This window comes from Streptomyces sp. NPDC050548 (genome assembly GCF_044457385.1).
In the GTDB taxonomy this organism is placed as follows: Bacteria; Actinomycetota; Actinomycetes; order Streptomycetales; family Streptomycetaceae; genus Streptomyces.
This window is the reverse complement of sequence record NZ_JBITGV010000008.1, coordinates 338,648-393,410: the sequence shown is the minus strand read 5'-3', so window position 1 is coordinate 393,410 and position 54,763 is coordinate 338,648. Positions and strand designations below refer to the sequence as shown.

The following is a 54,763-nucleotide window of genomic DNA, read 5'->3' as shown; positions in this document are numbered from 1 at the left end:
TCCTCGATCACGATCACCGTGGCCAGCGCGTCCGCGCCGGTGCCGCCGTACTCCTCGGGGACGTGGACGGCGTGCAGGTCGTTCGCGACGAGGGCGTCGAGCGCCTCCTGCGGGAAGCGGGACTCCTCGTCCACCGCTGCGGCGTACGGCGCGATCTTCGCCTCGGCCAGTGAGCGGATCGCGTCGCGGAGCATGTCGTGCTCCTCTGACGGGCGGTACAGGTCGAAGTCAGCCGATCCGGCCAAGGTCTCTCACGCTCCAAGGACGCTGTGATGACGGCGCTAATTACCGTTAAGTAACCCAAATTTTAGGGGCCCGCCCACGGGAGTGATACGTGAGCTTGGCGACAGGGGGAAAGGTGCCCGTCAGGACCGCCGACTATGCTCGGGCGCGCATCGCACCCGTACCCCTTCTGGAGCACTCATGGCCCTCAAGATCACCGTGATCGGCACCGGCTATCTCGGCGCCACGCACGCCGCGGCCATGGCCGAGCTGGGCTTCGAGGTGCTGGGTCTCGACGTCGTGCCCGAGAAGATCGCGATGCTCCAGCGGGGTGAGGTCCCGATGTACGAACCGGGGCTTGAGGAGCTGTTGCGCAAGCACGTCGCGGGGATCGAGGGATCGAGCGGGCGGCTGCGTTTCACCATGGACTGGGCGGAGGTCGCCGCGTTCGGCGATGTCCACTTCCTGTGTGTGAACACCCCGCAGAAGCACGGCGAGTACGCCTGCGACATGAGTTACGTCGACGCCGCCGCCGCCTCGCTCGCACCGCATCTCACCGGCCCCGCGCTCGTCGTCGGCAAGTCCACCGTGCCGGTCGGTTCGGCGGACCGGCTGGCCGCCTATCTCGCCGCGCACGCGCCCGCCGGCGAGGACGCCGAGCTGGCCTGGAACCCGGAGTTCCTGCGGGAGGGCTTCGCCGTCGAGGACACCCTGCGCCCGGACCGGATCGTGGTCGGTGTACGCAGCGAGCGGGCCGAGAGGCTGCTGCGCGAGGTGTACGCGGTGCCGGTCGGGGCCGGGGCGCCGTTCGTGGTGACCGACTTCCCGACCGCCGAGCTGGTGAAGACGGCCGCGAACTCCTTCCTCGCCACCAAGATCTCCTTCATCAACGCGATGGCCGAGGTCTGCGAGGCCGCGGACGGCGATGTCGTGAAGCTGGCCGAGGCGATCGGGCACGACGAGCGGATCGGGAAGAAGTTCCTGCGGGCCGGGATCGGCTTCGGCGGGGGCTGTCTGCCCAAGGACATCCGGGCCTTCATGGCGCGCGCCGGTGAACTGGGCGCCGACCAGGCCCTGACCTTCCTGCGCGAGATCGACTCCATCAACATGCGGCGGCGCGGCCAGATGGTCGAGATGACGCGCGAGGCGCTCGGCGGCGGGTCCTTCCTGGGCAAGCGGGTCGCGGTGCTCGGCGCGACCTTCAAGCCCGACTCGGACGACGTCCGCGACTCCCCCGCGCTGAACGTCGCCGGCCAGATCCACCTCCAGGGCGGCCAGGTCACGGTCTACGACCCCAAGGGCATGGACAACGCGCTGCGGCTGTTCCCGACGCTCGGCTACGCCGACACCGCCGTGGAGGCCGTACGGGGCGCCGATGTCGTCCTGCACCTGACGGAGTGGCGGGAGTTCCGCGAGCTGGACCCGGCGGCGCTCGGCGAGGCCGTACGCTCCCGGGTGGTCCTGGACGGGCGCAACGCGCTCGACCCGCAGCTGTGGCGGAAGGCGGGCTGGACGTTCCGCGCGATGGGCCGTCCCACCGCGTAGGGCGCGATCGGACGGACGACGCGGCTACGGCACGGGACCGCGACGCGGGCACGACGCCGTAGCCGGCACTGTGACGGAAGGCCGACCGCACGCTCCGCGCGATGGGCCGACCCACCGCGTAACACGCGATCGGACGGACGACACAGGGCTACGACACAGGACCACGACGCGGGCACGGGCACGGGGCCGGGCGGGGCGATGTCGGGCCGGGGCTCGGTCGGCGGGCCGACCCACCGCCTGACGCCCTCGTCCCAGCGCACGACACACGCGCCCCACAGCGCAACACTTACACAGACAGGCGACGCCGGTCCGGCCGAGGCTCAGTCGGCCGGACCGGCGTCTGGCTGCATTCTGCACCACTGGGCTGTGCTCGGCGCCCGGACCGCTCAAGTCACCTCTGTCGAGGGCTACTTGGCCCGGTACCGGCGCATCTTCGCGCGCGCCCCGCACACCGCCATCGAGCACCAGCGGCCCCGGCCCGCCGGGCTGCGGTCGTAGTACGCCCAGTGGCAGGTCGGTGCCTCGCAGGCCTTGAGGCGGGGCCAGGTGCCCGCGACGAGGGACTGGGCGATCGCCGACGCGACACGCGAGAGCAGGGGTTCCGGGTCGGCGGGGGCGAGGCGGACGGAGCCGTCACGGTCGTCGAGCGCGAGCAACAGCGGGGCGCGCGCGAGGAGTTCGCCGAGCGGGGTCACGTCCTGGTGCGCGGGGTGGCCCGCGTGGGCGAGCAGGGCGGCGCGCAGGGACTCGCGGAGTTCGCGGGCAGTCCCGGTGTCACCCTCCGTGAGTCCGAAGGGGGCCCGGCCGTCCGCCGTGTCGAGTGCGTCGGCGCCCGCCTCGATGTCCAGCGTGTTCACCAGCGCCTCGATCAGGGCCAGGTCGCCGGGTGCGGGAACTCTCTCACTCATGCTTGCGACGTTACCTCCTGTGCGAGAGCATGAGGTAACCGTTACCGGCTGACGCCCCATATGGGTAACCCGAAGGAGTCCGTCATGGCCATCGCCAAGCTGGGTACCGTCGTCCTGGACTGTCCCGACCCGCGCGCCCTCGCCGCGTTCTACGCCGGTGTCCTGGGCGGCACCGTAGAAGCGGAGGACGGCGGCGACTGGGTGGACCTGAACGTGCCCGGCGGACAGACGCTGGCGTTCCAGGAGGCACCCGGGCACGTGCCGCCGAAGTGGCCCGCGCCCGGCGACTCCCAGCAGTTCCACCTGGACCTGACCGTCGAGGACCTGGACGCGGCCGAGAAGGACGTCCTGGCGCTGGGCGCGACACCGCTGGACACCGACGACCGCTCGCGCGCCTGGCGGGTGTACGCCGACCCGGCGGGGCACCCGTTCTGTCTCTGCGCCTGCTGACCCAGGAGGTCGATGTGACTGCTATTCGCTTCCGTTCCACCGTGATCGACTGCCCGGACCCGCTCGCGCTCGCCGGCTTCTACGCCGGCGTCCTGGGCGGCACGCCCCGCGCCGCCGACGAGGAGTGGGTCGTACTCGACATCCCGAACGGCCCGCGGATCGCCTTCCAGCGGGTGACGGACTACACCCCGCCGGAGTGGCCGCGCGCGGACCGGCCGCAGCAGTTCCACCTCGACTTCGACGCCGGGTCGACCTGGGAGGAGATCGAGGCGGCGGAGAAGGCCGTACTGGCGCTCGGGGCGCGGCTGTTGGAGCGGCAGGACAAGGAGGACTTCCGGGTGTACGCCGATCCGGTGGGCCATCCCTTCTGCCTCTGCCGGATCGACCACACCGGCTGATTATCCGTCCAGCTCGGCGATCTTCGCCGTCGACGGCTCGCGGCGCTGCTGGGCGGCGCGGGCCGTGAAGTCGGCGCCGCGCAGGGCGCGTTGGACGTTGCCCCAGCTCAGCAGCGCGAGGTCCGGCTCGGACCAGCCGCGGTGGAGGAGTTCGGCGAAGAGGTTCGGGTAGCAGGAGGCGTCGGCGAGGTCCTGCGGGTGGGCGGTGCCGGCGTCGTAGGTGCCGGACAGGGCGACGGACTCCGGGCCCGCGAGCCTGCGGACGTGGTCGAGGTGGTCGGCGACGTCCCGGACGGACGGGCCGGTCTGCTCGGCGGTGAGCGGCACCATGCACAGGCCCTTGGCGGCGCCGACCGCGGCGAGGAGCGCGTCGGAGAGGTTGGCCGGGTGGGGGCGCAGGGTGCGGGCGGCGGAGCGGGTGAACAGCACCGGCGCCTTCGAGGCGGCGAGCGCGCGGCGGATCGTCTCCTCGGAGGCGCCGGAGAGGTCGGCGAGCACGCCGAGGCGGTTCATCTCCCGCACGACCTCCTCGCCGAACCGGGTCAGCCCCGCCTCGCTCGCCCAGGACACCCCGGACAGCGTGAGGACCCGCAGACCCAGCGCGTGCAGCGAGCGCAGGATGCCCAGTGAGTCACCGAGCGCGGGGGCTCCGGCGGGGCCCAGCAGCACGGCGACACGGCCACAGTTGCGGACATCGGTGGTCTGCCCCGCGGTGCAGGCCAGGCGCAGGCCCTCGGGGTGGGCGCGGACCACCGTCTTCACCAGGTCCAGCTGCTCCAGGGTGGCGCCGACCGCCCGGTCCCCGGCCAGCCCCTCCGGCAGGTGCAGCGACCAGAACAGCGCGCCGACATGCCCCTCCCGCAGCCGCGGCACATCGGTGTCCACGGAACTCTCCCCCAGCTCCAGGTCGAACCACGGCAGATGCCGCAGCGCCCACGGCAGCCCGCTGTAGCCGTCGGCGACCGGGTGCGCGGCGAGGATGGCGTGCGCGCGCTCCAGCGGGGCGGCGGCCGGGTCGGAGACGGGGTCGTACGGTTCCGCGCTGTCCGGCGGGAAGGGCCCGCCGGGAAAGGGCTCATGGACCAAGTCGTCGAACTCGCCGACCTCGGTCGTCGCGTGCAGGTGGTCCTGGAGGTCGGCCATGGCGGGCTCCGTACGTCGTTACGGCAGTACGGTCACCGTCGCACGCCGACGAGGGGGCTTCCTGGTGGGCGGGGCGTTCGGGGTACGGCGCGGAAGCGGGCACTCCCGCGCCGCGCCGGTGACCCGTTCCTCAGCCGTCCAGCGACCCGATCGTCGCGTTCGACGGCCCCCGCGTCGCCCGGATGTCCCGCGCCACGTCCTCCGCCGCGCCCAGCACCCGTACCGCGTTCTGCCAGGTCAGCTTGGCCAGGTCGGTCCTGGACCAGCCGCGGTCCAGCAGCTCGGCGATGAGGTTCGGGTAGCCCGAGACGTCGTTCAGCCCGTCCGGGGTGAAGGCCGTGCCGTCGTAGTCGCCGCCGATGCCGAGGTGGTCGACGCCCGCGGCCTCGCGCATGTGGTCGAGGTGGTCGGCGACCGTGGAGACGGTGGCGACCGGGCGCGGGTGGAGTTCCTCGAAGGCGCGGTGCACCTTCATCGCCTCTTCGGTGGTCTCCAGGTGGTGCAGTCCGTGCGCCCGCATGTTGTCGTCGGCGGCGGCCGTCCAGTCGACGGCCGCCTGGAGCACGAACTTCGGCACGAACGTCACCATCGCCATACCGCCGTTGGCGGGGAGGCGTTCGAGCACGTCGTCGGGCACATTGCGCGGGTGATCGCAGACCGCCCGCGCCGACGAGTGGGAGAAGATCACCGGAGCCGTCGACGTGTCCAGCGCGTCACGCATCGTCGTGGCCGCCACGTGCGAGAGGTCGACGAGCATGCCCTCGCGGTTCATCTCCCGCACGACCGCCCGGCCGAACGCCGACAGCCCGCCGACCCCCGGTTCGTCCGTCGCCGAGTCCGCCCACGCCACGTTGTCGTTGTGGGTGAGCGTCATGTAGCGGACGCCAAGGGCGTACAACCCCCTGAGCGTGCCGAGGGAGTCGGCGATCGAGTGCCCGCCCTCCGCACCCATCAACGAGGCGATACGGCCCTCCGCACGCGCCGCTTCCATGTCCGCGGCGGTCAGCGCGGGCGCCAGCTGCTGCGGGTAGCGGGCCAGCAACTGCCGTACGCAGTCGATCTGTTCGAGCGTCGTCGGCACCGGGTCGGGCAGGTCCGAGCGCACGTACACCGACCAGTACTGCGCCCCGACACCGCCCTCGCGCAGCCGCGGGAGGTCGGTGTGCAGATGCGCGTTCTGGTGTACGGCGATGTCGCGGGCGTCGAGGTCGTAGCCGACCTGCTTGCGCAGCGCCCAGGGCAGGTCGTTGTGCCCGTCGACGACCGGGAACTCGCGGAGCAGTTCCCGGGCCTGGTCCAGCGACGTCATGTCCGTCACTTCCCGAAGCCGAAGCCGCTGCCGCCCGCGCCGCTCTCGACCTTGGCGCGCAGCCGCTTGCCCTTCTCGGCGGCCTGGTCGTTCAGCTCCTGCTGGAACTCCCGCATCCGGACGAGGAGTTCCTCGTCGTGGGTGGCCAGGATGCGGGCCGCGAGCAGCCCCGCGTTGCGCGCGCCGGCGACCGAGACGGTGGCGACGGGGACACCGGCCGGCATCTGCACGATGGAGAGCAGAGAGTCCATGCCGTCCAGGTACTTCAGGGGTACGGGGACGCCGATCACCGGCAGCGGGGTCACCGAGGCGAGCATGCCCGGGAGGTGGGCGGCGCCGCCCGCGCCCGCGATGATCACCTTGAGGCCGCGGCCGTCGGCCTGCTCGCCGTACGTGATCATCTCGCGCGGCATGCGGTGCGCGGAGACGACGTCGACCTCGTAGGCGATCTCGAACTCGTCGAGCGCCTGCGCGGCGGCCTCCATGACGGGCCAGTCGGAGTCCGACCCCATGACGATTCCTACGACGGGGCTCATTCGGTGATCGTGCCTCTCAGATAGCCGGCTGCGTGGCGGGCGCGGTCCAGGACGTCGGCCAGGTCGGTGCCGTAGGTGTTGACGTGGCCCACCTTGCGGCCGGGCTTCACGTCCTTGCCGTACATGTGGATCTTCAGCTGGGGGTCGCGGGCCATACAGTGCAGGTACGCGGAGTACATGTCCGGGTAGTCGCCGCCCAGCACGTTGCACATGACGGTCCACGGAGCGCGGGCGCGCGGGTCGCCCAGCGGGAGGTCCAGGACCGCGCGGACGTGGTTGGCGAACTGGCTGGTGACCGCGCCCTCCTGGGTCCAGTGACCGGAGTTGTGCGGGCGCATCGCGAGTTCGTTGACGAGGATGCGGCCGTCGGCGGTCTGGAACAGCTCGACGGCGAGATGGCCGACGACCCCGAGTTCCTTCGCGATGCGCAGCGCCATCTCCTCGGCCTGGAGGGCGAGGGACTCGTCGAGGTCGGGGGCGGGTGCGATGACGGTGTCGCAGACGCCGTTCACCTGCTGGGACTCGACGACCGGGTAGGCGACGGCCTGGCCGTGCGGGGAGCGGACGACGTTCGCCGCCAGCTCCCGTACGAAGTCGACCTTCTCCTCGGCGAGGACCGGGACACCGGCCCGGAAGGGGTCGGCCGCCTCCTCCGCCGACTCGACGACCCACACGCCCTTGCCGTCGTAGCCGCCGCGGACGGTCTTGAGGACAACGGGGAAACCGTCGCCCTCCGCCGCGAAGGCGACGACATCCGCCGGGTCGGCGACGATGCGGTGCCTCGGGCACGGCACACCGATCTCGACGAGCTTCGCGCGCATCACGCCCTTGTCCTGGGCGTGCACGAGCGCGTCCGGGCCCGGGCGCACGGGGATGCCGTCCGCCTCCAGGGCGCGCAGATGCTCGGTGGGTACGTGTTCGTGATCGAAGGTGATCACATCGCAGCCCCGCGCGAAGTCACGCAGCGTGTCGAGGTCGCGGTAGTCGCCGATGACGACATCGCCGACGACCTGCGCCGCGGAATCCTGAGGGGTGTCACTGAGAAGCTTGAATCTGATGCCGAGCGGGATGCCCGCCTCGTGTGTCATACGAGCGAGCTGCCCCCCGCCGACCATGCCGACTACCGGGAACGTCACTCCCCCAGGGTATCGGTCACGCCGGGGCGGCCCGATTTCCGTACCTCTTACCGTTCTTTTCCGGGTCTCTTCCCGACCTGTGAGCCGCTTCACGGGCGGCGGGGGAATGCGATGGTTAGCATGGCTGGGTCGACGAATCCGCGATGACATCCGAGATGACAGGGGCCTGCACACCCATGGAACGTGGTTCCGAAGGGCCTTTCAAACGGCTCGCGCGCGAGGTCGCCAAGTTCGGCGCGGTGGGCGTGGTGGGCACCGTGGTGAACTTCGCGGTCTCCAACCTGCTGTGGCACCTGACCAGCCTGCAGGCCGTGCGCGCCAATGTGATCGCGACGATCGTCGCCATCGGGTGCAACTACATCGGCTTCCGCTACTTCACCTACCGTGACCGCGACAAGAGCGCCCGCACCAAGGAACTCACCCTGTTCCTGGCGTTCAGCCTGGTCGGCCTGGTGATCGAGAACGGCGTCCTGTTCGCGGCGATCTACGGCTTCGGCTGGGACAGCTCGCTGCAGCGCAACGTCTTCAAGGTGCTGGGCATCGGCATCGCCACTCTGTTCCGCTTCTGGTCGTACCGCTCCTGGGTGTTCAAGGCGCTGCCGGCCGAGGAAGCGGTCGTGGAGACCGACGCTTTCCCTAAGCCGTCGCAGCCGCTGCCCCGCCCCAAACAGCACGTGAGCTGAACCAGCCCAGCCCGCCCGTCGCCGCTCTCAGCGGACCGTGGGCTCCTCGTCCTCCGCGGGCAGCCGCTTCGTCGGCGGTGTACGCGAGAGGAACAGCCCGAACACCGGCGGCTGCAGTTGCAGCATCTCCAGCCGGCCGCCGTCCGCCTCCGCGAGATCCCGGGCCACGGCCAGACCGATCCCCGTGGAGTTGCGGCCGCTGATCGTCCGCTCGAAGATCCGCGCACCGAGATCGGTCGGAACCCCCGGACCCTCGTCCGTGACCTCCACGACGGCCTGATTGCCGGTGACACGGGTGCGCAGGGCGACCGTACCGCCGCCGTGCATGAGCGAGTTCTCGATCAACGCGGCCAGCACCTGGGCGACCGCCCCCGGAGTGCCGACGGCCTGCAGATGCCGCTTGCCGGAACTGACGATCGCGCGGCCCGCACTGCGGTAGGCGGGGCGCCACTCGGCGAGCTGCTGCTGGATGACCTCGTCGAGGTCGAAGGAGACGGCGGAGCCGGTACGGGGGTCACGCGCGTTGGTCAGCAGCCGCTCCACGACGTCGGTGAGCCGCTCGACCTGCGTGAGCGCGATCGTCGCCTCCTCCTTCACCGTGTCCGGGTCATCCGTGAGGGTGATCTCCTCCAGCCGCATCGACAGCGCGGTCAACGGCGTACGCAGCTGGTGCGAGGCGTCGGCGGCGAGCCTGCGCTCGGCCGTGAGCATGCGGGCGATGCGCTCGGCGGAGGAGTCGAGGACATCGGCGACCCGGTCCAGCTCGGGAACGCTGTAGCGCTTGTGCCGGGGCCGCGGGTCCCCTGACCCCAGCCGCTCGGCGGTCTCCGCGAGGTCGGTGAGCGGCGAGGCGAGCCGGTTGGCCTGCCGCACCGCGAGCAGTACGGCGGCCACGACGGCGAGCAGCGCCACGGCACCGATGATGAGCAGCGTCCGCCCGACCTCGCGGGTGACGTTCGAGCGCGGCTCCACGACGGTGACCGTCTCGCCCTCCTCGCCCTTGGCGGTGGAGTGGATGACGTCACCCGTCGGCTTGGTGCCGACCTCGATCACCGGGTCGCCCGGGATGCGGATCTCTGCGTAGCGATCCTCGGTGACCTGGGTGCGCAGCACCTCCGAGTCGACGATCTCCGCGCCGAGGATCCGGCTGTCCACGATGCTGGCCAGCCGGAGCGCCTCGGAATCCACGCGTTCCTGGGCGCTGTTGCTGATGGTCCGCGTCTCCACGATGACAAGGGACACACCGAAGACGGCGATCACGACGAGCACCACAGCGAGGGTGGACTGAATAAGACGACGACGCACGGGACCCTCCGGGCGGTGACTTTTGGAGAACCGGTGACGTCAGCGCCCCTTCAGGGGCGCGGGGAACTGCGCGACCAGCCCAGGACGACGGCCAGTCGCACACATCACACCAGCCGCCCACGGCGCAACGCGCGTAGCCGACCTAGCTCTTTTCGAACCGGAACCCGACACCACGCACGGTGGCGATGTACCGAGGATTGGCCGCGTCGTCACCGAGCTTCTTCCGCAGCCAGGAGATGTGCATGTCGAGGGTCTTGGTGGACGACCACCACGTGGTGTCCCAGACCTCACGCATCAACTGGTCCCGGGTGACAACCCGCCCCGCGTCCCGCACGAGCACCCGCAGCAGGTCGAACTCCTTGGCGGTGAGCTGGAGTTCCTCGTCACCCATCCACGCGCGGTGCGACTCGACGTCGATCCGGACGCCGTGCGTGGCGGGCGGCTGCGCGGGCTCGGCGGCGCCGCGCCGCAGCAGGGCCCGGACACGGGCGAGCAGTTCGGCGAGCCGGAAGGGTTTGGTCACGTAGTCGTCGGCGCCCGCGTCGAGGCCTACGACGGTGTCCACCTCGTCGGCGCGCGCGGTCAGGATGAGGATCGGGACGGTGTGGCCCTCGGCGCGCAGTCGGCGGGCCACTTCAAGGCCGTCCATGCCGGGCAGGCCCAGGTCCAGGACACACAGGTCGATGCCGCCCTGGATGCCGGCATCGAGGGCTGTAGGTCCGTCCTCGCGCACCTCGACCTCGTAACCTTCCCGTCGCAAAGCGCGGGCCAGCGGCTCCGAGATGGACGCGTCGTCCTCGGCGAGCAGTACACGGGTCATGAGGTGATGGTAGTCCGCCTCGGACAGCGGTCGAGGTGTGATCGCCACGAGTGATTCTTACCTTGGGGCAAGACGGGTGCGTTCCGGTGAAGGATGTGGGCGGAACCTGTGCCTGTGGGGTGTCATCCTGATATCCGCCTTCGAATCGGCGCTCACGGTTCCACTTCTTCCTGTGATCCGTGTCTCAAGTCCTTCCATATCCGGCAGTGTCCTGCCGTATGGTGACCTGACCGCCCGTAGTGACACTGGGGACCTTTGGCGAGCATTTACTGCTGAAGGTCTTTTTTGTGTGCGGCCCCCGGCCGACAAGGCCCGACCAGCAAGGATCGACCATGGCGTCCAGCCTGACGAAGGACTCGGTGACTCCGGGCACCCCCGGTTCCGAGAAGACCTTCTTCGGCCACCCCCGCGGACTGGCCACGCTCTTCATGACCGAGATGTGGGAACGCTTCTCCTACTACGGCATGAGGGCCCTTCTCCCCCTGTACCTGGTCGCCCCCGGCGGCCTCCACCTGAGTGCGGCCACCGCTACCGCGATCTACTCGGTGTACCTGTCCCTCGTGTACCTGCTCGCCCTGCCCGGCGGCTGGTTCGCGGACCGCGTCCTCGGCCCCCGCAGGACCGTCGCGGTCGCCGGCGTGATCATCATGCTCGGCCACCTCACGCTCGCGCTCCCCACCTCGGGCACGTTCTTCGCGGGCCTCGGCCTGGTCGCGATCGGCTCGGGTCTCCTCAAGGCCAACATCTCCACGATGGTCGGCCACCTCTACGAGGGCCCCGACGACCCGCGCCGCGACGGCGGCTTCACGCTCTTCTACATCGGCATCAACGTCGGTGCCTTCGCCGCACCGCTGGTCATCGGCACCGTCGGCGAGAACGTCAACTGGCACCTCGGCTTCGCGCTCGCCGCGGTCGGCATGGCGCTGGGCCTCGCCCAGTACCTGCTCGGCACCCGCCACCTCAGCTCCCGCTCGGACGTCGTCCCCACGCCGCTGTCCGCCGAGGAGAAGGCGGCCACGCTCCGCAAGTCGGGCCTCTGGGCGGCCGTCGCGATCGTCTTCTACGCGGTCGTCGGCCTCTCCGGCCACTACACGCTGAACTGGCTGCTGGTCCCGATCACCGTCGCCGGCCTGCTCATCCCTGTCCTGGTCATCGCCCGCATCAAGCGCGACAAGACCCTCGACCGCGCCGACCAGTCCAAGATGTCCGCGTACATCTGGTTCTTCGTCGCCGCGGCCGTGTTCTGGATGATCTACGACCAGGGCGGCTCGACCGTGTCCCTGTTCGCCGACTCCTCCGCGAAGAACGCCGTCTTCGGCTGGGACTTCCCGGTCTCCTGGTACCAGTCGGTCAACCCCGTCCTCATCATGGCCCTCGCCCCCGTCTTCGCCTGGGCCTGGCTGGCCCTGGCCCGCCGCGGCAAGGAGCCGAGCACGGCGACGAAGTTCGCGATGGGCCTGACCCTGATCGGCGCGTCCTTCTTCCTCTTCCTGGCCCCGCTCGCGATCGCCGACGGCGGTCACAAGGCGGCGGCGATGTGGCTCGTGGCGATCTACTTCGTCCAGACGGTCGGCGAGTTGACCCTCTCCCCCGTCGGCCTGTCGGTCACCACGAAGATGGCTCCGGCCAAGTACGCCTCCCAGATGATGGGCGTCTGGTTCCTCGCGGTCACGGCGGGCGACGCGACGACGGGTCTGCTGTCGATCGCCGGAGTGGACCTGAACAAGACGGGGATTGTCGCGTTGCAGGCCGTTCTTGCGGTGCTGGCGGGTGCGGCGGTGTGGATGTACCGGAAGAAGGTGCGGGAGCTCATGGGGGATGTGCACTGACGCCGGAGTTCGTGCCGGCGGGGTTTGATGGTGCGGGTTGGCCACTCGCTTCTTGTCAGTGTCGGGCCGGAACGGACCGAGTAAAGGGCGCTCCGCTTCGCTGCGCGTCGCCTGCGGCGATGACCCTCCCGGTCACCCTTGACTAGGTCCGCTCCAGCCCGTTTGAGAAGCGAGTGGCCAACCCGCACTTGTCTACCGCAGCCGCCTCCGCCCCGGCAGAAACGTGAACACCCCCACACCCAGCAGGATCGCCGTACCGGACACCAACCCCAGAGCCTTCAAAGCGCCATGGCTGTCGGATCCCGTCTCCGCAAGCCCACCAGAGGACGACGTGCTGCCCGACGCCCCGCTCGCCTGTTCCGTGGTGTCCAGGGTCAGGGAGACCTCGGACTTGGTCGGCGTGCAGGTCGTCGTCGTGCCGAGGGCCTTGACCGTCAGGACCCCGGGAGCAAGTGTCGACGTACCGCTCGCGCCCGGCTTGTACGTGCCCGTCAGATCAGGGATCTTGATCGGGTCGCCGGACTTGATGGCAGCGGAGTTCGTCGGTCCCTCCACGTGCACGGTGCCCGAGTCCGCGCCGCCGAGGACCACCTCCATCGAGGGGCTGACGGAGTTCGCCGGGATGTCGGCGGGGCTGTCCATCACGGAGCCGTTGAACTGCACGGTGAGGTCGTAACTCCCGCCGTCCTTCTTGGCGTTGATCTGCACGGGCGAGGTCGCGCTCTTGTCACCGAGCGGCGTCTTGCACGCGTACGGCACGGAGACCTCTTTGCCGGTGAAGTCGCTCTGCCCGGTGCCGTCGCTCGCGCTCGCGGACACCGAGTCGCTGGGGCTGCTCGACGCGGACTCGGAGGCTGATGCAGAGGCAGATTCGGAGGCGGACTCCGACGCCGACGCGGATGTCGAGTCCGACGGCGTCGGTGACGTGCTCGACGAACTGCCGTCCCCCGCCGTCACATCGATCGTCGCCGACGTCGGAACCGTCACCGTCGGCGCGCACTTGGTGTCCGTCCCGAACGCGTTGACCGTGTACGCGTCCGGTGTCAGCGTCACCGCGCCGGCGGTCGTGAGTTTCAGGGTGCCCTTCATGTCGGACAGCGTCATCGCGCCGCCCTTGGGGATCGCCGGGTTCTCGCGCGGGCCCAGCATCGCGACGGCGGCGGTCTGCGCGCCGCCCGCCTTCAAAGTCCCGGACGGCTGAACGGAGTTGGCGGGCAGGTCGATGATGTCGGGGTTCTTGGACGCGGCCTGCGTGAACTTCCACACGATGTCGACCGTGTCGCCGACATGCGCCGTGGCGGGCGCGGTGATCTCGACCTTGGTGGTGCCGTCGACCGGGTCGATACCCGCGGGCGGTACGCAGTGGGTGGCGTAGGACACCTCGGCGGCCTGCGCGGACCCGGCGCTCATGCCGAGCAGGACGCCCGCGCCGCCGAGGATCAGCGCCGTGGCCGCCGCACCCGCTCTCCGTCCGCCGACCGGTATGACTCTCCTTCGCTTGCTCACTGAAGTCCCTTCCTGGTGGGAGTCGTTGGACTCGTCGGACTGTCCTCGTGCGGTGCGGAGAGCCGACCGGCCGTGCCCGGGTCGGAGTCCGGGGTGAACCACGGCAGGGTCGAGGTCGCAGGGGCCGTGTGCGGTGCGGCCGTGCCGGACTTCGGCAGGCGCAGGGCGAGTTGTTCGGGCAACCGCGGTCGTAGCCGTCGTCGCAGGTCCCGGTGGCGGGCCGGGCCCGTGCTGCGGCCCGCCTTGCGCGGCCGTAGCCGGTCCACCACGGCCATGCCGACGCGGAACACCGCCGCCGGTACGACCACGCAGAGCAGGATCCAGAACAGGGTCACGCCCCAGGGGCGGCCCACGCCCCACGGTTCCTCGGCGAGTACCCGGCCGCCGTATTTCAGGGAGACGCTGTAGTCGCCGTGTGCCCCGGCCGACAGTTCGACCGGGAGTCCGATCTCCGCCTTGCCGCCGGGCGCGATCGTGCCGTTGAACTGCTGGTCGTCCCACTGCGGTGCGAACACCCCGTGGGAGGTGCCTACTTGGAACACCGGGTTCTTGACGGGGGACGAGCCGGCGTTGCCGACGGTGAAGACGAGCGTGCGGGACGCCGGTGCCCCGAACCAGGTCAGCAGCCCGCTGGAGCCGTCGAGGCGGGTGTCGGAGATGACCGACAGCCGTCCGGTCGACGGTTCCGCGGGCAGTGGTTCGACCGCGTGGCCCGCCACCTGGAAGACGGCGTCCGCGGACGCGCTCGCCCCGGTCACGGTCGCCACATGCACCACGCACGGGCAGGGCACGGGCGGTTCGGACACCGGGAGTTTCTTGCTGAAGACACCCTTGGCGTCGGTGGTGACGGCCCGACCGTCCGCGTTGGCACAGGAGTTGGTGCCGCCGATCACCCCGCGCGCGGGCGTGGCCTGTCCGCAGATCAGCACCGTCAGCAGGGCGTGCGTCCGCCAGCCGCTGCCGGAGACGGTGATCGAACCGCCCGTCCCCGCCTGCGACTTGGAGAGCGTCACCTTCGGTCCGTCGGCCGCCGCGACCGGCGTCGCTCCCGCCAACGGCAGCAGAAGCAGCGCGCACGCCGCCACCAGCGCCGAGATCCGCACCTTGCCGCTCACATCACCGCTCCCGTCGACTCGACTTCCGCACACGGGGGCTGTCAACGGCGGGCGCGGGCCGTCTGGTTGCGCCGGGTCAGCCACAGGGTGCCCGCCGCGCCCGCGAGCAGTACCGTGCCGCCGAGCGTGCCGAGGGCGACGACCGAGTCGTCGGGGCCGGTCTTGGGGAGCGTGCCGCCGGAGTCCGTACCGGTGTCGCTGCCGGTCGAGCCGCTGGTTCCCGATGATCCGCCCGCCGCCGTGACGTCCAGCGTGAGGGACGGGCCGGGGCTGTTGGTGGGGGTGCACGTGGTCGTCGTACCGAGGGCCTTGATGGTGAGTACGGCCGCCGTGAAGGTGACCTTGCCGCTGGCCTTCGGGGTGTATGTGCCGGTCAAGTCGTTGATTTTGATGGGGGTGTTGGCGGGGATCGCGGCGGCGTTGGCGGGGCCCGAAACGGAGACGGTGCCGCTGTCGGCGCCGCCCACCTTGATGGTGGCGCTCGGGCTCATCGCGCCCTTGCCGAGTTCGACGGGGCTGGAGGAGACGCCCTTCTGCCAGGACATGGTGAGCTTGTAGCCGCTGCCGCTCTTGACGCCCTTGATGTCGATGGGCGAGACGGCGGTCTTGACGCCGATCGGCGTCTGGCATTTGTAGTTGACGTCGACCACGTCGGCCCGGGCTGCGGGGGCGGCCATGAATACCGCCGAGCCGGCCAGGGCCGCGACGGACGCGAGCGCTGCGGTTCGTTTCTGGTACGACACGGTCCCCTCATTCCTGACGGCACATCAGATCGGCCGTCAAGGTACGCCGGGGGTCGTGAGGAAGGAAGACAAGGCGCACGTCGGAGTTGTGACGATCCGACGTGCGTCGGTTCTTGGGGAAAGGATTCTCCCGGGGGGCGCGGCGACCGCGTTACGCCGGTGCTCCCAGCTCCGCCCACACGGTCTTTCCGGTGACCCCCGGAGTCCGTACGACTCCCCAGTCGAGGCACAGCCGCTGCACGATGAACATGCCGTGGCCGCCGGGGCGGCCGGCGCGGTGCGGGGTTCTGGGGGCGGGCTGGCCGGTGCCGCGGTCGGAGACCTCGACGCGGATCACCTTGTTCTCGCAGGTGATCCACATCTCGTCCGGTCCCTCGGCGTGCAGACAGGCGTTGGTGACCAGTTCGGAGACGACGAGGAGGACGTCCTCGGCGGCGGCGCGCCGGTCGGCGCTCTCGGCGGGCAGCCAGCCCCAGGCGTAGAGGGCCTGGCGGGCGAAGTCGCGGGCGAGGGGGACGACCCCGCTCTCCCCCGCGAACCCGAGTCTGCGGGTGAGCCGGCCCGCGGCCGGTTCGGTGTCGTCCCCGGCGGACGGCACGGAAGCGCCCCCCGCGGGCGCCCCCGTAGCGCCACCGGGCTCCGGGCGGTCGCCCGGCGGGTAGGGCCGGGTGGTGCTCATCAGCGCTTCACCTCACCGATTCACCGGTTCACGATTCAAGACTCGGTACGTGTTCAACAGTCAGTACGTGGGTCAGGGGCTTTTTCGTCGCTCCGGTCGCCGACAGGTTCAGATGGTGTTCTCCTGCCCTGGCGAACCGGCAAAACACCCCTTACTCGTCGGCGAGAGCGGCCTCAAGGGTGTCGTGGACGGTGAAGACCGCATCCGCCCCTGTGATCTCGAAGACGCGCGCCACCGCGGGCTTCATCCCCACGAGGTGCACTCCGCCGTCTGCGGCCTCCGCCTTCAGTCGCGCGCCGAGCAGTACGTTCAGGCCCGTGGAGTCGCAGAACTCCAGGCGTGAGCAGTCCACGACGAGCCGTGCGTACCCGTGGGCGAGCAGGTCGTCCAGCGGTTCGCGCAACAGCTCGGCGGTGTGGTGATCCAACTCACCCGCCGGTGTCACGACGGCGCTGAGGCCCTGTTTCCGCACCTCGACCAGAAGCCGGCCAGACTGTGCGCTGCCGACCGTGCCGCGGTCCATGCCGTCTCTCTCTCCCGAGGTCGTGGCTGTTGACGTTCGCCCTGGAACACTACGCCTTCCTCACACTCTCCGACACCCGAACAACCGCCCACAAGTGGACATATGGGTACACAGCGCACTTGCGGCGGGCTCCGGAAACCGGGTAGGGCTAGTAGGGACAACAGTTTGGACATCCGATACGACCGACCGACACGACCGGCTTTGGAGGCGCCGCACTCCGCAGTGCACGCACCGGCTTCGGCAGCCATATGCCGAGAACGATGGAGGACACCATGTCACCCCGGCTCGACGCATCGCCTACCCCGGCAGCGACGTCGACACCCCCACCGGCACAACTGGATCCCAATCCCATCATCGAGGGGCTCCCCGAGATCCCCCCGTACGACGAGATCGGCGCCGTGGACGCACGGGCCCTCTCCAAGACTCTCTTCGAGCGGCTGGAGTCCCTCGAAGAAGGGACGCACGCCTACTCGTACGTCCGCAACACGCTCGTCGAACTCAACCTCGCGCTGGTCAAGTTCGCCGCCTCCCGCTTCCGCTCGCGCAGCGAGCCGATGGAGGACATCATCCAGGTCGGCACGATCGGCCTGATCAAGGCGATCGACCGCTTCGAACTCAGCCGCGGCGTCGAGTTCCCCACCTTCGCGATGCCCACCATCGTCGGTGAGATCAAGCGCTTCTTCCGCGACACCTCATGGTCCGTGCGCGTCCCGCGCCGGCTGCAGGAACTCCGGCTCGACCTGGCCAAGGCCGGCGACGAACTGGCCCAGCAACTCGACCGCGCCCCCACCGTGGCCGAACTCGCCGAACGCCTGAAGCTCTCCCGCGACGAGGTCGTCGAGGGCATGGCGGCGTCGAACGCCTACACCGCCAGCTCACTCGACGCCCAGCCCGAGGAGGACGACTCCGAGGGCGCGCTCGCGGACCGCATCGGCTACGAGGACCACGGGCTCGAAGGCATCGAGTACGTCGAGTCGTTGAAGCCGCTGATCGCCGAACTCCCGCAACGGGACCGGCAGATCCTCTCCCTGCGCTTCGTCGCCAACATGACGCAGTCGGAGATCGGCGACGAACTGGGCATCTCGCAGATGCATGTGTCGCGGCTGCTGTCGCGGACACTGGTGCGGCTGCGGAAGGGACTTACGGTCGAGGAGTAGAACTCCCCTGGCTGTATGCCCGTATCGCCTGTACTGAGCGCGGCGCGCGTGTGCGCCGCGCTCAGGCGTTCCCGGACGCTCCCGTGCCACCCCCGGGGTTACCCACAGAAACCTCTTTCCCCACCGGTCTCCCGCCACCACTATGGGCACCCGACAAACTGGCTGGTAGGTCAGGACGGGCGCGAGGAGGCGGGTGAATGGTTCGCTCCGAGAAGGACGACGGCATACCCGGAACGTCCGACACCCGGCTCACGGAGTTACTGCGCGCCGACACGTCCACGGTCTACGCGGCCCTCCAGGAACTCCGCACCCGGCACCAGCCGTCCGTGCTCTCCTACGCCCGCCTGTGCACGACGAGCGAGTCGGCGGCACGGCAGTTGGCGGCCCAGGCGTTCACCCTCGCGGCCCGCGAGACGGCACGCGGCGTGGACCCGTCCGTCCCCTGGCGGCATCAACTCCTGCTGCTGACAGGCCGGGTGGCCGCGTCATGGTCCCAGGACGACCGCTCGACCGGCCTGGACGCCGGCCTCCTCCTGCTCCTGAACACGACGGACCCGGCACCTTCCATGCTCCCGGCGTTCCTCTCGCTCCCCTCCCGGACACAGGGCCTGGTCTGGTACGGCATCGTCGACCGGGAACCGGAAACCGTGACCGCCTCCCTCCTCGGCCTCACCCGCGAGGACGTCGTCCACGGCACCGGACCGGCCCTCCAGTCCATGGCCCAGGCCTGCCTGAAGTCCCGCCTGGCCGCCTCCGACGACCCGCGCTGCGGTGACTTCCGGCGTCTGATCGAGGAGTCGGTACGCCCCGACAACCCCCGCGACAGCGCCGACCTGCACGCGCACATGGCGCAGTGCGTCCACTGCACGGGCGCGTACGAGGAACTGACGGCACTGCGGGACGCGCCGCGGGCGACGCTGGCGGAGGGGTTGGTGGCGTGGGCGGGGGCGTCGTACGCGATGCGGGGTCGCGAGGAGGCAAGGAGCAACGCCCGCGGGACTCCGGTGAGTTGGGCACCTTCGCGTCGGCTGGTGCTGGCGTCGGCCGTGCTGGGGGTGGCGTTGGTGCCCCTGCTGTTCTTTCTGCTGCGGCCGGGCGGGGCGACGTCGCATCCGGGTGCGGCGGCGGGCGCCGTGGCGATTCCGTCGACTCCGTCCGAGGTGACGGCGACGGTCCCGGTGACGCCGTCGACGACTCCTTCCAAGTCACCGTCCCCGACGAGGAGTTCGAAGCCGACGCGCTCCGCGAGCACGACGCCCTCCCCGTCCCCGGCCACACACGCGCCCGACGGCACCTACGCGCAGGTCGTGAACGTCTCCACGGGCCGGTGCCTGGACATCCGCGACGGCGACCTGACGGAGGGCACGGATGTGATCACGGCCCCCTGCACCTCGTCCGACACCCAGCTGTGGCGCGTCGACTCCGGGCGCGGGGTGGTGCAGTCCTCCGCCGACTCCGACCTGTGCCTGGACAGCCGGGGGTCCGTGGCCAAGGGCGTCGGCATCTGGGAGTGCGATTCGGTGGACGGGAACCACGGCGAGAACCTGCGGTTCACGGTGGACGCGGACGGGGTGTTCCGCCCGGCGATCGCGATCCTGACGGGGATGGCGCCGGACGGGGAGAAGGGGGTGTCACTGGTGCCGCTGAGCGGGGGTGCGGAGCAGCGGTGGCGGGCGGGGTGAAGCGGGGTCCTGTGGACCGGGTGTGGGTGTGAGCCGTACCGGAGCTGTCATTTTCGGTGAGACTGAGCAGTCCGAACTGTGGCTCCGCCAAAGGGGAGTTGGGCATGGCTGCACAGGCACAGAACATCGACGAGGTCGTGGACGGGCTTGCGGGGATCGTGCGGGAGGCGACGGACGCCGGTGACCGGGTCGGGTACTTCGCGGCGCTGTACCGGCAGGTGACGGTGGAAATCCGCAAGGCCATCCACGCCGGGAAGTTCGAGGACGGCCCCCGGATGGACCGTTTCGACACGCTCTTCGGCAACCGCTATTTCGACGCGTACGACGCCTGGCGCCGCGACCGGAGCGGGCCACGCTGCTGGCGCGAGACGTTCGGCCTGCTCTCCGACGCCGACACGGTCATCGTCCAGCACCTGATCCTCGGCGTGAACGCGCATATCAACCTCGACCTGGCCGTGGCCGCCGCGCGCACGAGCCCCGGCGAGGACATCCACGCACTCCAGCACGACTTCCTGCTGATCAACGACATCCTCGCGGGGGTGGTGCTGGTACTGGAGGACTCGGTGGGCGCCATATCCCCCCTCCTGTCCCTACTGGACAAGGTCGGAGGCCGCACGGACGAGCAGATCCTGGACTTCAGCGTCGTCCAGTCCCGGCAGGAGGCCTGGTACAACGCGGTGCTTCTGGCCGGGCAGACGGAGGCGCAGCGCGAGGCCACCATCGACCGGCTCGATGTCCGGGCTGCGGTACTGGCCCGGTTGATCGCGCGGCCGGGTCTTCTCGTACGGCCGGCGCTGGAGTTGATCCGCCACACCGAGAGCGACGACGTACCGGCCGTCATCACTCATCTGGACAGCGCGATGGAGCGGGCGTCCGCCGGGCGGGCGGCGAGCTGAGGCCCGGCGGATCGGCCCTCCGCTTCAAGACCCCTCGGTGAACAACTCCCGTGCGTCGGCGACCTCGTGGGAGCGGTCGAACCAGGTACCGAGTTCGTCCAGGTCCGTGGAGGCGAGGATGCGGTCGCGGACGTCGGTGGGGATGTCGATCTGACGCCGTTGGAAAGTACGCAGAATGGCCGCCGACCACCCTTCGACGCGCCCTTCTTCCCTGCCCTCTTCCCGGCCTTCTTCCCTGCCTTCGTCTCGCACCTGCTCCGCCAGCGGGTGCCGCCAGAAGTACTGGATCGCCGTCATCAGGTCCCTCCACATCTGCTGGGCCTGGCGGTCTGCCAGGCATGAGTCGACGAACTGCACGAAGACCGCGGCGCTGTCCGGGTCGATGGTCCGCAGGGCGGTAGCCAGGTTTTCCAGTATGGCGGCGGCCCTCGGCCCCTTGCCATGCGTCATCGCCGAAAGCACCGCAAGGGGTACGTCCCGTTCGGCCTCGCGCTCGTCCACGATCACCGGCACGTTGTCCGGCCCCAGCACGAACGGGCGCACCGTCAGCGAGGGGCATCCGCGCACCCCGAGATGGATGGGCTCCGCCGCCCAACGGGCCGTAGCGCTGTTCTGGGTGATGACGATGAGCACCGGTTCGCAGCGGTACTTCTCGTGCAAGTAGCTGAGGTAGTACGGCCAGCTGCCGCGTTTCCTCTTGTCGATATCGCCCTGCGATTCGACGACGAGGAGGTAGTCCCCTTCGTCGGTCTCTGCCCGGAGCAACGTGTCCAGGCGCCTCTCGACCGGTTCGATCTCGGTGAGGTCCACGTTCATGGCGGCGAACTCACGCGGTTCGGGGAAAGGGATGCGTAACACGCTCTGCAGGGCGCGGAGCAGAAGCGCGGGATCCTTCTGGAAGATCCGGTGCAGCCCGTCATGCGACGAGCTGGCCATCAACTCTCCTTTCTGTCCGATCTATTCGGCGTGATCAACGATCTAGGCGGCGTCCAGGTCACACCACACGTACTTGCCGCGCTGCCCGTTCCTCGACAACGGCTGCCAGCCCCAGAGATGGGCGCAGGCCTGCACCAACGCGAGCCCTCTCCCTGCCTCGGCGTCCAAGAGCTCCCCCAACTGCCCCGGCGGTTCGGGAGGTTCGGGGTCCGCGTCCCACGCCCCGACGCGCAGCACCCCCGCCGACCACCGCACACGGAGCATCACCGGTCCCTTGGTGTGGAGTACGGCGTTGGCCACCAACTCCGTCGCGAGGAGTTCGGCGGTGTCCACGACCCGGATGAGGCCGTGCGCGGTGAGGACGAGGCGCAGGGTGCGGCGGCAGACGGTGACGGCACGGCGATCGTGCGGGACGGAGAGGGAGTACTCCCAGGGTTCGGGCTCGGTTTCGGGCATGCGGCAGCTCCGGACGGGGTGAGGTGGGTGATGGGCGCGGGCGGTGGCATTGCCGCAGCCGTCATGGCAGGACGAAGCGGTGCGCTTCCGCAGCGTGTGCGTCGCATCACTGAAGGTAGGGCAGTAATTCCAACCTGGGCAAGCCGTTCGCGTAATCTGACACCCGAACGAGGAGTCCCAGAGAGGCAGTTACCGGAATGACCATGCGGAACCAACCCACCGCACGCCAGGTGCGCCTGGGTGCCGAACTGCGCAGGTTGCGGGAGGCAGCCGGGTTGTCGGCCAAGGAGGTTGCAGGCCTGCTGAATTCGAGCTCGACACACATGAGCCAGATCGAGGCAGGCAGTTCTGGCATCAGCGAGGAACGTCTGCGCAGGCTGGCAGCGCACTGCTCCTGCGCGGACGAGTCACTGGTCGAAGCCTTGGTGGCAATGGCGGCCGATCGGACCCGAGGTTGGTGGGAGGAGTACCGAGGCGTCCTGCCGCCGGTCTTCCTCGACGTGGCCGAGTTGGAGCACCATGCGACTTTCCTGCGGGAGGTCGTGATCACCCATGTACCGGGGCTGATGCAGACCCCGGACTACGCCCGTGCCGTCTTCGGGTACATGGTCCCGGAGCTGCCACCGAGCGAACTGGCCCCACGTGTCGAGCACCGCATGCGGCGCAGAGCGGCTCTCGAAGGCGACGCCCCAGCCACGTACGAGACAGTCATCCACGAGTCGGCGCTGCGGATCCGCGTCGCCGACCGCCAGGTCGCCCGGGCCCAACTCCTTGAAGTTCTCCGGACCATCGAGGAGGAGCGGGCAACGGTACGCCTCGTCCCGTTCGACACAGACGGGTTCGCCGGCGCCAGCAGCGCGATGATGTACATCGGCGGACCGATCACTCAACTGGACACAGTTCTCCGGGACTCACCCCACGGCACGGCCTTCGTGGACACCGGATCCCAGCTGGAACGCTTCCGACAGCTGTTCCATAAAGTGGAGAAGACAGCGCTTGGCCCGGCCGCATCCCGGGACTTCATCCACCAAATCGCAAAGGAACTGTGAGGCGTCAGCATGACCCAGGCCGCCCAGTGGCAGAAGTCCTCCTTCTCTGAAGGCGGGGACGGCAATACCTGCGTAGAACTCGCCGCCACCTCACCCACCACCCTCCACCTCCGCGAAAGCGACACCCCCGACACCGAACTCACCACCACCAACACCCCGTTGGCGCACCTCATCCACACCCTGAAGTCGGACCTGTTCCACACAGCCTGACCCTGCAAGCGCTCCGGAGCCCACACCGCTCGCCATACGATGCCGAAATGCACGCGGACAGCTCCCGGAACGCTCGTGCCCTCCTGATCAACGGCACGGTCGGCGTGGGCAAGACGACCGTTGCCGAGGCGGTGGGCGACCTGCTCGCCGACGCGGGGGTCCCCCATGCCGTGCTGGACCTCGACTGGCTGAGCAACTCGTGGCCCACGCCTCCCGGTGACCGGTTCAACTTCGACATGCTGCTGCGGAACCTGCGGAGCGTCGCCGGTCACTACCTCGACGCGGGAGCCACCCGCCTCGTACTCGCCGGTGTGATCGAGAAACAGGACGAGCGGAAGGCGCTGGCCGACGCCGTAGGAGTCGACCTCACGGTGTGTCGACTCCGGGCCGAACTACCGCTCATCCAGCAACGCCTGACTCGCCGTCACGACCGCACGGCCAAGGCACTGCAATGGCACCTGAACCGGTCCGGTGAACTGGACGGCATCCTCGACCGGGCCTCAGTAGACGACTTCACCATCGACACCAGCACAGGCTCTGTCACCGAAGTCGCCCTGTCCGTGATCAGGGCGGCCCGCTGGCAATGACCACCGGACTGCCCAACGGCACCCCACAAAAGGAACGTTGAGGACCCGTATGCCCCAGCCCAGGCACTGGCAGAAGTCCACCTTCTCCGACGGCGGCGAAGGCAACACCTGCGTCGAAATCGCCGCCACCTCACCCACCACCTCTCCGCCTCCGCGAAAGCAACAGCCCCACCACCGAACTCACCATCAACGCAACCCCGTTGGCGCACCTCATACACGCCGTCAAGTCAGCCCGCTTCCGCACCTGAGCACGCCCACGCCCGGGGGCTATCCCCCACCCCGATCCTGAGGCACACCGGATCGCCCCCCGCCGAAGCCGAAACTAGCGTTCAGCCATGACTTCGGCCCTGCGGAAGTACCTCGCCCTGGCACTCGGCATCGCCACCCTGCTAGCCACCGAGACCGGCATCGCCGTAGCCCAACCCACCAGCCCCTCCCCCGCGGAACAGCTACGTCAGGACACCAAGGCAATCCACGCCCTCGGTGTCACCGGAGTACAGGCCCGCACGGTCGCGCCGAACGGCCGGGAGTCCGTCGCCACCAGCGGTACCGCCGACCTGGACACCGGCCGCCCGGTCCGTCCCGACGGGTACTTCCGCATGGCCAGCACGTCCAAGACGCTGGTCGCCACCGTGGTGCTCCAACTGGAGGCCGAGGGCAGGCTGTCCCTGGACGACACGGTCGACCACTGGCTGCCAGGCGTCGTGCGGGGCAACGGCAACGACGGCACCCGCATCACCATCCGCCAACTGCTTCAGCACACCAGCGGAATTCACGACGACCTCCCCGGATACACCACGCCGGAGGAGTACTACCAGCAGCGCTACGACGTCTACAGCCCCGAGCAGTTGGTCGCCCGCGCCATGGCCCACGCGCCGGACTTCCCACCGGGCAAGGGCTGGAACTACTCCAACACCGGTTACGTCGTGCTCGGCACCATCATCCAGAAGGCCACCGGCCAACCCGCCCACCAGGAGATCGAAGACCGCGTCCTGCGTCCACTCGGCCTCAACCAGACCCGGTGGGGCGGTACTTCGCCCACCCTGCCCCGGCCACGCTCCAAGGCCTACCAGCTCTTCGGCCCCGGTTCCGTGGTGGACGTCACCGACCAGATACCGGTCGACTACGAGAACCTCTCGTACGTCACGACCACCCGCGACGAGAACACCTTCCTCCGCGCGCTGCTCGCCGGCCGCCTGCTGCCCGCGCGGCAACTGGCCCAGATGAAGCAGACCGTCCCCGTAAGCCCGGAGGTCCAACAGCTCTGGCCCGGCGGCCGATACGGCCTCGGCCTGGCCGAACGCCCCCTGAGCTGCGGAGGAACCTACTGGGGCCACGAGGGCGGGGACGGCGGCTACATCACCCTCAACGGCGTCACCGACAACGGCAGTCGAAGCGCCGTGGTCTCCATGTCCGAGGCCCGCGGCGACACCCTGGAACACATCCTCGCCCAGGAGAACTCGGCCAGCACACTGATCGACCATGCGCTGTGCGCGGGGGGACCCAACACTCCGTGATCAGCGCAGAGTTACCGGGTTGCTGAGAGCCGCCATCCGCCCTCCCGGATGACGCACCTCGACTCGGAGGAACGCCGACTCCCGCGCACTGGTGCGCCACTCCACCGTGCCCGCCCCCGCGCCCGGCAGCGAAGCAACGTGAACCTTCCCCCGCTCGGTATGAAAACTGACCGCCCCCGAAGGCACCCCACGCACACCCACCCGAGCAACGACCGGTCCGCCACGGCTCTCCAACTGCCCTCCGACACCCATCCGTTGAACACCGGCAGAGACCGTGAACGACAACTCGACGGCGGCAGACTCAGCGATCCAACTCCGCCCGGCCCGAATCCCGGCGAGCACCGCATCCACACTCAACTCCTCGGCCCACACCACGGTGTGCGGAACGCCGATCTGGCCCGACAGGTGAGCGTCACTGTTGCCCATCGCCGGCCGCCACCCGCCCTGCCGCCGGATGTCCGCACCGAGACTCCGTCCCCACTCCGCCAACGCCGCCTCGTTGTCCGCCTGCCAGGGCAGGTCCGAACTCCACGGCCCGTTCCAGACCTCGACCACATCGAACCCCTGGTACGGGTACAGGAACGTGCCGGAGTCGTACGGCGCGTGCGGATGCGCCACCACACACAGCCCACTGCCCCGATGGACTTCATCCAGCTGCCGGCCGACCACCTCGTCCCGCACGCCGTACCGCCAGTCGACCACCTGCCCCGGCCGGAGACCCAGCGCGAGCCAGTGCCCGGTGCGGGTGGTGACCTCCTGCCCCGGAACCACCAGCAGATCGTCTCCGGCGCACCGGCCCCAAGCACCGTGCGTGTCCGCGTTGTTGTGCTCGGTGGCCGCCAGAAAATCCAGCCCGGCCGCACGGGCCTCGTCGGCAAGACGTTCCGGCGTCAGCTCACCGCCGTTCGAGGACACCGAGTGCACATGACAGTCGCCTCGGTACCAGCCGTCTTCCCGACCGGGCGACCGCATCGCACTCGGCATCCTTCTCCTTTAGCCTGTGGGACATGCATCAGGGTCGACGGCGCGACCGGCGTCCAGTTCATCACGCGGAACCGGCCCGGCACGAGGCTCCGGTCCCGGCCGTCGCGGGGACCGATGTCGTGATCGTCGGCTGTTTCTCCGGCAGGCAGAAAGACTTCGCCGCCCTGATGGACGCGGCGGCACGGGAGTTGGACGCCCGCGGCGCGCGCGTCGTGGGACGGATCGTGCAGCGGCGCGGTGTCTCGGCCGGTGGTGCGCGGAAGATGGCGCTGCCCTTCTCCGCACGGACCCTCCTGACCTACGGGAAGGTCCGGGAAGCAGCGCTGCTCTGTGAGAAGACCGCCGCCGGAGCGGCGGTCTTCGTGACCCCTCTGACGCCGCGTCAGCGTCGCGTACTGACCGGCATGCTCGGCTGTCCCGCCATAAGTCTCGCCGAAATCACGGCAGTTGACTGAAGGCCGCCGCTCACTCCACCGTCACCGATTTCGCCAGGTTCCGCGGCTGGTCCACCTCGTTGCCGCGGGCCGTGGCCAGTTCACAGGCGAAGACCTGCAACGGGACGGTTGCGACGAGGGGTTGCAGCAGCGTCGGGGTGGCGGGGATCCGGATCAGGTGGTCGGCGTACGGGACGACCGTCTCGTCGCCCTCCTCCGCGATCACGATGGTCATCGCACCCCGCGCCCGGATCTCCTGGATGTTGGACACGATCTTGTCGTGGAGGACGGAACGGCCGCGCGGGGAGGGCACGACGACCACGACCGGCATGCCCTCCTCGATGAGCGCGATCGGCCCGTGCTTCAACTCCCCCGCCGCGAAGCCCTCGGCGTGCATGTACGCCAACTCCTTGAGTTTCAGGGCGCCTTCGAGAGCGACGGGGTAGCCGACATGGCGGCCGAGGAACAGCACCGTGTTCTTCGACGCCACCGAGCGCGCCAACTCCCGTACGGGCTCCATGGTTTCCAGCACCCGTTCGACCTCGCCGGAAATCTGCGAGAGGTCGCGGATGACGGCCTGGATCTCGTCACCCCACTTGGTGCCCCGCACCTGGCCGAGATACAGGGCGACCAGATAGCACGCCACCAGCTGGGTCAGGAACGCCTTCGTGGACGCCACGGCGACCTCCGGGCCGGCGTGCGTGTACAGCACCGCGTCCGACTCGCGGGGAATCGTCGACCCGTTGGTGTTGCAGATGGCCAGGACTTTTGAGCCCTGCTCCCTCGCGTGCCGCAGCGCCATCAGCGTGTCCATCGTCTCGCCGGACTGCGAGATGGCGATCACCAGGGACCGCGCGCCCAGGATCGGGTCCCGGTAGCGGAACTCGCTCGCCAGCTCCACCTCGCACGGGATGCGCGTCCAGTGCTCGATGGCGTACTTGGCGATCAGCCCGGCGTGGAAGGCCGTACCGCAGGCGACGATGACGACCTTGTCGATCTCCCTCAACTCATGGACGGGGATGCGGACTTCGTCCAGCGTCAGCAGGCCCGCCGCGTCGATCCGGCCGAGCAGCGTGTCGGCGACCGCCTTCGGCTGCTCGGCGATCTCCTTGAGCATGAAGTAGTCGTAGCCGCCCTTCTCGGCGGCGGAGGCGTCCCAGTCGACGTGGTAGGAGCGGACCTCGGCCGGGGCCCCGTCGAAACCGGTGACCGTCACGCCGTCGCGGCGCAGTTCGACCACCTGGTCCTGGCCCAGTTCGATCGCGGACCGCGTGTGGGCGATGAACGCGGCGACGTCGGAGGCGAGGAAGGCCTCGCCCTCACCCACCCCCACCACCAGCGGCGAGTTGCGGCGCGCGCCGACGACCACGTCCGGCTCGTCCGCGTGTACGGCGACCAGGGTGAACGCGCCTTCCAGCCGCCGGCACACCTGCCGCATCGCCTCCGCGAGGTCCGCGCACGCCGAGAACTCCTCGGCCAGCAGATGCGCGACCACCTCGGTGTCCGTGTCGGAGGCGAGATCGTGCCCGCGCTCGGTCAACTCGGCCCGCAGACAGGCGAAGTTCTCGATGATGCCGTTGTGAACGACGGCCACGCACCCCGCGTTGTCGAGATGAGGATGCGCATTCGCGTCCGTCGGGCCGCCGTGCGTGGCCCAGCGGGTGTGCCCGATGCCGGTCGACCCCGCCGGCAGCGGCCGATCCACCAGTTCCTTCTCCAGATTGACGAGTTTCCCGGCCTTCTTGGCCGCCGCCAGCCCGCCGTCCGCGAGCACGGCGACGCCCGCCGAGTCGTAACCCCGGTACTCCAGCCGCTTCAGTCCGGCCATCACCACATCAAGCGCCGACTGCGACCCCACGTATCCCACGATTCCGCACATGCGCGGCAGCCTAGGCGCCGGAGCCCTCCCGAACACGGCACTTCGTGCCCGATTTCGGAAATTCTGGCCCTGCTCGGGAGTCGCGAGCAGGAGAGGATGGAGCCCATGACCCGACAGCGCGAACGGTACGGCGAGCTCTACGAGGACGACTTCGGGCTCAGCGCGCTCGCCGGGAAGCTGGCCACGGCCACCGCACCCGACGTCGTACGGGCACTGGAGCTCGCCGCGGAGGTGGCCGAGGTGGCAGAGGGCGAAGGCGCCGTGGAACTCGGTGTGGACGTCCGCTGCCTGCTGGACGCCGGTCTGCCGGACGAGACCCTCCGCGCGGCCTGGCTCGCGGCCACGTCCTCGACACCTCCCGCCCCGACCCGGACGGCGAGTACCCCGTCCTCACCTGGAACCCGGGAGTCCCCGACTGCGGGCTCATGGAGAAGATCGCGGACAGCTACGGAGAGTTCGCGCTCACCGAGTGCCGGCAGAAGCTGGGGACACCCACGTGACGCACCCCACCCACCGGCCCGTTCAAACTCCGTTAACAATGGACTGGTGATCTCTCCGGTCTCCCCGATGCCCCGGAGCGCCCACCGGCACAAGCCGGAGGCGACTCCCTACGTCGACCTCACCCGAGCCGAGTGGAGCGCGCTGCGCGACAAGACGCCGCTGCCGCTCACCGCCGACGAGGTCGAGAAGCTGCGCGGCCTCGGTGATGTCATCGACCTCGACGAGGTGCGGGACATCTACCTCCCGCTGTCCAGACTCCTCAACCTCTACGTCGGCGCCACGGACGGCCTGAGAAGCGCGCTGAACACCTTCCTGGGCGAGCAGGGCTCGCAGTCCGGCACCCCGTTCGTGATAGGCGTCGCCGGCTCCGTGGCCGTAGGAAAGTCGACCGTCGCCCGGCTCCTCCAGGCGCTGCTCTCCCGCTGGCCCGAGCACCCCCGCGTCGAACTGGTCACCACCGACGGATTCCTGCTCCCCACAAGGGAATTGGAGGCCCGCGGGCTCATGTCGCGCAAGGGCTTCCCGGAGTCGTACGACCGCCGCGCGCTCACCCGCTTCGTCGCCGACATCAAGGCCGGGAAGGACGAGGTCACCGCCCCCGTCTACTCCCACCTCATCTACGACATCGTCCCCGACCAGCGGCTCACGGTCCGCCGGCCCGACATCCTGATCGTGGAGGGCCTGAACGTGCTGCAGCCCGCGCTCCCCGGCACGGACGGCCGTACCCGCGTCGGACTCGCCGACTACTTCGACTTCAGTGTGTACGTCGACGCGAGCGCCGAGGACATCGAGCGCTGGTACCTGAACCGGTTCCGCAAGCTGCGCGCGACCGCGTTCCAGAACCCGGACTCGTACTTCCGCAAGTACACCCAGGTCTCCGAGGACGAGGCCGTCGACTACGCCCGCACCCTCTGGCGCACCATCAACAAGCCCAACCTGGTGGAGAACATCGCCCCGACGCGGGGCCGAGCCACCCTGGTCATCCGCAAGGGCCAGGACCACAAGGTGCGGCGACTCAGCCTGCGGAAGCTGTAGAGCCGCCTGATAGAAGTGCGTCATGCTGCACCTGCGCCTGATCACCCCTGCCGACCGGACCGATGACGTCGTCCGGCTGATCGAGACGACCGTCGGCACCACGCACCTCGTCGTCCTGACCGGCGCCGCCCGCAACCCGACCGGCGATGTCGTGATGTGCGATGTCGCCCGCGAGGCCGGTGACGAACTCATCGGCGGGCTGAGGGAGTTGGGTGTCGATCGGACCGGCTCGATCGCCGTCGAGAACATCGACCTGTCGTTGTCGGAGCGGGCCGACACGGCTCAGGACGAGGCGCCCGGCGAGGGCGCGGACGCGGTGCTGTGGGAGCACCTGGCCGACGCGACGCACGAGGAGTCGACGCTCACCGTCACCTACGTCGCGTTCCTGGCCGTCGCCACGATGCTCGCGGCCTGCGGTGTGATGCTGGACAACGCGATCCTGATCGTGGGCGCGATGGCGGTGGGGCCGGAGTTCGGGCCGCTCGCGGGGATCTCGACGGCGCTGGTCCGGAAGGCTCCGCGGCTGGTGTGGCGGTCGTTGTGGGCGCTGCTCGCCGGGTTCGCGGCGGCCATGGTGCTGACGGCGGGCTTCAGTTGGCTGCTGGACGCCTTCGGGCTCTTCGAGAAGTCGATGGTGGAGGCCGCCCGGCCCAACACCGCCTTCATCTGGAAGCCGGACTGGATGTCCTTCGTCGTGGCGTTCCTGGCCGGCATCGCGGGCACGCTGTCCCTCACGTCCGCCAAGTCCGGTGCCCTGATCGGAGTGGCGATCTCGGTGACGACCGTCCCGGCCGCCGCGAACGCCGCCGTGGCCCTCAGCTACACGGACTACTCCCAGACGTGGGGCTCCACTTGGCAGTTGCTCGCCAACCTGGGCGGGATCGTGCTGGCGGGCACGCTCACGCTGCTGGCACAGAAGGCGTTCTGGACCTGGCAGCGCGAGCGCACGACCGCTCAACTCCCCTAGCCGAGCGCCGACTTCACGGCATCCGCCAACCGCCCCGCCACCGACCGCGCCTGGTCGATGTCGGCGGCCTCCACCATCACCCGTACCAGCGGCTCGGTACCGGACGGCCGCAGCAACACCCGCCCCGTAGCCCCGAGTTCACGCTCCGCCTCGCCCACCGCGGCAGCGAGGTCCGCGGACGTCCCCACCCGGGTCCGGTCCACATCCGGCACATTGATGAGCACCTGCGGCAACCGCGTCATCACGGACGCGAGATCCTTGAGCGTACGACCCGTGTCGGCGACCCGCGCCGCCAGCATCAGCCCGGTCAACGTGCCGTCACCCGTGGTCGCGTGGTCCAGGATGATCACATGCCCGGACTGCTCGCCGCCCAGCGCGTAGCCGTGCTCCTTCATCTCCTCCAGGACGTAGCGGTCGCCGACCGCCGTCTGAACGAGCGTCAACCCCTCCCGCTCCATGGCCAGTTTGAAGCCGAGGTTCGACATGACGGTCGCGACGACGGTGTCGGAGCGCAGTGCGGAACGCTCCCGCATCGCCAGCGCGAGTACGGCCATGATCTGGTCCCCGTCGACCTCTTCCCCGGTGTGGTCCACGGCCAGGCAGCGGTCGGCGTCGCCGTCGTGCGCGATGCCGAAGTCGGCGCCGTGCTCGACGACGGCGGCCTTGAGCAGTCCCAGGTGGGTCGAGCCGCAACCGTCGTTGATGTTGAGGCCGTCGGGGTCGGTGCCGATGGTGATGATCTCGGCGCCGGCCCGGGAGAAGGCCTCCGGGGAGACGCGGGCGGCGGCGCCGTGCGCCTCGTCGAGGACGATCTTCAGCCCGTCGAGCCGGTTCGGGAGCACGCCGATGAGGTGGGCGACGTACTGGTCGAAGCCTTCGTTGTAGTGCCGGACCCTGCCGACGCCGGAGCCGGTCGGGCGGTCCCAGGGGGCGCCGGTGCGGTGCTCCTCGTAGACCTTCTCGATCCGGTCCTCCAGCTCGTCGTCGAGCTTGTGCCCGCCGCGCGCGAGGAACTTGAGGCCGTTGTCGGGCATGGCGTTGTGGCTCGCGGAGAGCACCACACCGAGGTCGGCGCCCAGCACACCGGTGAGATACGCCACCGCGGGGGTGGGCAGCACACCGACGAGCAGTACGTCCACTCCCGAGCTGGCCAGGCCCGCGACCACCGCGGCCTCCAGGAACTCCCCGGACGCGCGCGGGTCCCGCCCGACGACGGCCGTTGCCCGGTGGCCGGCGAACGTGCCCGCCTCGGCGAGTACATGCGCCGCCGCGACGGAGAGGCCGAGGGCCAGTTCGGCCGTCAGATCCGCGTTGGCGACACCGCGCACGCCGTCCGTGCCGAAGAGTCGTCCCACTTGTCCTCCTGAGGAAGGCGAAAATCATGCAAGGCGAAAGTCCTGCGTTCCAGGCATAGGATGCCTGTTCATCCGATCACACAAGCCTTTGAGCGTCTTGTGCCGTTATACGCCCCGCGCTGTGATAAACGAACGCCCCGGCGGCACGACTGGCGTGCCGCCGGGGCGTTCGGAGTACAGACAGCAGAGCAGGCGCGATTTAGCGCTTGCTGTACTGCGGAGCCTTGCGGGCCTTCTTGAGACCGGCCTTCTTGCGCTCGACCGCACGGTCGTCGCGACGGAGGTAACCGGCCTTCTTGAGGGCGCCGCGGTTGTTGTCCACGTCGGCCTCGTTCAGCGCGCGGGCCACGCCGAGGCGCAGGGCACCGGCCTGACCGGAGACGCCGCCACCCGAGATACGGGCGATGACGTCGTAGCGGCCGTCGAGTTCGAGCACCTTGAAGGGCTCGTTGACTTCCTGCTGGTGGACCTTGTTCGGGAAGTAGTCCTCAAGCGTGCGCCCGTTGACCTTCCACTTGCCGGTGCCGGGCACGATACGAACGCGCGCGATGGCGTTCTTGCGGCGGCCCAGGCCGGCGGCGGGCTGCGGGTCGCCGAAGCGGCCGGCGAGCGACTCGGAGGTGTACTCGCCCTCGACGGGCACCTCGGACTCGGTGGTGTAGCTCTCGATGTCGACGAGCTCGGTCTCGGTGTCTTCGACCGGCTGCTCAACGGTGGTCTCGGCCACGGTTCTCCTCAGATTCTTTTCTGTTTAGGGGTGTGGCCGGAACTACTGCGCGACCTGGGTGATCTCGAACGGCACCGGCTGCTGGGCAGCGTGCGGGTGCTGGTCGCCCGAGTAGACCTTCAGCTTGCTGATCATCTGACGGCCCAGGGTGTTCTTGGGGATCATGCCCTTGATGGCCTTCTCGACGGCCTTCTCGGGGTTCTTCGCCAGCAGCTCGTCGTAGCGGACGGAGCGCAGACCACCCGGGTAGCCGGAGTGGCGGTACGCCAGCTTCTGGGTCTTCTTGTTGCCGGACAGGTGAACCTTGTCGGCGTTGATGATGATGACGAAGTCGCCCATGTCCATGTGGGGGGCATAGGTCGGCTTGTGCTTGCCGCGGAGGAGGTTCGCGGCAGTGGTAGCCAGACGGCCCAGGACGATGTCCTGCGCGTCGATGACGTGCCACTGGCGAGTCACATCGCCGGGCTTGGGGCTGTACGTACGCACTTCGCAGCCTTCTTCTTCAGTGGATGGGTGCTGACACATGGCATCACTGAAGCGATCGTGCAGCTGGGGACGACAATGGCCGGGGACGATGCCCGTATGCCGCCCACTGGTAACTGCTCCAGGGAACCTACGTAAGGGCTTCTCGTCTGAGAACGACCAAGCCGATACGCATAACAAACCGTAAGAGTACCCGCGCCCGGCCGGACGGGTCAAAACGCGGCGGGACCGACGGGAGTGCGTGCGGAAAGTGACCGTAAAAACACTTACCGCGACATCCCAACGTCAGTTCCCACAGGCCTCGTTGAGGCGCACCGGTACCCCCGTCCCCCCGTCTAGGATGCGACCCATGAGCTTCGGGCAGGGGGGACCCCAGTCCCAGTGGGATCCCTGGAAACCGCAATCGCAGCAGCCGTGGGGCGGCAACGTCGACGACGAGACCCCGGACTGGGCCGCGCTCGCCGACCGGGCGGAGACGCGCAACCGGCGCAAGAGACTGCTGCTCATAGGCGGCGGCGCGGTCGCGACGATAGCCGTCGGGACGGCCGTCGCCATGGCCGTCATGTCGGCGAACGGTGACGACACCGCGTCCGGGAAGCCGACGAACCTGCCCGCGAGCGGGTCCCTGCCGAGCACCGGCGCGACCTCGCCGTCCTTCGCGCCGACCAGTGCGCCGCCGCCGCTGGACCCGAAGGAGTTCATCTCCAGCAAGGCCAAGGACACCGCGCCGCTCAGCGCTGAACTCCTGTTCCCCGGCACGCAGTTGACCATGGGCTCGACCGTGTACAAGAAGGGTCCGACGGCCGACACCACGAACTGCGCCTCGGCCGCCCAGTCGACCCTCCCGAAGGTCCTCACTGCCAACGACTGCACCCGCCTGATGCGCGTCACCTACACCAAGGACGATGTCGCGGTGACGGTCGGCGTGGCCGTCTTCGACACCGAGGCCCAGGCCTCGAAGGTCAAGACCCAGGCGGACAAGAAGGCCATCATCCGCTCGCTGTCCGGCAAGGGCGTCAAGCCGTTCTGCGACGGCGCGGTCTGCCGCACGACCACCAACTCCTACGGCCGCTACGCCTACTTCACGATCGCCGGCTTCACCAACGGCACGGACGTGACGACGAAGGACACCAAGGTCTTCAGCATCGGCGACGACCTGGCCGAGTTCGCGTTCCGCCAGATCGGCAGACGCGGCGAGGCCCAGGCCTCGGCGGCGGCGCAGAACTAAGACCTGTCTGGCGGATCATGCCGGAGACGCGGGGTCTGGCACACGCCCTCCCCCACCGCCTCAAGGCGTGGGGGGACCCCAGCGGCGTTGTCGTCGGTCGCCGACGTCCCCCGGCCTTCGGCCGGGAGGTGCCCCCACCGCGTCGCCCGCGGCGGGGCCGCTGATGTCAACGTCTCCTCCGCCTTTCAGCTGCACGCGCCAGACCCCGCTCACCCGTGCTCATGAGGCGCCGCTGCTTCCCTCCGACCTTGATCCGCCGGACAGGCCCTGGCCGGAGCCGGCCGGAGCGCCCGCGCCGACCCCCTTCTCCCGTTCCGGGGCAGAATCGCCCCAGGGTCTGTCGGGGAGGGGTCGGGGATCATGCGCATGCGCGGGCGGGTTCAGCTCATCGGGGCGGGGGTGTCCACCGCCGCGCTCGCGCCGCTGGCCTGGTGGGCGACCCGGCGCGGGGCCGCCGGGCAGGGGCCGGACGAGGTCCCCGTGGATCTGCGGGACCGCGACCCGAAAGCCACTCCCGCCGCCCGGAACGTCTACGCGCTGCTGGCCGGCCTGGAGAACAGGGCACGGCGGGGAGAAGCCTCCCGGACGGTCATCGGCCAGCACGTGGAGCTGCAGAACGAGCGGTACAACGCGGCGTACGGCGACTACCGCGGCCTGAAGCAGCCGGGCTACTACTACAAGAAGGCCCAGGACATCACGGGCCGGCTGCCGGGCTTCGTGGAACTGGACCTGGGCCCCGGGTACGACCAGCCGGGCTGGGCGGTCGGCGAGTCCCGCTCGTACTCCCGTTCCTGGCCGGGCTGCCGGCGCATGTGGGGGTACGCCGAGGACGCCGTGGATCTCGCGGTCGGCGTGTGGGCGGGTCTGCCCCGGGCCGCCGACGGCTCGTACCGGCCCTCCGGCACGCACGCGGACTGCGGTGCGGGCGGCGCGGAGATCTCGCTGCCGCACAACGGGGGCACTCCGGCGGGCATCGTCGGCTTCTCCTTCCACCAGCCGTACCCGGGCAGCGAGATCAAGGGCTTCCCACAGACCCTGAACAAGAACTCGCCCGCCGCGAAGGACCCCGGCTGGTTCGCCCGGGTCGTCACCGAGGGCACCGCCGAACACCGGGCCCTGCTGCACGACCTGGACTATCTCGCGGACCACCTCGGCTATCTGGCGGACCGCGGGGTGCCGGTGCTGCTGCGGCCATACCACGAGATGAACACGGCACCGGGCCACGGCTTCTGGTGGGCGGGGCAGGATCCGGCCGTATACCAAAAACTGTGGCGTGCGACATACGACCACCTCGTCACCCGGCGCGGCCTGCACAATCTGATCTTCGTGTGGTCGCCGAACTCCTGGGACGGCTCCTACGGCCGGTCGCCGCACGCCTACTACCCCGGCGGCCGTTATGTGGACGTGGTCGGTGTCGACGACTACAGCGGCTCCCCGGAGAAGCCGTACGGTCCTGGCGCCTGGACGGAGGTCTGGTACCGGGGTCTGGAGCGGTACCGCAGGCCCCGGGCCATGGCCGAGTCCTTCCACGTCCCGCTGAACGCGGCCCAGCCGCACACCCTGAGCCGGACGCCGTGGGTGCTGTGGAGCGTGTGGGGGCAGGCGCTGTCGTACGACAACGTCTCCTCGCCGACGGGCCGGAACACGGTGGCCGACGTCCGCGGAACCTACGCTTCCACGCAGGTGATCACGGCTTCGGCCCCTATATGGACATCACTGCACAAGAGCCAGGTTGATTAACTTTTGACTACACCTTTCACACCCGTATTCCTTGCGTGAAGCAAGTGTGCGAGGATCGTGCAGCTGTTCGGCCAGCGTTTTTTGGGCGCCCGGGGGGGCTTCTGAGTGGCCGAGGCGCCAATGAAGGCGTCGGGGGCAGAACCCTGAGTAAACGAGCGCGACGCGCGTAGCGTGCCGTGCCGAGATCTGCTGCTGCCTCGACGCACCACCGATCTCATGGGAGTTCCGCAGTCGTGACAACGACACTGGTCGACGGGGGTACGCCGCACTCGCGGCACAACCAGAAGCTCGCCAAGCGCACCGCACGCTGGAAGCCGGGCATCCTCCCGTTTCTGGTGCCGTTCGTTCTCCTGGTCGTCTTCGGGCTGTGGAGCTACAAGCCCAGTTCGTCGCCGCTGAGCTGGATCCTGACCATTGTCTGGTCGCTGCCGGTCGTCGGCGTGATGGTCGGTCTCCAGGGTGCCGTGCTGCTGCGCCGCCGGGTCCGCAAGAGCGACCGGATGGTCCCGCCCGCACCGGCCGAGCAGGACTTCCTGATCGCCCTCTGCCCGACCATCGGACGGCACGACACCTACCCGGCGCTGGAGCGTTCGATCCTCTCGTACGTCGAGCACCTGCCCGAGTACTTCCCGTACATGCGGGTCGACATCCTCACCGAGGAGGGCTGCGAGGCGGCGGCGGACATCGACCGGCTCGCCGACTCCCACCCGCTGATCCGGGTGATCACCGTCCCGAAGGACTACGTCCCGGCCAACGGCACCCGCTTCAAGGCCCGCGCCAACCACTACGCCCACGAGCTGCGTATCGAGGAGGGCGAGGCGCTGGAGTACGTCTGGGTGCTGCACATGGACGACGACACAGGCGTCGGCCCCGACACCGCCTCCGCGCTCGCCCAGTTCATCAACCGCCAGCGCCGCGCGACCCCCGAGAAGGTCAAGCACATGGCGCAGGGCATCCTGACCTACCCCCGCGAGAACGCGGTCAACCTCTTCACCTGGCTCGCCGACGCCGTACGCCCCGCCGACGACATCGCCCGCTTCCGCGCGCTGACCGGCATGGGCACCCCGGCCGCCGGTGTGCACGGCGAACTGCTGGTGCTGCGCGCGTCCGTCGAGGCCGAGATCGGCTGGGACTTCGGCCCCAAGGAGATCGTCGAGGACGCCCGCCTCGCCCTGACCTTCTGCCGCAAGTACCCGGGCCGCAGCGACTGGTTCAACGGCCGCTGCTACGGCGCCTCCCCCTCGACCGCGGCCGACTTCGTCAAGCAGCGCGACCGGTGGGCCTGGGGTCTGGTGGCGCTCTGCTTCAACCGGGCCGTGCCCATGCGCTACCGCTGGTTCCTGTCGATCTGTGTCGTCACCTGGATCCTCGGCCCGCTCCAGCACATCACCGCCGTGCTGCTCGTGGGCTGGCTCATCAACGACATGAACACCTCGCCGGTGACCCAGTCCGTGGTCATCCTGTGGGCCCTGAACTTCGCCTATGTCATCTGGACCTACTGGGAGGGGCTGCGGCTGAACGCGCTCGCGTCGGCCAGCGGCCGGCGCAAGTGGTGGGAGCCGATCGTGGTGATCGCCCTCATCCCCGTCTTCTCCGTGCTGGAAGGGCTCGGCGGCTTCAAGGGCTTCATGAAGTTCGTCCGGCGCGAGGAGAACAAGTTCGTCGTGATCGCCAAGCCCGCCTGACCTCCCGGAAGACCACTCACATGCGTTCACGACTGCCGCTGCTTGCCATTTTCCCGGTGACCGTTCTCACCCTCGTGCTGGGCGCCCCCTTCGTCGTCGGCAACCATCCGGTGCGCTGGGACTCCGGTTCGGTCCTGCCCCGAGTCGTCATCGGCGGCTCGGAGGACTCGCCGACCCCGTCCGCCGGCGGAACCGGCAAGGCGCCCGCGTCCTCCTCGTCCGGTTCCCCGTCCACCTCCACCACGGCCCTGGAGGTCGCCAAGCCCTGGAAGAAGGGCATGGCGCAGTGGGGCGTACAGCTCTACTGGGAGGAGGAGAGCCCCAAGCGCCCGGACGCGTTCATCGAGAAGCAGGCCCGCAAGCAGGCCAAGTACCTCATCGGCCTGGGCGCGAACTCGGTGTCCGTGTCCTTCCCGTACTACATCAAGAACTCCACGGCCGACGTGCTCTCGACCGGCGCGAAGACACCGTCCCCGGAGCGCCTCCAGAAGGTGCTGAAGGTCTTCAAGGACGCCGGTTTCCGCACCACGCTCCGCCCGATCATGGACGAGGGGACGCTGAAGCAGTCGAACGGCTGGCGCGGCAGCATCGACCCCGCCTCACGCTCCGCCTGGTTCGCCTCGTACGAGAAGCTCATCGATCCGTATCTCGAAGCCGCCGAGAACACGAAGGCGAACACCTTCGTGATCGGCACCGAGCTGAACTCCCTGGAGGGCGACACCGGCTGGGACAAGGTGGTCGCCTCCGCCGAGAAGACCTTCTCCGGCGAGATCTCCTACGACGCCAACTGGGACAACTACGTCACCGGCCGCATCAACATGCCGGTCAACCACCTCGGCGTCGACGCCTACTTCCCCATCAAGGTGCCGGACACCGCGCCCGTCTCGGACCTGGTCACCGGCTGGAACAAGTGGCTGGACAAGAAGGCCACCGGCCCGCTGCCGAACATCCTCGTCTCCGAGACCGGCATCGGCGCGATGAACGGCGCCTACCACGCTCCCGGCGACTTCTACGTCAAGCGGGCCGTCAACCCCCAGGTGCAGGCCAACTGGTACAAGGCGGTCTGCGAGGTCGTCCAGGACCGGAAGATGCAGGGCATCTACTGGTGGTCGCTCTGGTTCGACGACGACCCGAACACCAAGCCCGACGACAAGGTCGCCTCCCGGCTCGACTTCGCCGGACGCCCCCTGACCGAGAAGGCCATCAAGTCCTGTTTCACCTCCGACTACGCGGGCCCCGGGACCACGACCGCCAGCTGACCGAGCGAGGCCATCATGCAAGAAGCCATCATTCTGGTGGGCGGCAAGGGAACCCGCCTGCGCCCACTGACGAACCACACCCCCAAGCCGCTGCTGAACGTCGCGGGTTCCTCCTTCATCCGGCACCAGATCGCCAAGCTGATGGACGCCGGCGTCGAGCACGTGGTGTTCGCCACCTCCTATCTCGCCGGCCTCTTCGAGGAGGAGTTCAGGGACTTCGCCCAGGGCCTTCGGATCTCCTACGCCGTCGAGGAGGTTCCGCTCGGCACCGGCGGCGCGATCCGCAACGCCGGCCGTCTGCTGCGCGGCGACTCCGCGGACGCCCCGGTCCTCGTCCTCAACGGCGACATCCTCTCCGGCGTCGACCTGCGCGCCGTCCTGGAGCGGCACGAGGACCGGGAAGCGGACGTGACCCTGCACCTCACCCGCGTCCCCGACCCGCGCGCCTTCGGCCTGGTCCCCACCGACGAGGCCGGCCGGGTGCTGTCCTTCCTGGAGAAGCCGAAGACCGCGGAGGAGTGCGTCACCGACCAGATCAACGCGGGCTGCTACGTCTTCCGCCGCTCCGTCCTCGACGCCATCCCGGCCGACCGCGAGGTCTCCGTCGAGCAGGAGACGTTCCCGCAGCTCGTCGCCCAGGGCCGGCCCATCCTCGGCCACACCACGGACGACTACTGGCGCGACCTCGGCACCCCGCTCGCCTTCGTCCACGGCTCCGCCGACCTGGTCACCGGCAAGGTGACCTCCCCCCTCGTGGAACGGCACGCCGAGGCCCTGATTCATCCCACGGCCAGCATCGCCCCGACCGCCCGCGTGACGGGCGGCTCGACGATCGGCCCGGGCGCCGTGATCGGCCCGCACGTGGTCGTCGACCGCTCCATCATCGGCGGCGGCGTCACCGTGGCCGAAGGCACCCGGATCCACGAGTCCGTGGTGGACCACGACTCCACGATCGGCAGGGAATCGTTCCTGCGCGAGGTCGTGGTGGGCTGCCACGCGCACATCGGCGCCGAGAACGAACTGCCCGCCCAGCTGCGGCTCTCGTGCGGCATCCGCATCCCCGCCCAAGGCGTCCGCGTCAGCGGCACGGCCGCCGCCTGCCTGACGGCCCACTGAATTCACCGGCCCGCCCCCACTGGGCCTGACCGGACAGTTACTGGAGAACCGTGACGACCCTCACCAGCCATCGAGCAACGGCCCCGAAGACAGAGCGTCTTCGCAAGTACCGGCCGGACATTCAGGGCCTGCGCGCCGTGGCCATCATGATGGTCGTCAGCATGCACTGCGGCATCCTCGACATCCACGGCGGCGTGGACGTCAGCTTCGTGCTCAGCGGCTTCCTCATCGGCGGCCAGCTCTTCGCCGAGCTCGACAGGACGGGCAAGGTGTCCCTGACCAAGTTCTGGGCGCGCCGGTTCAGGCGGCTGACCCCGCCCATGGCCCTCGTCATCGTCGCCACCGCGATCCTGGCCTGGCTCTACGGCAGCCCGCTCAGGTTCCGGACCTACATGGAGGACGGCCTCAGCGCCTCCCTCAGCTTCCTGAACTGGCGCCTGGTCGAGAACGGCACCGACTACTTCGCCAACGACGGATCGCAGACCCCGTACCAGCACTTCTGGTCGCTGGGCATCGAGGAGCAGTTCTACCTCGCCGCCCCCATCGTCCTCTTCGTGATGGTCTGGATCAGCCGCAAGATCTTCCGCAACCGTGCCCTGGTCGCGCTGTTCCTGATGGCCGTCATCGCCGGGTCGTTCTATCTGGGCTGGTCGAAGACCTCCGAGAACCAGCCGCTCGCGTACTTCAGCACCCAGACCCGGATCTGGGAGATCACCTGCGGAGTGCTGCTCGCCCTCGCCGCCTCGTTCGTATCCCGGATGAACAGGGGTGTGGCCGCCGTCATCTCGTGGCTGGGACTCGGCACCGTGCTCGTCACCGCGATGCTCATCTCCAGCACCACGCCGTTGCCCGGCTACGCGGTGTCCGGCCCGGTCGTCGGCGCCGTCATGGTCATCGCCGGCGGCTGCGCCAATCCCCGGTTCGGCGTGGAGCGGCTGCTCGACAACCCGGTCCTCGACTTCGTCGGCAACGTCAGCTACGGCTGGTATCTGACGCACTGGCCGCTGCTGGTGCTCTGGCCGTCCATCACCGACCGGGACTTCACGTTCGAGGAGCGGATGCGTGTCGTCGTCCTCTCGTTCCTGATGGCCGTCCTCCTGCACTATGCGGTCGAACGCAAGTTCAAGAAGAACACGTCACTCCTGGACCGCCCCTGGAAGGGCGTCTTCACCGGCGGATTCACCACGGCGGGCACCGCCGGAGCGATGGTTCTGGCCACGCTCATCCCGCTGAACCTGGCGACCTCGTCCGCGTCGAGCACGGTCGCGGCCGGGTACACCGACACGTCGTCGGTCGAGAAGTCGGCGGCCGTGAAGGAGCTCTCCGCGACCGCGCAGGGCGCCCTGGAGAAAGCGCCCAAGGACCTGGCCACGCGCGGCTGCATCGACAACTTCGACGTCAAGAAGTTCGTGATGCGCGACCAATGTGTCGCCGGCGACCCGAAGGGCGCCAAGACCCTCGTCCTCATGGGGGACTCGCACGCCTGGCAGTGGAACGACCTCTACGACGTGATCGGCAAGGAACTCGGCGTACGGGTGGTGACCATGGCGAAGGGCGGCTGCTCGCCCCAGACCTACCGCATCACCAACCCTCAGCTGGCACGCGAGTACACCGAGTGCGACAGCTGGCGCCAGTCGGCCTTCGCGGAGCTCAAGAAGATCCACCCGGACGTCGTCGTCATCGCCGACCGGGCACGCGGTGAGGCGAACCGGGCCGGGGCCGAGACCTCGTTCAAGGTGCTCAAGGAGACCGGTGCCGAGCTCGTCTACATGACGGACACCCCGGAGCCCGGCCAGAACGTCCCGGACTGTCTCGCCACGCACATCGACAGCATCACCCTCTGCAACCGCAAGCAGTGGCAGGCACTGGAGTACACCCAGATCCGCGCCATGGAGCAGGAGGTGGCCAAGAAGTACGGGGCGGACATCATCGACACGACGTCCGCGTTCTGCGCCGCGGACGTGTGCCCGGCGGTCATCGGCGACCGGATCGTCTACTTCGACAACAGCCACATCACGTCGTCGTACTCGAAGACCCTGAAGCCCTTCCTGGAGCCCGCCCTGAAGGAGATCCTGGACAGGGCATAGAGCCCGCCGTCCCTCTCTCCCCGCCCCGGCCGGCCTCCGGTCGGGGCGGTCGTGTCACTGCCCGCGGACCCGCACCCGGCGCGCCAGCAACTGCCGCTCCATGAGCGACTCGTCGGCGGGATAGGCGACCTCCTCCAACGTCAGCCCGTGCGGCCGTACGACATGCACCGCACTGTCCCGCACCCCCGCGTCCAGCACCTTCCGCGGCCACTCCGCACCCCGGTGCCCGTCCCCCACGAACAGCAACGCACCCACCATGGACCGCACTTGGTTGTGACAGAAGGCATCGGCACGCACTTCGATCTCGACGACACCGTCCCCCCGCCGCCGCACGCCGAAATCAAGAATCTCGCGGATCGTCGTCGCACCCTCACGCTTCTTCGCGTACGCGGCGAAGTCATGCTCCCCCACAAGGGACTTGGCGGCGGCATCCATCACGTCGACGTCCAACTCCCAGTCGTGCCACAGCACATGGTTCCGCAGCAAGGGATCGACTCCCCCCGGCCGGTCCCCCACCCGATACACATAACGCCGCCACAGCGCCGCGAACCGCGCGTTGAAGCCGACGGGAGCCTCCGCGACCCCCCACACCCGCACATCCTTCGGCAACCGCCCCGCAAGCCGCTTCAGCAGCTTCTCCCGGTGCTCGGCCCACAGCTCCCCCGGCAGATCGACATGAGCCACCTGCCCCCGAGCATGCACCCCGGCATCGGTCCGCCCGGCCACGGTCAGGTCGTACGCCACAGCCCCCGACCGCGTCACGGTCCGCAACGCGTCCTCGACCTCCCCCTGCACGGTCCGCCGCCCCCCGGCCTGCTTGGCCCACCCGGAGAACGCGGTCCCGTCGTAGGAGAGGTCCAGCCGCACACGAACAAACCCGGCCGCTACGTCATCACTCACACCGAGATCCTTTCACCTACACAAAAGCGGGCCCGCCCCTGGAAAGGAACGGACCCGCCACACGCCCTGCTTTTGCTTTTAGGGGCGCGGGGAACTGCGCGACCAGCCTCAACGGCGGGTCAGCCAAAAACGGCGTTACGCGTCCTTGGACTCCTCGTCGGCCTCAACCTCAGCCGGCTTGGCGTCCTCGACGACCTCAACCGGAGCCTCGGCGTCCTTAGCGGCACGCTTCGTGGCGGCCTCGGCCTCACCCGTCGCAGCCTGTGCAACAGTCAGCGCCTCAACGAGCTCGATGACAGCCATGGGCGCGTTGTCGCCACGACGGTTACCGATCTTGGTGATACGGGTGTAGCCACCGGGACGGTTCTCGTAGCGCGGGCCGATCTCGGTGAAGAGCGTGTGGACGACGCTCTTGTCCGTGATCACCTGGAGCACCTGACGGCGGTTGTGAAGGTCACCCTTCTTCGCCTTGGTGACCAGCCGCTCGGCGTACGGCCGCAGCTTGCGGGCCTTCGCCTCGGTGGTGGTGATACGGCCGTGCTCGAAGAGCGACTTCGCGAGGTTCGCGATGAGCAGCTTCTCGTGCGCGGCACTGCCGCCCAGACGGGCACCCTTGGTGGGCTTCGGCATGGTGTTTCTCCTAGGTGTCTGCCCCGGCCGTATCAGGTACCGAGGTCAGTGTCCGAGCGGGCGGCTGCCCGTCGGAGATCCGGGAGCAGCCCCGAAGGGGCGCTCCCGGAAGGGGCGCGGGGAACTGCGCGACCAGCCACAGCCCACCCGCACTCGGAAACCGATCAGTACTGCTCGGTCTCCACAAAACCGGCGTCCACATCATCGTCCGCGCCGAACGCGTCCGCCGCGGCCGTCGGGTCGAATCCGGGCGGGCTGTCCTTCAGGGCCAGGCCCATGCCGGCCAGCTTCGCCTTGACCTCGTCGATGGACTTCGCACCGAAGTTGCGGATGTCCAGGAGGTCGGCCTCGGAACGAGCCACGAGCTCACCCACGGAGTGGATGCCCTCGCGCTTGAGGCAGTTGTAGGAGCGGACGGTGAGTTCCAGCTCCTCGATCGGCAGGGCGAGGTCGGCGGCCAGGGCGGCGTCCGTGGGGGACGGGCCCATGTCGATGCCCTCGGCGTCGATGTTCAGCTCGCGCGCGAGACCGAACAGCTCCACCAGGGTCTTGCCGGCCGACGCCATGGCGTCACGGGGACGCATCGCCTGCTTGGTCTCGACATCGACGATCAGCTTGTCGAAGTCGGTGCGCTGCTCGACACGCGTCGCCTCGACCTTGTACGTGACCTTCAGCACCGGCGAGTAGATCGAGTCGACCGGGATCCGGCCGATCTCCTGACCCACCTGCTTGTTCTGAACAGCCGAGACGTAACCACGGCCACGCTCGACCGTCAGCTCCATCTCCAGCTTGCCCTTGCCGTTGAGCGTGGCCAGGACCAGGTCGGGGTTGTGCACCTCGACACCGGCCGGGGGCGCGATGTCGGCGGCGGTGACCAGACCCGGACCCTGCTTGCGCAGGTACATCACGACCGGCTCGTCGTGCTCACTGCTCACGACGAGCTGCTTGATGTTGAGGATCAGGTCGGTGACGTCCTCCTTGACGCCCGGCACGGTGGTGAACTCGTGCAGGACACCGTCGATACGGATGGACGTGACCGCCGCACCCGGGATCGAGGAGAGGAGCGTACGGCGGAGGGAGTTGCCGAGGGTGTAGCCGAAGCCGGGCTCCAGCGGCTCGATCACGAACCGGGACCGGAACTCGTCAACGACCTCTTCGGTCAGAGACGGACGCTGAGCGATCAGCATGAGGTGATTCCTTCAGTCATGGACACCCACTATTTGATGTCCTGCTGTTCCTACAAGGGTACGGGCGATACGGCACCGAAGTGCCGTACCGCCCGAATCCTCAAGACAGCCGTGCGTCAGACGCGGCGGCGCTTCGGCGGACGGCAGCCGTTGTGCGGGGTGGGGGTGACGTCCTGGATGGAGCCGACCTCAAGACCGGTGGCCTGGAGGGAGCGGATCGCGGTCTCGCGACCGGAGCCCGGGCCCTTCACGAAGACGTCGACCTTGCGCATGCCGTGCTCCTGCGCGCGACGGGCGGCCGACTCGGCGGCCATCTGCGCGGCGAAGGGGGTGGACTTGCGCGAGCCCTTGAAGCCGACGTGGCCGGCGGAGGCCCAGGAGATCACGTTGCCCGAGGGGTCCGTGATCGAGACGATCGTGTTGTTGAACGTGCTCTTGATGTGCGCGTGGCCGTGAGCGACGTTCTTCTTTTCCTTGCGGCGCACCTTCTTGGCAGCGCCCTGACGACCCTTGGGGGGCATCTATTACTCCTACGGGGAGGTGGTCGGTCCTACAGCGAAGACCGCTGGTGAAGCGTTGTCCGCTGCGGACTACTTCTTGCCCGGCTTCTTCTTGCCGGCGATGGCGCGACGCGGACCCTTGCGGGTACGAGCGTTCGTGCTGGTGCGCTGACCGCGAACGGGCAGACCACGACGGTGACGGAGACCCTGGTAGCAGCCGATCTCCACCTTGCGGCGGATGTCGGCCTGGATCTCGCGACGGAGGTCACCCTCGGTCTTGATGTTGGCGTCGACGTACTCACGAATCGCGACGAGCTGCTCTTCCGAGAGGTCGCGAACGCGGGTGTTGGGGTCGATGCCGGTCTCGGCCAGCGTCAGCTGGGAAAGGGTCCGACCAATGCCGAACACGTAGGTGAGGGCGACCTCCACGCGCTTTTCGCGCGGGATGTCGACACCGGAAACGCGTGCCATTCAATGGCTCCTGGTGATCTTCGGAGGTCTTCCGCAGAACCGGATCCCAGCCGCCGGCCTCTTCTGTCGAAGATTTGGTACGGCGTGGGTCCCCAGCCTCCGAGCCGGGGGTGTCGGACGCCTACTACGCCCGGGTCCTGCGTATGAACATGTATTGCTCGCGTCGCGCGAATCTCTGCGAACAGCTGCAGAGGGAAGGTCGTGCGTCAGCCCTGGCGCTGCTTGTGGCGCGGGTTCTCGCAGATGACCATGACCCGACCGTGACGGCGGATCACCCTGCACTTGTCGCAGATCTTCTTGACGCTCGGCTTGACCTTCATTGGTGAGGTTCTCCGGGTCAGTTGCCTGCGGCGCCGCTTGCGCGGAACCTGGGCAAGATCTACTTGTAGCGGTAGACGATCCGGCCACGCGTCAGGTCGTACGGAGACAGCTCCACCACGACCCGGTCGTCAGGGAGGATGCGGATGTAGTGCATACGCATCTTGCCGCTGATGTGTGCCAGGACCTGGTGGCCGTTCTGGAGCTCCACCTTGAACATGGCGTTCGGGAGAGACTCGACGACAGTGCCTTCGATCTCGATGGCACCTTGCTTCTTGGCCACGCTTCGCCCTTCGAATCGACTACCTTGATCGACTCACGAGCGTTCCCCTTGCGGGGTGCATGCGGACATGCGGGTGCACGAGAGCCGACGAGTCAGTCTACGTCAGGGCCCTCGGAAAGACGAATCGATGGAGGATGCCCCGGCACGAAGATCACTAAGCCCAAGGAGAGTGTTTTTAGGGGCGCGGGGAACTGCGCGCCCAGCCCCCACCGGCGGCCAGCCGGACAACTACGCAACGGGATCCGGCGCAGCCGTGATCCCAAACTCAGCCAGCTTCGCCTTACCCCCGTCGGGAGACGTGAGCACCAACGGCCCCTCCTCGGTCAATGCGACCGAGTGCTCCCAGTGAGACGACCAAGTCCCGTCGGTCGTAATCACGGTCCAGTCGTCCGAGAGAACCTCGGTCTTCGGCGTACCGAGCGACACCATCGGCTCGATCGCCAGGCAGAACCCGGGAATCAGCTTGGGCCCCTTGCCCCGCCGCTTCTCCACGTAGTTCAGCAGATGCGGATCCATGTGCATCTCGGTACCGATGCCATGACCGCCGTAGTCCTCGACGATCCCGTACTTGCCACCGCCCGGCTTCGGCTGCCGGCGGATGTACGTCTCGATGGCACGGGAGATGTCGACGAGCCGGTTGCCGAGCTTCATCGCGGCGATGCCCGCCCACATCGACTCCTCGGTCACCCGGGACAGCTCGATGAGTTCCGGGGCGTGGCCGGAGCCGACGAACGCGGTGTACGCCGCGTCCCCGTGCCAGCCGTCGATGATCGCGCCGCAGTCGATGGAGATGATGTCGCCGTCCTTCAGCACCACCTCGTCGGAGGGGATGCCGTGGACGACGACCTCGTTCACCGAGGTGCAGATGGTGGCCGGGAAGCCGCCGTAGCCAAGGAAGTTGGGCTTCGCGTTGTGGTCGGCGAGGACCTTGCGGGCTACCTCGTCCAGATCCTTCGTGCTCGCGCCGGGTACGGCCGCTTCACGCGTGGCCGCGTGGATCGCGGCGACGACCAGCCCCGCCTCGCGCATCTTGGCGATCTGCTCGGGGGTCTTGATCTGCACCATGGGGGCCTGCGCTCTCCGTCTTCCGCGTCACATGGGATATGGCTGTACACAACAGTACGGCCGCGACGCCCCTGGGGGCACCGCGGCCGGAACTGGTGGGCGACTACTTGTCGTCGTCGCGCTTCAGCGCGTCCAGCGCGCGCTGGGTGATCTCGTCCACCGGGCCGAGCGAGGAGATCGTGACCACCAGGCCCTGGAGCTTGTAGTAGTCGATGATCGGCTCGGTCTGCGTGTGGTAGACCTCCAGCCGGGTGCGGACCGTGTCCTCGGAGTCGTCGTCGCGCTGGTACAGCTCGCCGCCGCAGGTGTCACAGACACCGTCCTGCTTCGGCGGGCTGTACGTCACGTGGAAGACGTGGCTGGAGTCCTTCCGGCAGATGCGGCGGCCGGCGATGCGCTTGACCACCTCTTCCTCGGAGACCTCCAGGTCCAGCACCGCGTCCAGCTTGATGCCCTCGGTCTTCAGCAGTTCGTCCAGCGCCTCGGCCTGCGACACATTGCGCGGGAAACCGTCGAGGAGAAAGCCGTTCACAGCGTCCGGCTGCTCCATGCGGTCCTTGGCCATCGCGATGGTGACCTCGTCCGGGACCAGGTTGCCCGCGTCCATGTAGGACTTCGCCAGTTTGCCGAGTTCCGTGGCCTGACTGATGTTGGCACGGAAGAGATCGCCGGTGGAGATGTGCGGGATGTGCAGCGTCTTGGCCAGTCGCACAGCCTGCGTTCCCTTACCGGCGCCCGGCGGCCCGACGAGGACGATTCGCATCAGCGGAGGAACCCTTCGTAATTGCGCTGCTGGAGCTGGCTCTCGATCTGCTTCACCGTCTCAAGACCGACACCCACGATGATGAGGATGCTGGTCCCGCCGAACGGGAAGTTGCCGCTTGCGTTGAAGCCGACCAACGCCATCGTCGGTACGAGAGCGATCAGACCCAGATACAGCGAACCCGGCCAGGTGATCCGGTTGAGTACGTAACTCAGGTACTCAGCGGTGGGCCGGCCAGCCCGGATGCCCGGGATGAAGCCACCATACTTCTTCATGTTGTCGGCGACTTCCTCGGGGTTGAACGAGATCGCCACGTAGAAGAACGCGAAGAAAACGATCAGGAGGAAGTAGCTGACCAGGTAGATCGGGTGGTCACCCTTGGTCAGGTTCTGTGTCACCCAGGTCTTCCAGGCGGAGTCGCCGCTGGAGAACTGCGCGACCAGAGCCGGGATGTAGAGCAGCGAGGACGCGAAGATGACGGGAATCACACCCGCCTGATTGACCTTCAGCGGGATGTAGGTCGACGTACCGCCGTAGGAACGGCGGCCGATCATGCGCTTCGCGTACTGGACCGGAATACGGCGCTGTGCCTGTTCGACGAAGACCACCAGGCCGACCATCACCAGGCCGACGAGGATGACGGTGCCGAACTCGATCCAGCCGTCGGCCAGCGTGCCCTGCTTCTTGATGGCCCACAGCGCGGACGGGAAGGTGGCCGCGATCGAGATGAACATCAGGATCGACATGCCGTTGCCGATGCCGCGGTCGGTGATGAGCTCGCCGAGCCACATCACGACGCCGGTGCCTGCGGTCATGGTGACGACCATGGTGATGGTCGTGAAGATGGCACGGTCGGGAACGATCGAGGTGGCGGCCTGGCAACCGCTGAACAGCGCACCGCTGCGGGCGGTGGCGACCAGACCGGTGCCCTGCAGGATGGCGAGCGCCACCGTCAGGTAACGGGTGTACTGCGTGATCTTCGCCGTGCCGGCCTGGCCCTCCTTCTTGAGGGCTTCCAGACGCGGGATCACCACCGTGAGCAGCTGCAGAATGATGCTCGCCGTGATGTAGGGCATGATGCCCAGCGCGAAGATGGTGATCTGCAGCAGCGCGCCACCGCTGAACATGTTGACCAGGCCGAAGAGGCCCTGGTTGCCCGAGGCCTCGGACACACATTCCTGCACTGCTGTGTAGTTGATGCCGGGGATCGGAACGTGGGTACCTACGCGGTAGACCACGATGATGCCGAGCGTGAAGAGCAGTTTCTTGCGCAGGTCGGGCGTCCTGAACGCCCGGGCGAACGCGGTGAGCACGGTTCCTCCTGCGACCCCCGCGACGCGCGCGGCAGGGACTAGTCGTGTGAACAGGGCCCAGCGGGGCCGAACGATGTTTTCTACCACCCCGACACCGAACGGCATACCGCGCGCGCGTACAGGTGGACCTACGGACTCTAACAGTGCGCGTGCAGCCAGGTGAAGTTCCCTGTGAGACGGCCGGTCCCATGCTGCCGCGCAACGGCTCAAACCATCACCCGCGGCGAGTCAAATCACGTTGACCGCCCATGCCGTACGCCGATAGCTTCCAAAAGATCCATTCGGTCGCCCTCCGTCACGGGAGCCGATCCGGGACGGATACAACGGGGAAAACGGGGAGATTTCAATATGCGCAATCTGTCACGCAAGGCACTCTGTCTGGCCGCCGTCGCCGCGAGCGCGACGCTCGGGGTCGCGGCCACCGGCACGCCGGCCTTCGCCGCGGCGCAGAACGCCTCGGTCTACACCACCGAGGGCCACAAGGGCGGCATGGGCAATTTCGCGGGTGACGCCAGCCGCAGCAGCTCGAAGGAGCGGTGGAACGCGTGCGACCACCGCAAGGACGGCTACTGGACGGTCACCACGCTCAAGTGGGGCACGACCCACAAGTTCTCGGTGACCGACAAGGGTGAGAACGACGGCGCGTGCAAGCTCCGGGACGATGTGAACGTCCCCGAGGAGACGAAGGTGACGATCACCGTCTGTCTCAAGAAGGGCACGCACGGCGCCCTCAAGTACTGCAAGTCGGCCACCGGCCGCGCCTGATCAGCACAGGGCCTGAACAACACGGGCCCGGTCAACAGCGGTAGGACACAGGGAAACGGCAAGGGCCGGGCAGCTCCCCCTCAGGGGAACCGCCCGGCCCTTGTACGTGTGCGGTGGGACCGCCCGGGCTCAGACGAGCTCGGTGACGGTACCGCCGGCGGCGGTGATCTTCTCCTTGGCGGAGCCGGAGACGGCGTCCACCGTCACCTGCAGCGCCACGGAGATCTCGCCCTGGCCGAGGACCTTGACGAGGCTGTTCTTGCGAACCGCACCGTTGGCGACGAGACCCTCTACGGTGACCTCGCCACCCTCCGGGTACAGGGCCGCCAGCTTGTCGAGGTTCACGACCTGGTACTCGGTCTTGAACGGGTTGCGGAAGCCCTTCAGCTTCGGGAGACGCATGTGGAGGGGCATCTGGCCACCCTCGAAGCGCTCCGGAACCTGATAGCGGGCCTTCGTGCCCTTGGTACCACGGCCTGCCGTCTTACCCTTCGACGCCTCACCACGACCCACACGGGTCTTGGCGGTCTTGGCGCCCGGGGCGGGACGGAGGTTGTGGATCTTGAGCGGGTTGTTCTCCGCCATGATCAGTCGACCTCCTCAACCGTCACGAGGTGGCGGACGGTGTGCACCATTCCGCGGAACTCGGGGCGGTCCTCCTTGACGACCACGGTGTTGATCCCCTTGAGACCGAGGGACCGCAGTGTGTCACGGTGGTTCTGCTTGCTGCCGATGTACGACTTCGTCTGCGTGACCTTGAGGCGAGCCATTACGCACCCGCCCCGGCACGTGCACGAAGGAGAGCCGCGGGGGCGACGTCCTCAAGGGGCAGACCGCGGCGGGCCGCGATCTCCTCGGGACGCTGCAGGCCCTTGAGGGCCGCCACGGTCGCGTGCACGATGTTGATCGCGTTGGACGAGCCGAGCGACTTCGACAGGATGTCGTGCACGCCGGCGCACTCCAGGACGGCTCGCACCGGACCACCGGCGATAACGCCGGTACCGGGGGAAGCAGGCTTGAGCAGGACGACGCCCGCGGCCTTCTCGCCCGTGATCGGGTGCGGGATGGTGCCCTGGATACGGGGGACCTTGAAGAAGTGCTTCTTGGCCTCCTCAACACCCTTGGCGATGGCGGCCGGCACCTCCTTGGCCTTGCCGTAACCGACACCGACGGTGCCGTCACCGTCGCCCACCACGACGAGCGCGGTGAAGCTGAAGCGACGACCACCCTTGACAACCTTGGCGACGCGGTTGATCGCGACTACGCGCTCAACGTACGCGGTCTTCTCGGCGGCAGCAGCGCCGCCGTCACGGCCCTTCCGGTCCCGCCGCTCGCCGCCACCGGCACCGCTTCCACGGCGCTGGGGTCCAGCCATTGGATTACCTCTCTCTTTCCGCTAGCTACGGAAGCGACTAGAACTTCAGTCCGGCTTCGCGGGCGGCGTCCGCCAGGGCGGCGATGCGCCCCGCGTACTGATTGCCGCCACGGTCGAATACGACAGCCTCGACACCGGCGGCCTTGGCGCGCTCGGCGACCAGGGCGCCGACCGACTTGGCCTGCGCGGACTTGTCGCTCTCGCCGCCGCGGATCGAGGTGTCCAGGGTCGACGCCGACGCCAGGGTGTGACCCTTGATGTCGTCGATGACCTGGGCCACGATGTGGCGGTTGGAGCGGGTCACGACCAGGCGCGGACGCTCAGCCGTACCGGAAATGTGCTTCCGGATGCGGATGTGACGACGCTTGATGGCAGCACGCTTGTAAGCGTCGCCCTTAGCGATCTTCGTACCGTATGCCATGGCTTACTTACCCGCCTTTCCGACCTTGCGCCGGATGACTTCGCCCTCGTACTTGACGCCCTTGGCCTTGTACGGGTCGGGCTTGCGCAGCTTGCGGATGTTGGCCGCAACCTCGCCGACCTTCTGCTTGTCGATGCCCTCGACCGAGAAGTGGGTCGGGTTCTCGACCTTGAACGAGATGCCCTCGGGCGCCTCGACCGTGATCGAGTGGCTGTAGCCGAGCGCGAACTCAAGGTTGGATCCCTTGGCCGCGACGCGGTAACCGACACCACTGATTTCGAGCTTCTTCACGTAACCCTCGGTCACGCCGGTGATCATGTTCGCCACCAGCGTGCGGGACAGGCCGTGCAGGGCCTTGTTCTGACGCTCGTCGTTGGGGCGGGTGACGTTGAGAACGCCGTCCTCACCCTTGGCGATGTCGATCGGCGAAGCGACGGTGTGGGTCAGGGTGCCCTTGGGGCCCTTGACCGAGACCGTACGGCCGTCGATGGTGACGTCCACGCCGGCGGGAACCGTGATGGGGAGCTTGCCAATACGCGACATAGCTTCTTCCGATTCCTTTCCGCTACCAGACGTAGGCGAGAACTTCTCCGCCTACGCCCTTCTTGCCGGCCTGCTTGTCGGTGAGGAGCCCGTGGGACGTGGAGATGATCGCCACGCCGAGGCCGCCCAGCACCTTGGGCAGGGAGGTGGACTTCGCGTAAACCCGGAGACCGGGCTTGGAGATCCGCTTGATGCCCGCGATGGAGCGCTCACGGTTCGGGCCGAACTTCAGCTCAAGGACGAGGTTCTTGCCGACCTCGGCGTCCTCGACCTTCCAGCCCGTGATGAAGCCCTCCTGCTGGAGGATCTCCGCGATGTGAGACTTGATCTTGGACGCCGGCATCGTCACGGAGTCGTGGTATGCCGAGTTCGCGTTCCGCAGACGCGTAAGCATGTCTGCGATCGGATCAGTCATGGTCATGAATTGGCCTTCGGCCTCTCTCGCCGGGGTTTCCAGGTGCCCATCCCTCTCCTCGATCCGAGACGAGGCGGGTGCGGTGCGGTGGACCTACGGCGTAGTAAGTCGTATGGGCGGCAATCAGGCGCCCAACCCCCCTAGCCTAAGCCATGGAGGGGTGGGCACCTGACCGTGCCCTCTGCTTACCGAGAGCTTCGGGAGTCCGGAAGTACCGGACTACCAGGAGCTCTTGGTCACGCCCGGCAGCTCGCCACGGTGAGCCATCTCACGAAGGCACACGCGGCAGAGGCCGAACTTGCGGTACACGGAGTGCGGGCGGCCGCAGCGCTGGCAGCGGGTGTAGCCACGCACACCGAACTTGGGCTTACGAGCAGCCTTGGCAATCAGAGCCTTCTTCGCCATCTCGCTTACGCCTCCTTGAAGGGGAAGCCGAGGTGACGGAGAAGGGCACGGCCTTCGGCGTCGTTGGTCGCCGTGGTCACCACGGTGATGTCCATACCCCGGACGCGGTCGATCTTGTCCTGGTCGATCTCGTGGAACATGACCTGCTCGGTGAGACCGAAGGTGTAGTTGCCACGACCGTCGAACTGCTTGGGAGACAGACCACGGAAGTCGCGGATGCGCGGAAGCGCGAGCGACAGGGTGCGGTCCAGGAACTCCCACATGCGGTCGCCACGGAGCGTGACGTGGGCACCGATCGGCTGACCCTCGCGCAGCTTGAACTGCGCGATGGACTTGCGGGCCTTGGTGATGGCCGGCTTCTGACCGGTGATCGTGGTCAGGTCACGGACGGCACCGTCCATGAGCTTGGAGTCACGGGCGGCGTCGCCGACACCCATGTTCACCACGATCTTGACGAGGCCGGGGATCTGCATGACGTTCTCGTAGGAGAACTCCTCACGCAGCTTGCCCGCGATCTCCTCGCGGTACTTCGTCTTGAGACGCGGAGTGGTGGTGGTAGTCATCAGATGTCCTCACCCGTCCGCTTGGC

The 54,763-nt window shown here is 68.4% G+C and carries 62 protein-coding genes (2 of these 62 cut by a window edge); 23 read left to right on the top strand and 39 right to left on the bottom strand.

Annotated elements, in window-relative coordinates:
* On the bottom strand, positions 1–245 hold the 5' portion of the coding sequence (locus ACIBJH_RS24320; RefSeq protein ID WP_399118920.1) for an acyl-CoA dehydrogenase. Its footprint begins 913 nt before the window's first position; the window shows 245 of its 1,158 coding nt (coding positions 1–245); its start codon is at positions 243–245; its stop codon lies off the left edge, out of view.
* Between the two features lie 178 nt (positions 246–423).
* Between ACIBJH_RS24320 and ACIBJH_RS24315 the strand changes: the two genes are divergently transcribed.
* Positions 424–1,767 (top strand): UDP-glucose dehydrogenase family protein, encoded by a 1,344-nt coding sequence (locus tag ACIBJH_RS24315; protein ID WP_399118919.1) that lies wholly within the window; start codon positions 424–426, stop codon positions 1,765–1,767.
* A 407-nt stretch (positions 1,768–2,174) separates the two neighbouring features.
* Here the strand turns inward: ACIBJH_RS24315 and ACIBJH_RS24310 are convergent, their stop codons facing one another.
* The gene (locus ACIBJH_RS24310) at positions 2,175–2,675 is read right to left on the bottom strand and encodes a CGNR zinc finger domain-containing protein (RefSeq protein WP_399118918.1); all 501 of its coding nucleotides are present in this window, start codon (positions 2,673–2,675) and stop codon (positions 2,175–2,177) included.
* An 84-nt stretch (positions 2,676–2,759) separates the two neighbouring features.
* On the opposite strand from ACIBJH_RS24310, the gene ACIBJH_RS24305 reads away from it, so the two are divergent.
* Positions 2,760–3,125, top strand: coding sequence for a VOC family protein (locus ACIBJH_RS24305; RefSeq protein ID WP_399118917.1), 366 nt, complete (start codon positions 2,760–2,762; stop codon positions 3,123–3,125).
* Positions 3,126–3,139: 14 nt separating this feature from the next.
* The gene (locus tag ACIBJH_RS24300; RefSeq protein ID WP_399118916.1) at positions 3,140–3,523 is read left to right on the top strand and encodes a VOC family protein; all 384 of its coding nucleotides are present in this window, start codon (positions 3,140–3,142) and stop codon (positions 3,521–3,523) included.
* On the opposite strand, the gene ACIBJH_RS24295 is transcribed toward ACIBJH_RS24300, so the two are convergent.
* The 4 genes from ACIBJH_RS24295 to ACIBJH_RS24280 all read right to left on the bottom strand — a co-directional run bounded on the left by ACIBJH_RS24295 (position 3,524) and on the right by ACIBJH_RS24280 (position 7,647).
* The gene (locus ACIBJH_RS24295) at positions 3,524–4,666 is read right to left on the bottom strand and encodes a dipeptidase (protein WP_399118915.1); all 1,143 of its coding nucleotides are present in this window, start codon (positions 4,664–4,666) and stop codon (positions 3,524–3,526) included.
* Between the two features lie 130 nt (positions 4,667–4,796).
* Positions 4,797–5,975, bottom strand: coding sequence for a dipeptidase (locus ACIBJH_RS24290; RefSeq protein WP_399118914.1), 1,179 nt, complete (start codon positions 5,973–5,975; stop codon positions 4,797–4,799).
* Between the two features lie 5 nt (positions 5,976–5,980).
* Positions 5,981–6,511, bottom strand: a complete 531-nt coding sequence (gene purE, locus ACIBJH_RS24285) for a 5-(carboxyamino)imidazole ribonucleotide mutase (protein ID WP_399118913.1) — start codon at positions 6,509–6,511, stop codon at positions 5,981–5,983.
* Positions 6,508–7,647, bottom strand: coding sequence for a 5-(carboxyamino)imidazole ribonucleotide synthase (locus ACIBJH_RS24280; protein ID WP_399118912.1), 1,140 nt, complete (start codon positions 7,645–7,647; stop codon positions 6,508–6,510). The genes purE and ACIBJH_RS24280 overlap by 4 nt, the downstream gene beginning before the upstream one ends.
* 176 nt (positions 7,648–7,823) lie before the next feature.
* Here ACIBJH_RS24280 and ACIBJH_RS24275 point away from each other — a divergent pair, with 176 nt between their 5' ends.
* Entirely contained in the window at positions 7,824–8,330 is a 507-nt protein-coding gene (locus tag ACIBJH_RS24275) for a GtrA family protein (protein ID WP_399118911.1), read from the top strand.
* Positions 8,331–8,357: 27 nt separating this feature from the next.
* Here ACIBJH_RS24275 and ACIBJH_RS24270 read toward each other — a convergent pair whose 3' ends face one another.
* Together ACIBJH_RS24270 and ACIBJH_RS24265 are read right to left on the bottom strand one after the other, a co-directional pair.
* A complete protein-coding gene (locus ACIBJH_RS24270) occupies positions 8,358–9,635 on the bottom strand; it encodes an ATP-binding protein (RefSeq protein WP_399118910.1) in 1,278 nt (425 codons plus the stop codon).
* A gap of 142 nt (positions 9,636–9,777) precedes the next feature.
* Positions 9,778–10,455, bottom strand: coding sequence for a response regulator transcription factor (locus tag ACIBJH_RS24265; RefSeq protein ID WP_174447603.1), 678 nt, complete (start codon positions 10,453–10,455; stop codon positions 9,778–9,780).
* A 332-nt stretch (positions 10,456–10,787) separates the two neighbouring features.
* On the opposite strand from ACIBJH_RS24265, the gene ACIBJH_RS24260 reads away from it, so the two are divergent.
* Complete coding sequence (locus ACIBJH_RS24260; protein ID WP_399118909.1) at positions 10,788–12,284, top strand: oligopeptide:H+ symporter; 1,497 nt, start codon at positions 10,788–10,790, stop codon at positions 12,282–12,284.
* A gap of 192 nt (positions 12,285–12,476) precedes the next feature.
* Here ACIBJH_RS24260 and ACIBJH_RS24255 read toward each other — a convergent pair whose 3' ends face one another.
* The 5 genes from ACIBJH_RS24255 to ACIBJH_RS24235 form a co-directional block, all read right to left on the bottom strand.
* Positions 12,477–13,790 (bottom strand): hypothetical protein, encoded by a 1,314-nt coding sequence (locus tag ACIBJH_RS24255; RefSeq protein ID WP_399118908.1) that lies wholly within the window; start codon positions 13,788–13,790, stop codon positions 12,477–12,479.
* On the bottom strand, positions 13,787–14,905 hold the full coding sequence (locus tag ACIBJH_RS24250) for a hypothetical protein (RefSeq protein WP_399118907.1): 1,119 nt from the start codon (positions 14,903–14,905) through the stop codon (positions 13,787–13,789). Before ACIBJH_RS24250 ends, ACIBJH_RS24255 begins: the two co-directional genes overlap by 4 nt.
* Before the next feature lie 41 nt (positions 14,906–14,946).
* Positions 14,947–15,648 carry an LPXTG cell wall anchor domain-containing protein gene (locus tag ACIBJH_RS24245; RefSeq protein WP_399118906.1) on the bottom strand — a complete coding sequence of 234 codons (702 nt, stop codon included), beginning with the start codon at positions 15,646–15,648 and terminating at the stop codon, positions 14,947–14,949.
* 151 nt (positions 15,649–15,799) lie between these two features.
* Entirely contained in the window at positions 15,800–16,327 is a 528-nt protein-coding gene (locus tag ACIBJH_RS24240) for an ATP-binding protein (RefSeq protein WP_399118905.1), read from the bottom strand.
* Positions 16,328–16,478: 151 nt separating this feature from the next.
* Entirely contained in the window at positions 16,479–16,850 is a 372-nt protein-coding gene (locus ACIBJH_RS24235; RefSeq protein ID WP_399118904.1) for an STAS domain-containing protein, read from the bottom strand.
* A gap of 272 nt (positions 16,851–17,122) precedes the next feature.
* Between ACIBJH_RS24235 and ACIBJH_RS24230 the strand changes: the two genes are divergently transcribed.
* From ACIBJH_RS24230 to ACIBJH_RS24220, 3 genes are all read left to right on the top strand, one after another.
* Positions 17,123–18,007, top strand: coding sequence for an RNA polymerase sigma factor SigF (locus tag ACIBJH_RS24230; RefSeq protein ID WP_399118962.1), 885 nt, complete (start codon positions 17,123–17,125; stop codon positions 18,005–18,007).
* Between the two features lie 197 nt (positions 18,008–18,204).
* Positions 18,205–19,689, top strand: a complete 1,485-nt coding sequence (locus ACIBJH_RS24225) for a ricin-type beta-trefoil lectin domain protein (RefSeq protein ID WP_399118903.1) — start codon at positions 18,205–18,207, stop codon at positions 19,687–19,689.
* Between the two features lie 104 nt (positions 19,690–19,793).
* On the top strand, positions 19,794–20,585 hold the full coding sequence (locus tag ACIBJH_RS24220; RefSeq protein WP_399118902.1) for a DUF5995 family protein: 792 nt from the start codon (positions 19,794–19,796) through the stop codon (positions 20,583–20,585).
* Between the two features lie 24 nt (positions 20,586–20,609).
* On the opposite strand, the gene ACIBJH_RS24215 is transcribed toward ACIBJH_RS24220, so the two are convergent.
* Positions 20,610–21,521, bottom strand: a complete 912-nt coding sequence (locus ACIBJH_RS24215; protein ID WP_399118961.1) for a hypothetical protein — start codon at positions 21,519–21,521, stop codon at positions 20,610–20,612.
* A 42-nt stretch (positions 21,522–21,563) separates the two neighbouring features.
* Positions 21,564–21,977: an ATP-binding protein gene (locus ACIBJH_RS24210; protein WP_399118901.1), complete on the bottom strand. Its 414-nt coding sequence runs from the start codon at positions 21,975–21,977 to the stop codon at positions 21,564–21,566.
* A gap of 197 nt (positions 21,978–22,174) precedes the next feature.
* On the opposite strand from ACIBJH_RS24210, the gene ACIBJH_RS24205 reads away from it, so the two are divergent.
* The 5 genes from ACIBJH_RS24205 to ACIBJH_RS24185 are packed head-to-tail and all read left to right on the top strand — an operon-like array spanning position 22,175 to position 25,340.
* Positions 22,175–23,026, top strand: coding sequence for a helix-turn-helix domain-containing protein (locus tag ACIBJH_RS24205; RefSeq protein ID WP_399118900.1), 852 nt, complete (start codon positions 22,175–22,177; stop codon positions 23,024–23,026).
* Between the two features lie 9 nt (positions 23,027–23,035).
* Positions 23,036–23,236, top strand: a complete 201-nt coding sequence (locus ACIBJH_RS24200; RefSeq protein WP_399118899.1) for a DUF397 domain-containing protein — start codon at positions 23,036–23,038, stop codon at positions 23,234–23,236.
* 47 nt (positions 23,237–23,283) lie between these two features.
* Complete coding sequence (locus tag ACIBJH_RS24195) at positions 23,284–23,823, top strand: AAA family ATPase (protein WP_399118898.1); 540 nt, start codon at positions 23,284–23,286, stop codon at positions 23,821–23,823.
* A gap of 49 nt (positions 23,824–23,872) precedes the next feature.
* Positions 23,873–24,112, top strand: a complete 240-nt coding sequence (locus ACIBJH_RS24190; RefSeq protein WP_399118896.1) for a DUF397 domain-containing protein — start codon at positions 23,873–23,875, stop codon at positions 24,110–24,112.
* Positions 24,113–24,158: 46 nt separating this feature from the next.
* Entirely contained in the window at positions 24,159–25,340 is a 1,182-nt protein-coding gene (locus tag ACIBJH_RS24185) for a serine hydrolase domain-containing protein (RefSeq protein ID WP_399118895.1), read from the top strand.
* On the opposite strand, the gene ACIBJH_RS24180 is transcribed toward ACIBJH_RS24185, so the two are convergent.
* Positions 25,341–26,312: a CehA/McbA family metallohydrolase gene (locus ACIBJH_RS24180; RefSeq protein WP_399118894.1), complete on the bottom strand. Its 972-nt coding sequence runs from the start codon at positions 26,310–26,312 to the stop codon at positions 25,341–25,343.
* A 35-nt stretch (positions 26,313–26,347) separates the two neighbouring features.
* On the opposite strand from ACIBJH_RS24180, the gene ACIBJH_RS24175 reads away from it, so the two are divergent.
* Positions 26,348–26,779 carry a hypothetical protein gene (locus ACIBJH_RS24175; RefSeq protein ID WP_399118893.1) on the top strand — a complete coding sequence of 144 codons (432 nt, stop codon included), beginning with the start codon at positions 26,348–26,350 and terminating at the stop codon, positions 26,777–26,779.
* A gap of 10 nt (positions 26,780–26,789) precedes the next feature.
* On the opposite strand, the gene glmS is transcribed toward ACIBJH_RS24175, so the two are convergent.
* Positions 26,790–28,637, bottom strand: coding sequence for a glutamine--fructose-6-phosphate transaminase (isomerizing) (gene glmS / locus ACIBJH_RS24170; protein WP_399118892.1), 1,848 nt, complete (start codon positions 28,635–28,637; stop codon positions 26,790–26,792).
* A gap of 567 nt (positions 28,638–29,204) precedes the next feature.
* Here glmS and coaA point away from each other — a divergent pair.
* Both coaA and ACIBJH_RS24160 read left to right on the top strand, forming a co-directional pair.
* The gene (gene coaA, locus ACIBJH_RS24165; RefSeq protein WP_399118960.1) at positions 29,205–30,173 is read left to right on the top strand and encodes a type I pantothenate kinase; all 969 of its coding nucleotides are present in this window, start codon (positions 29,205–29,207) and stop codon (positions 30,171–30,173) included.
* Positions 30,174–30,195: 22 nt separating this feature from the next.
* On the top strand, positions 30,196–31,140 hold the full coding sequence (locus ACIBJH_RS24160) for a DUF389 domain-containing protein (RefSeq protein ID WP_399118891.1): 945 nt from the start codon (positions 30,196–30,198) through the stop codon (positions 31,138–31,140).
* Here ACIBJH_RS24160 and glmM read toward each other — a convergent pair.
* The 3 genes from glmM to rplM form a co-directional block, all read right to left on the bottom strand.
* The gene (gene glmM, locus ACIBJH_RS24155) at positions 31,137–32,495 is read right to left on the bottom strand and encodes a phosphoglucosamine mutase (RefSeq protein WP_399118890.1); all 1,359 of its coding nucleotides are present in this window, start codon (positions 32,493–32,495) and stop codon (positions 31,137–31,139) included. The two genes, ACIBJH_RS24160 and glmM, sit on opposite strands and share 4 nt — an antisense overlap.
* A 199-nt stretch (positions 32,496–32,694) precedes the next feature.
* Positions 32,695–33,222, bottom strand: coding sequence for a 30S ribosomal protein S9 (gene rpsI / locus ACIBJH_RS24150; RefSeq protein ID WP_093627302.1), 528 nt, complete (start codon positions 33,220–33,222; stop codon positions 32,695–32,697).
* 42 nt (positions 33,223–33,264) lie between these two features.
* Entirely contained in the window at positions 33,265–33,708 is a 444-nt protein-coding gene (gene rplM, locus ACIBJH_RS24145) for a 50S ribosomal protein L13 (RefSeq protein WP_013001400.1), read from the bottom strand.
* A gap of 346 nt (positions 33,709–34,054) precedes the next feature.
* Between rplM and ACIBJH_RS24140 the strand changes: the two genes are divergently transcribed.
* The 6 genes from ACIBJH_RS24140 to ACIBJH_RS24115 all read left to right on the top strand — a co-directional run bounded on the left by ACIBJH_RS24140 (position 34,055) and on the right by ACIBJH_RS24115 (position 42,820).
* Positions 34,055–34,933 carry a hypothetical protein gene (locus ACIBJH_RS24140; protein WP_399118889.1) on the top strand — a complete coding sequence of 293 codons (879 nt, stop codon included), beginning with the start codon at positions 34,055–34,057 and terminating at the stop codon, positions 34,931–34,933.
* 366 nt (positions 34,934–35,299) lie between these two features.
* Entirely contained in the window at positions 35,300–36,673 is a 1,374-nt protein-coding gene (locus ACIBJH_RS24135; RefSeq protein WP_399118888.1) for a glycoside hydrolase family 26 protein, read from the top strand.
* Between the two features lie 233 nt (positions 36,674–36,906).
* Entirely contained in the window at positions 36,907–38,358 is a 1,452-nt protein-coding gene (locus tag ACIBJH_RS24130) for a glycosyltransferase family 2 protein (protein ID WP_399118887.1), read from the top strand.
* Between the two features lie 56 nt (positions 38,359–38,414).
* Positions 38,415–39,617, top strand: coding sequence for a glycoside hydrolase family 113 (locus ACIBJH_RS24125; RefSeq protein WP_399118886.1), 1,203 nt, complete (start codon positions 38,415–38,417; stop codon positions 39,615–39,617).
* Between the two features lie 15 nt (positions 39,618–39,632).
* Positions 39,633–40,733, top strand: coding sequence for a sugar phosphate nucleotidyltransferase (locus ACIBJH_RS24120; RefSeq protein ID WP_399118885.1), 1,101 nt, complete (start codon positions 39,633–39,635; stop codon positions 40,731–40,733).
* Between the two features lie 50 nt (positions 40,734–40,783).
* Positions 40,784–42,820 carry an acyltransferase family protein gene (locus ACIBJH_RS24115; protein WP_399118884.1) on the top strand — a complete coding sequence of 679 codons (2,037 nt, stop codon included), beginning with the start codon at positions 40,784–40,786 and terminating at the stop codon, positions 42,818–42,820.
* 54 nt (positions 42,821–42,874) lie between these two features.
* Here ACIBJH_RS24115 and truA read toward each other — a convergent pair whose 3' ends face one another.
* From truA to secY, 10 genes are all read right to left on the bottom strand, one after another.
* Positions 42,875–43,720, bottom strand: coding sequence for a tRNA pseudouridine(38-40) synthase TruA (truA, locus tag ACIBJH_RS24110; protein WP_399118883.1), 846 nt, complete (start codon positions 43,718–43,720; stop codon positions 42,875–42,877).
* Positions 43,721–43,855: 135 nt separating this feature from the next.
* Complete coding sequence (gene rplQ, locus ACIBJH_RS24105) at positions 43,856–44,350, bottom strand: 50S ribosomal protein L17 (RefSeq protein WP_399118882.1); 495 nt, start codon at positions 44,348–44,350, stop codon at positions 43,856–43,858.
* 164 nt (positions 44,351–44,514) lie between these two features.
* Positions 44,515–45,537 carry a DNA-directed RNA polymerase subunit alpha gene (locus ACIBJH_RS24100; RefSeq protein ID WP_019055532.1) on the bottom strand — a complete coding sequence of 341 codons (1,023 nt, stop codon included), beginning with the start codon at positions 45,535–45,537 and terminating at the stop codon, positions 44,515–44,517.
* Positions 45,538–45,653: 116 nt separating this feature from the next.
* Entirely contained in the window at positions 45,654–46,058 is a 405-nt protein-coding gene (rpsK, locus tag ACIBJH_RS24095) for a 30S ribosomal protein S11 (protein ID WP_003956432.1), read from the bottom strand.
* Positions 46,059–46,127: 69 nt separating this feature from the next.
* Positions 46,128–46,508 carry a 30S ribosomal protein S13 gene (rpsM, locus tag ACIBJH_RS24090; protein ID WP_019055531.1) on the bottom strand — a complete coding sequence of 127 codons (381 nt, stop codon included), beginning with the start codon at positions 46,506–46,508 and terminating at the stop codon, positions 46,128–46,130.
* A 206-nt stretch (positions 46,509–46,714) separates the two neighbouring features.
* Positions 46,715–46,828: a 50S ribosomal protein L36 gene (gene rpmJ / locus ACIBJH_RS24085; protein WP_003998809.1), complete on the bottom strand. Its 114-nt coding sequence runs from the start codon at positions 46,826–46,828 to the stop codon at positions 46,715–46,717.
* A gap of 59 nt (positions 46,829–46,887) precedes the next feature.
* On the bottom strand, positions 46,888–47,109 hold the full coding sequence (gene infA, locus ACIBJH_RS24080; protein WP_003948620.1) for a translation initiation factor IF-1: 222 nt from the start codon (positions 47,107–47,109) through the stop codon (positions 46,888–46,890).
* Between the two features lie 228 nt (positions 47,110–47,337).
* A complete protein-coding gene (gene map, locus ACIBJH_RS24075) occupies positions 47,338–48,174 on the bottom strand; it encodes a type I methionyl aminopeptidase (protein ID WP_399118881.1) in 837 nt (278 codons plus the stop codon).
* A 103-nt stretch (positions 48,175–48,277) separates the two neighbouring features.
* On the bottom strand, positions 48,278–48,937 hold the full coding sequence (locus ACIBJH_RS24070; RefSeq protein WP_399118880.1) for an adenylate kinase: 660 nt from the start codon (positions 48,935–48,937) through the stop codon (positions 48,278–48,280).
* Positions 48,937–50,250 carry a preprotein translocase subunit SecY gene (gene secY, locus ACIBJH_RS24065; protein WP_399118959.1) on the bottom strand — a complete coding sequence of 438 codons (1,314 nt, stop codon included), beginning with the start codon at positions 50,248–50,250 and terminating at the stop codon, positions 48,937–48,939. Before secY ends, ACIBJH_RS24070 begins: the two co-directional genes overlap by 1 nt.
* 348 nt (positions 50,251–50,598) lie before the next feature.
* On the opposite strand from secY, the gene ACIBJH_RS24060 reads away from it, so the two are divergent.
* Complete coding sequence (locus tag ACIBJH_RS24060; RefSeq protein ID WP_399118879.1) at positions 50,599–51,015, top strand: hypothetical protein; 417 nt, start codon at positions 50,599–50,601, stop codon at positions 51,013–51,015.
* Positions 51,016–51,144: 129 nt separating this feature from the next.
* On the opposite strand, the gene rplO is transcribed toward ACIBJH_RS24060, so the two are convergent.
* From rplO to rplX, 9 genes are all read right to left on the bottom strand, one after another.
* Entirely contained in the window at positions 51,145–51,600 is a 456-nt protein-coding gene (gene rplO / locus ACIBJH_RS24055) for a 50S ribosomal protein L15 (RefSeq protein WP_019072278.1), read from the bottom strand.
* A gap of 2 nt (positions 51,601–51,602) precedes the next feature.
* Positions 51,603–51,785, bottom strand: a complete 183-nt coding sequence (gene rpmD, locus ACIBJH_RS24050; RefSeq protein WP_006376032.1) for a 50S ribosomal protein L30 — start codon at positions 51,783–51,785, stop codon at positions 51,603–51,605.
* Positions 51,785–52,390, bottom strand: a complete 606-nt coding sequence (gene rpsE, locus ACIBJH_RS24045) for a 30S ribosomal protein S5 (RefSeq protein WP_006376045.1) — start codon at positions 52,388–52,390, stop codon at positions 51,785–51,787. The genes rpmD and rpsE overlap by 1 nt, the downstream gene beginning before the upstream one ends.
* A gap of 37 nt (positions 52,391–52,427) precedes the next feature.
* Positions 52,428–52,811: a 50S ribosomal protein L18 gene (gene rplR / locus ACIBJH_RS24040; protein WP_019055526.1), complete on the bottom strand. Its 384-nt coding sequence runs from the start codon at positions 52,809–52,811 to the stop codon at positions 52,428–52,430.
* Between the two features lie 3 nt (positions 52,812–52,814).
* Positions 52,815–53,354, bottom strand: a complete 540-nt coding sequence (rplF, locus tag ACIBJH_RS24035) for a 50S ribosomal protein L6 (protein WP_019072279.1) — start codon at positions 53,352–53,354, stop codon at positions 52,815–52,817.
* A 22-nt stretch (positions 53,355–53,376) separates the two neighbouring features.
* Positions 53,377–53,775 (bottom strand): 30S ribosomal protein S8, encoded by a 399-nt coding sequence (rpsH, locus tag ACIBJH_RS24030; RefSeq protein ID WP_013001411.1) that lies wholly within the window; start codon positions 53,773–53,775, stop codon positions 53,377–53,379.
* 213 nt (positions 53,776–53,988) lie between these two features.
* Complete coding sequence (locus ACIBJH_RS24025) at positions 53,989–54,174, bottom strand: type Z 30S ribosomal protein S14 (protein ID WP_003948630.1); 186 nt, start codon at positions 54,172–54,174, stop codon at positions 53,989–53,991.
* A gap of 5 nt (positions 54,175–54,179) precedes the next feature.
* Positions 54,180–54,737: a 50S ribosomal protein L5 gene (gene rplE / locus ACIBJH_RS24020; RefSeq protein ID WP_019072280.1), complete on the bottom strand. Its 558-nt coding sequence runs from the start codon at positions 54,735–54,737 to the stop codon at positions 54,180–54,182.
* A protein-coding gene (gene rplX / locus ACIBJH_RS24015) for a 50S ribosomal protein L24 (protein ID WP_019072281.1) crosses the window boundary here: on the bottom strand, positions 54,737–54,763 show its end. The gene runs 297 nt beyond the window's last position; the window shows 27 of its 324 coding nt (coding positions 298–324); the start codon falls outside the window, past its right edge — the gene reads right to left on this strand; its stop codon occupies positions 54,737–54,739. Before rplX ends, rplE begins: the two co-directional genes overlap by 1 nt.

Excerpts from the sequence above, each read along its gene's own strand:
- rpsH (WP_013001411.1), bottom strand. The coding sequence starts at position 53,775 with ATGACCATGACTGATCCGATCGCAGACATGCTTACGCGTCTGCGGAAC.
- rplO (WP_019072278.1), bottom strand. The coding sequence starts at position 51,600 with ATGGCGGAGAACAACCCGCTCAAGATCCACAACCTCCGTCCCGCCCCG.
- ACIBJH_RS24295 (WP_399118915.1), bottom strand. The coding sequence starts at position 4,666 with ATGGCCGACCTCCAGGACCACCTGCACGCGACGACCGAGGTCGGCGAG.
- ACIBJH_RS24290 (WP_399118914.1), bottom strand. The coding sequence starts at position 5,975 with ATGACGTCGCTGGACCAGGCCCGGGAACTGCTCCGCGAGTTCCCGGTC.
- ACIBJH_RS24275 (WP_399118911.1), top strand. The coding sequence starts at position 7,824 with ATGGAACGTGGTTCCGAAGGGCCTTTCAAACGGCTCGCGCGCGAGGTC.
- rplF (WP_019072279.1), bottom strand. The coding sequence starts at position 53,354 with ATGTCGCGTATTGGCAAGCTCCCCATCACGGTTCCCGCCGGCGTGGAC.
- ACIBJH_RS24310 (WP_399118918.1), bottom strand. The coding sequence starts at position 2,675 with ATGAGTGAGAGAGTTCCCGCACCCGGCGACCTGGCCCTGATCGAGGCG.
- ACIBJH_RS24225 (WP_399118903.1), top strand. The coding sequence starts at position 18,205 with ATGGTTCGCTCCGAGAAGGACGACGGCATACCCGGAACGTCCGACACC.
- ACIBJH_RS24235 (WP_399118904.1), bottom strand. The coding sequence starts at position 16,850 with ATGGACCGCGGCACGGTCGGCAGCGCACAGTCTGGCCGGCTTCTGGTC.
- ACIBJH_RS24215 (WP_399118961.1), bottom strand. The coding sequence starts at position 21,521 with ATGGCCAGCTCGTCGCATGACGGGCTGCACCGGATCTTCCAGAAGGAT.
- map (WP_399118881.1), bottom strand. The coding sequence starts at position 48,174 with ATGGTGCAGATCAAGACCCCCGAGCAGATCGCCAAGATGCGCGAGGCG.
- glmS (WP_399118892.1), bottom strand. The coding sequence starts at position 28,637 with ATGTGCGGAATCGTGGGATACGTGGGGTCGCAGTCGGCGCTTGATGTG.
- ACIBJH_RS24160 (WP_399118891.1), top strand. The coding sequence starts at position 30,196 with ATGCTGCACCTGCGCCTGATCACCCCTGCCGACCGGACCGATGACGTC.
- ACIBJH_RS24175 (WP_399118893.1), top strand. The coding sequence starts at position 26,348 with ATGCATCAGGGTCGACGGCGCGACCGGCGTCCAGTTCATCACGCGGAA.
- ACIBJH_RS24120 (WP_399118885.1), top strand. The coding sequence starts at position 39,633 with ATGCAAGAAGCCATCATTCTGGTGGGCGGCAAGGGAACCCGCCTGCGC.
- rplE (WP_019072280.1), bottom strand. The coding sequence starts at position 54,737 with ATGACTACCACCACCACTCCGCGTCTCAAGACGAAGTACCGCGAGGAG.
- ACIBJH_RS24240 (WP_399118905.1), bottom strand. The coding sequence starts at position 16,327 with ATGAGCACCACCCGGCCCTACCCGCCGGGCGACCGCCCGGAGCCCGGT.
- ACIBJH_RS24230 (WP_399118962.1), top strand. The coding sequence starts at position 17,123 with ATGTCACCCCGGCTCGACGCATCGCCTACCCCGGCAGCGACGTCGACA.
- ACIBJH_RS24070 (WP_399118880.1), bottom strand. The coding sequence starts at position 48,937 with ATGCGAATCGTCCTCGTCGGGCCGCCGGGCGCCGGTAAGGGAACGCAG.
- ACIBJH_RS24060 (WP_399118879.1), top strand. The coding sequence starts at position 50,599 with ATGCGCAATCTGTCACGCAAGGCACTCTGTCTGGCCGCCGTCGCCGCG.
- ACIBJH_RS24220 (WP_399118902.1), top strand. The coding sequence starts at position 19,794 with ATGGCTGCACAGGCACAGAACATCGACGAGGTCGTGGACGGGCTTGCG.
- ACIBJH_RS24260 (WP_399118909.1), top strand. The coding sequence starts at position 10,788 with ATGGCGTCCAGCCTGACGAAGGACTCGGTGACTCCGGGCACCCCCGGT.
- ACIBJH_RS24185 (WP_399118895.1), top strand. The coding sequence starts at position 24,159 with ATGACTTCGGCCCTGCGGAAGTACCTCGCCCTGGCACTCGGCATCGCC.
- coaA (WP_399118960.1), top strand. The coding sequence starts at position 29,205 with ATGCCCCGGAGCGCCCACCGGCACAAGCCGGAGGCGACTCCCTACGTC.
- rpsM (WP_019055531.1), bottom strand. The coding sequence starts at position 46,508 with ATGGCACGCGTTTCCGGTGTCGACATCCCGCGCGAAAAGCGCGTGGAG.
- rplQ (WP_399118882.1), bottom strand. The coding sequence starts at position 44,350 with ATGCCGAAGCCCACCAAGGGTGCCCGTCTGGGCGGCAGTGCCGCGCAC.
- ACIBJH_RS24195 (WP_399118898.1), top strand. The coding sequence starts at position 23,284 with ATGCACGCGGACAGCTCCCGGAACGCTCGTGCCCTCCTGATCAACGGC.
- ACIBJH_RS24135 (WP_399118888.1), top strand. The coding sequence starts at position 35,300 with ATGCGCGGGCGGGTTCAGCTCATCGGGGCGGGGGTGTCCACCGCCGCG.
- ACIBJH_RS24210 (WP_399118901.1), bottom strand. The coding sequence starts at position 21,977 with ATGCCCGAAACCGAGCCCGAACCCTGGGAGTACTCCCTCTCCGTCCCG.
- ACIBJH_RS24205 (WP_399118900.1), top strand. The coding sequence starts at position 22,175 with ATGACCATGCGGAACCAACCCACCGCACGCCAGGTGCGCCTGGGTGCC.
- ACIBJH_RS24190 (WP_399118896.1), top strand. The coding sequence starts at position 23,873 with ATGCCCCAGCCCAGGCACTGGCAGAAGTCCACCTTCTCCGACGGCGGC.
- rpsE (WP_006376045.1), bottom strand. The coding sequence starts at position 52,390 with ATGGCTGGACCCCAGCGCCGTGGAAGCGGTGCCGGTGGCGGCGAGCGG.
- ACIBJH_RS24305 (WP_399118917.1), top strand. The coding sequence starts at position 2,760 with ATGGCCATCGCCAAGCTGGGTACCGTCGTCCTGGACTGTCCCGACCCG.
- ACIBJH_RS24140 (WP_399118889.1), top strand. The coding sequence starts at position 34,055 with ATGAGCTTCGGGCAGGGGGGACCCCAGTCCCAGTGGGATCCCTGGAAA.
- rpsK (WP_003956432.1), bottom strand. The coding sequence starts at position 46,058 with ATGCCCCCCAAGGGTCGTCAGGGCGCTGCCAAGAAGGTGCGCCGCAAG.
- rpmJ (WP_003998809.1), bottom strand. The coding sequence starts at position 46,828 with ATGAAGGTCAAGCCGAGCGTCAAGAAGATCTGCGACAAGTGCAGGGTG.
- rpmD (WP_006376032.1), bottom strand. The coding sequence starts at position 51,785 with ATGGCTCGCCTCAAGGTCACGCAGACGAAGTCGTACATCGGCAGCAAG.
- rplR (WP_019055526.1), bottom strand. The coding sequence starts at position 52,811 with ATGGCATACGGTACGAAGATCGCTAAGGGCGACGCTTACAAGCGTGCT.
- purE (WP_399118913.1), bottom strand. The coding sequence starts at position 6,511 with ATGAGCCCCGTCGTAGGAATCGTCATGGGGTCGGACTCCGACTGGCCC.
- ACIBJH_RS24265 (WP_174447603.1), bottom strand. The coding sequence starts at position 10,455 with ATGACCCGTGTACTGCTCGCCGAGGACGACGCGTCCATCTCGGAGCCG.
- ACIBJH_RS24180 (WP_399118894.1), bottom strand. The coding sequence starts at position 26,312 with ATGCGGTCGCCCGGTCGGGAAGACGGCTGGTACCGAGGCGACTGTCAT.
- ACIBJH_RS24025 (WP_003948630.1), bottom strand. The coding sequence starts at position 54,174 with ATGGCGAAGAAGGCTCTGATTGCCAAGGCTGCTCGTAAGCCCAAGTTC.
- ACIBJH_RS24200 (WP_399118899.1), top strand. The coding sequence starts at position 23,036 with ATGACCCAGGCCGCCCAGTGGCAGAAGTCCTCCTTCTCTGAAGGCGGG.
- ACIBJH_RS24315 (WP_399118919.1), top strand. The coding sequence starts at position 424 with ATGGCCCTCAAGATCACCGTGATCGGCACCGGCTATCTCGGCGCCACG.
- ACIBJH_RS24100 (WP_019055532.1), bottom strand. The coding sequence starts at position 45,537 with ATGCTGATCGCTCAGCGTCCGTCTCTGACCGAAGAGGTCGTTGACGAG.